The sequence below is a fragment of the Candidatus Eisenbacteria bacterium genome, assembly GCA_013140805.1.
Classification (GTDB): Bacteria; Eisenbacteria; RBG-16-71-46; order RBG-16-71-46; family RBG-16-71-46; genus JABFRW01.
In genome coordinates, this window is the sequence record JABFRW010000055.1 from 1 (window position 1) to 57,671 (window position 57,671).

The following is a 57,671-nucleotide window of genomic DNA, read 5'->3' on the forward strand; positions in this document are numbered from 1 at the left end:
GAGAGATAGGATGCGAGCGGCGTGCCGCGGCCGCGCGCCTCGAGCAGCTTGCGCACCATGATCGCTCGCTCACCGGAAAGCGACCGCCGATGATGATCCAACTCGCCTAACCAGCTCGCCCCGACCCGCGCCAGCCCCGGCGGCATCCAGCCGAGCTTTCGCATCAACGCGGGAAGCCGATAGCGGCGATAGCCGCCGAACACTTCGTCGCCGCCGGTTCCCGAGAGCAGCACGGTGACTTCCTGCGAAGCTGCGCGGGCGACCAGATGCGCGGGCACGATCGCGGCGTCCGCACATGGCTCGTCGAGCATCGCGATGATGCGCGGTAGCTCGGCGCGCACGTCGAGCGGAACCGAAAACTCGCGATGCCGGGTCCCGAAGAATTCCGCGACGCGTCGCGCCACGGCACGCTCATCGTGATAGCCCGCGCCTTCGAAGCCGATCGAAAAGGTGCGAGTCTCGCGGCGGATCGCCTCGGGAAGCAGACCCACCATGACGCTCGAATCCACGCCGCCCGAGAGCAGGATGCCGACCGGCCGATCGGACAGCAGCATCGACTCGGTCGAGGCGGCGATGCGGCGCCCGGCTTCGGTGGCGAGCGCATGGGGGTCACGAGCGCCGCCCGGGTCGTGAGCGCCGGCCGCGTTGAAGAACCGCGGCCACGGCCAGTAGCGCTCGTCTTTGCGCCCCTCGGGCGTCAGCAGGACTCGACATCCCGGCCGCACCTTTCGGACCGCGTGGAGCGCGGTGCGTTCGCCGGCTACGAAACCCAGTGCCAGGTAGCGCTCGACGGCCTCGCGGTCGAGCGTGCGCGGAAGCGCGGACTCGCACAGCAGCGCCTTGATCTCCGAGGCGAACAGCAGCCGATCGCCGAGGTGTGCCGCATAGAGCGGCTTCACCCCGAGCGGATCTCGCGCCAGCATCAGACTCTGGGCGCGCGTGTCGTAGATCGCGGTCGCGAACATGCCGCGCAATCTCTCGATCGCCGCCGGGCCGTGTTCAAGCCACAGGTAGGGCAACAGCTCGGTGTCGGTGCGCGTGCGCAACGGGTGGCGCGTCGCGAGGTCGGCTCTCAGCTCGGGGAAGTTGTAGAGCTCGCCATTCTGGATCGCCCACACGCGACGCTCGGCGTCGGCGATCGGTTGATGACCACCCAAGACGTCGAGGATCGAAAGCCGGCGAACCCCCAGCGTGACCCGCCCCACCGACTCGAGCCCCTCGTCGTCGGGTCCCCGATGCTCGAGTTTGCGCAGCATGCGCCCGACCAGCGCACGATCTTCATCGCGGGCGGACTCGGCTGCTCCGAGGTCGCCGAAGCGATAGATGCCTGCGATGCCGCACATCTAATGCTCCGAGCGCGTCGCGGACGCGATGGAGTTGATCGGCGGTCGAGGAGGGAGTGGGCGCATCGCGCGGCAGATTACGTCGAAGCACGAAGCCCGCACCAGTGAGCAGTGCGGGCTCGCGACTTGGAGACGGTGCGAATCGCGGTCCGGTTACTTCCCGGCGCGATAGGTCTTCGAGCGGGACTGGGTCGACGGTACGTTTTGCACCACGCTCTTCCACTCCGGGGCGCTCGGCAGGTCGTTCACGCTCAGCGCCCGCACGGCGAGCGCCCAGTCGGCTGCGTCGAGCTTCATCTTGTCGAAGTCCTCGGCGAACGCGCGCACGGTACCGCGCGCTGCGTCGCGATACTTCTCCTCGCCGGTCAGGTGCGTCAGCTCGGCCAGAAAGCGCACCACGAGCGCGTTGTCGAGCGATTCGCGACCCGAGCCACGGGTGCTGCCGTCTTTCTTCGGCGCGACGGTGGTGTTGAAGTGCCCGTCTTCGGCGTCGATGAAGCGCTGGAGCAGCAGGTCTCCGATCGCCTCGGCCCTGGTGCGATCGTCTTCGCGGCCGGCGACGCGCGCGGCGTAGATGTACGCACGTCCCATCACTGCCTGATCGGAGGCGCGCGCGCCCTTCTCGAGATCCTGCAGGAAGCTCTGACGCCAGAACGCGCCGAAGCCCATCCACGACTGTTCGAACACCGCGTCAAGGCTCTTGAGCGCGTAATCGCGGGCACGCGGATCGGCATTCAGGGTGGCGTAGTGAAGCCACGAGCGAATCGCGAGCCCGTTGGGTTCCGGATAGAGCTGCCGATCGCCGACCTGGCCCCAGACGAATCCGGCGCGACCTTCGGCGAGCACGCGCTGGAAGTACTCGGCTTCCTTGCGCATCAGGCGTTTCAGTCGCGGATCCCCGGTCGCTTCCCACGCCAGCATCACGGCTTCGAAGCGACGGGCGTTCGAATCGGTGCGCTTGGCATAGGCGGCGCTCTTCACGTCGGAATCTTCGGCGCCGTGGAAGAACCCACCCATGGTGGTGTCGAACAGCGTCACCATCCAATCGACGGACTGACGCGCGTGTGCGTTCCAGTAGCTGTCGCTTTCGCCGCGACCGTTCATCAACGCGATCTCGATCGAGCTCTCGGACGGCAGCCGGTTCTTGTCGACGTAACCGTGCTTCTCGTCGTAGGCCGCTTCGAGCCGTGCCCCAAGTCGGTCCATGAGCGAGCGGCTTTCAGCCGGGAGCTGCTGACGCCAGGCGGCGGCCGACGGCGTGACCGCGGCATCGGTCGGCGTCGCATTCGCGTCGGTGGCGCCCGCATGGGCCGTCAGCGGCGCAATCAACAGACACACGGCCGCGAGCGCGGCCAGCGAGGGGAAGCGGGACATGGCGAAGCCCTCCGGGTAGGTCACCCGGGGGTTATCGGCCCGCGCCGGAAGCGGCTGAAGGCCGCGCTACAGCTCCAGCCAGCCGAAAATCCCCATGAACGCGACCGCCACTCCCATCAGACTCTCGCCCGCGATCAGCCCCGAGGACACCGGCACCGTGAAGCGCTCGTGGACCCTGGGCGCCCACTTCGCGAGTGCCAGCGCGATGCAGGAACCGATGAAGAACGAAATCGAGTTGAAGCCGTTGAACGTAAACGCGAGCCCCAACCCGGTCGGCGAAGGAATGAACTTCTTGGCCTTCGGGAACCACACCTCGAGCAACGTGAGGATGATGCCCAGGCTCGCTCCGATCGCAAGACCCATACGAGCGGTGGGATGCAGAGCACCAACGCCCTTGGCCAGCAGCTCTGCGACTCCACGCCACACCAGTGCCGCCGGGGCGGGCCACTTCTCGGTGCCGAGCATGTTGATGTCGGGGATGATGATGAACAACACCGGAACGACGACCACGGCCCCCGCCAGCACGCCGAACATCTGCGCCAGGAATTGCTGCCGCGGATTCGCTCCCAGCAGATAGCCGCTCTTGAGGTCGGTCAGCAGGTCGCCGGCATGTGCGGTCGCGCCGGCGCTGATGTTGGCGGTCATCAGGTTGGTCGGAATGTTCCCGGGCGCGATCGCGCCGAAGGTGAGCTGCGTGATCTTGCTGAGCGGACCGACCGGCGTGACGTCGGTCTCGCCCGTCGCGCGGCCCGAAACGGTCGCGAGGAAGAACGTGATGAAGACTGCGATCACGCCCATCCACCACTGGATGTGAAAGAGCTGGTGACCGAGCACCACGATGATGAGCCCCAGCGTCACCCAGCCGGCGATGAACCAGGAGCCCGGCACCTCGATGCGATCCATCGGATCGCCGCCGTCGCCCTTGCGGCCGAGGAACGTGCTGATCGTGCCGAAGGCGCGCGCCACGGTGCGCCAGTTCATGAAGAACAACAGCAGGCCCGAGGTCACCATCATGGGCACCCCGATCCACAGGCTCCATGCGGAGATCTTGCGAAAGCTCGCGGTCTCGATGACGCCCGCGTTCAGCATGATCGGCGCGAGGATCACGTAGTTGATGAACGCGCCCAGCATCATGCTCCACGCCTGCCGGAAGCTGATCAGCGCGCCGCCGGCGATGAACAGCAATGAGCCCTCGAGCGACATGGTCACCTGATTCAGGAACAGCGGCGCATCTTTGAACGTGCCGATCCGAATCCAGCTGGTGCCCCATACCGACTCGACGTGCGGCCATGCGATCGGCAGGTTCGGCCACTTGACCCATGACTTGATCGGCGCCCAGCTGAGCTTCTCAGCCCACGGGAAGGCGATCGTCGCCGCACCCTTGGGAATCGCGTCGCGAAACAGCGTGATCAAGATGCCGATCAGTCCCGACCAGCCGAGCGCTTTCGCCTGACGGGCGGCCTCGCCGCTGGTGTCGTGCAGGCTCCGCAGCGTGGTCGCCGCAGCGAGCCCGGTCGGGAACGGCAGCTTCTCGATGTTGATCAGCTGACGCTTGGCCGGCACCGCGAGGAACACGCCGAGCAGGGCGATGCACGCGAGCCATGGGATCAGCCACAGGCACCGGGTCTGAAAGTCGACCGGGAGTGAAGCCGGGTTGAGCATGATGAGCGCCGGAATCGCGTTCGAAATGCCACCGCTGGGCATCGAGCCCGCCGCGGACGCGGCGGACTGCATCGCGTTGTTCTCGAGAATGCTGAAGCTCGGAAACCATCGCGGGAACACTTTGCGCAGGGTGGCGAAGATCGCGTACGCGAGGATGCAGCACGTGATCGAGACGCCGAGCGTCCAACCAGTCTTGAGCGACACATAGACGTTCGAACACGCCATGAGCATGCCGAGCAGCATTCCCATGACGACCGCGCGCACCGTGAGCTGCGGCATTCGATCGCCGGCGTAGACGTTTTCGAACCAGTGGCGCTCGATTTCCTCGGGAGTGAGACCTGATTCGTCGATCGGCTGAGGAGCGATGGCCACGGCGGCTCTCCATGAGTGCGCTGCGAGTGAGGGCGCGATGTTGCGCCCGAGTCGACCCGGCTCAGGAAACAGCGGGCGCAAGGTTCGCCGATCACCTGCCCACCGCACAAGCTGTTTCGCGATAGGCACTTGGCAGCCGGGTTCGGTGCACGGGCGGGCCAATCACCGACGCTGCAGCATCGAACCCTCTCCGGATTCGAGCTGGACTCGTGCAGGTGTCGGAGTCGGCGACGGTTTCGAGCTGCGCGAGCTGTTTGGATCGCTGCGTAGTTCCTACTCGGCTCGCTTAGTGACGCGCTGCCTTCGCACTGCACGCGCAGCGGGCCGTTCGCCGTGCGTGGCTCGATGCTTGCCGTAGTGCGGGTGCTCATCGACGTTCCGCTGCGTCCCATGGAAGAGGAAGGCCCGATCATGCTCCCCCGCATGAGCCGCCGAAGCGCAGACTCGCGAACTCGAATCGTCGTGAACCCGCAGCCCGCCGCTCACGCGAGCGCCCGATCCTCGCGCCTGCTCGAGCGCGTGGGGCTGTGGCGGTTCGTAGTGCGGACGTTCATGGCGAGCCATCGCGCCCGATCCGCATCCGCGCGACCGCGAGCGGGACGCGGGCGAATCGCATCCTTCGTGCTTGCGCTCGCGATTGCATCGTCGTCGGCCGAGGCTCGAGCAGAGACCGACTGGAGCGATCTGTTCGCCCGCGGCTCGGTCTACGAACTGGGACACGATGGACCGATCGAGTTTGCCGACTTGAACGGAGACGGGCTCAGCGAATTGATCGGACCATGTTCGGAACACGGACTGTCGATTCGAGATGGACTTCGGGGCGCCCGCTTCGGCGAAGCACACCACAGCGCCACCCCGCACCCTTTCGGGCCCTTCGTGCTCGTCGACACGAATGACGACGACGCGCTGGATCTGGTCGGCTGCGGTACGAACGGTTCGGGGCTCGTGATCGGGCTGGGCAATGGTCGTGGTGGCTTCACCCGATGGCATGTCGAGCTACCCGATATCGAAGCCGACTTGATCTCGGTCGGCGATCTCAACGAGGACGGGCGTCCGGAGTTTGCCATCGCGTCGCGTCAGGACTCGACAGTTCACATCGTTCGCTTGGCGAATGGCGGCGCGCTGTCGATCGTTCAGTCGATTGACTTGGGAGGCTCGATCACCTGCCTGAGGATCGAATCAAGCCGCGTTCCCGAGGGAATCTGCCTGTTCGTGGGGCTCGCTCTGGAGTCCGTAGGTGCGCGTGGATCGATTCTGCAGTACCGCCGGAACTCGTCGGGTGACCTCTTTCTCAGCGCTCGAGCATCGATGGAATGGGCTCCAACCATGCTCAGGTTCGTAGACTTGCTCGGCAACAGCCAGCTCCAGGTCGCGGTCGATGACGGCGAATACTCACGGCTGTTCGAGATTGAGACTTCCGGGGCGATCGGCGCGCAGATCTTGCGGCGCGATGTCGAACTGTGGCCAGGCATCCAGAATCTCGACTCGTTCGAAGGCTGCGAACTTCTCAGCACTTCCGGCAACCGCTGGTACCGACACTATCTCGCTGTCTCGGAGCCGACATCGAGCCTCGAGGCACTGCCGCGCTTCCACATCCAGCTCCCCGATCCTCTCCAGACAGTCCTCGCGGCAAGCGCCATCGATCTGGACCGCGATGGTCAGAAGGATCTCATCGTGCGAACGTCGGATTGGCGTGGGCATTTCGTACAGGTCATTCGATCGCTGGGACCCCGCAACTACGAGACGACGATCGTCCAGCCCGGGCCAGACAACGTTGGCGCAAACTTTCGGGCACGCCTGGATCACGACCGACGAGACGAGCTGGTGTTCTGGACGACTTCCCATCTTGCTGTTGCAACCCTCAGCAGTGACGGCTCGCTTGGTCCCGCGCGCTATCTGGCGCCTTCGTTGCCATCGACTCGCGCCGGAGAGGCTCCGCCTACCTTCTTCCGCGACCTTGATGGCGACGGCACTGATGACCTGATCTCAGGAAATGCTCACGTGCTCGAGCTCGCTCGCTGCGATGGAAATGGCCGGCTCGAGTCGCCTTGCTACCTCGAGTGGCCCGACCTGATCAGTGTCGGTGACTTCGATGGAGTCAACGGCTGCGACCTGCTGTTCGTGACAGCGCACGCGGCGCTCGCCGTCGCTCGCAATGTTGGCGATGGCAATTTCATGAACCCAGTCGTGGTAACGGACCCGATGCCGAACGCGCTGCGTGAGCAGCCCTTCGTGCTTCGATGCGCCGATCTCGATAACGACGGCCGGGAGGAGGTCGTGATCTTGAGTGGCCAGACCCCCTGCAGCGAAGGGACGGCAGCAACCGACTCGCTGCGCGTGCTGACCTGGGCAGATGGCCGACTGGTGACCCGCTCCCACTCGAGGGTCTTTGACTGCTCGAGTCCGTCAATGAGTTCGGGAGTGCGGAAGGCAACCGATCTTCACATCCTCGATCTCGACCATCGAGGAGATCTCGACCTTGTGTTTCTCACCCGCGCCGAGTACTCCCCGCTCGTCTACAGCCTGATCGCCAATGAGAGTGGCGGCTACTCGCTTGGAGGGGAATCGGGGGGGTCCGGCGAGTACTGCCAGCAACTCGTCTCGGGGGATTTCGACCGCGACGGCAACGCGGACCTGATCGTGCCGGCTCATTTGGAGGGAAGCTCGCCGTACAACACCGTGCTCACCGCCGATGCAAATGGCGCATTTCACCGCGTCTGGCATTGGGAACTCGGCGAAGTCGGCAACACGAACATGGTCGCCGGTGACTTCAACGGAGATGGAGGAACCGACATCGTGACGATGCACTACCACCCATGGTGGCACGCCTGGACGAATCAGACTTCGAGCGTCGGCGTGATGTGGGGCCGCGCTCCGGATCTCACCACCCCCACCCTCGCCTCGCTCGTCACCAGCGAGACACGTCCCGATGCGGTCGTGCTGAAGTGGTACGTCGCCGATGCGAACTCGGCTCAGATGTCGGTTCTGCGTCGCGACGCTGATGGCTCGACACACTCGCTCGGCTCGCCGAGTGCCGAGGGCGGCGGGCTCTACGGGTCCGAGGACCACAGCGTTCAGCCCGGGGGCCGCTACTCCTATCGGCTGCGCGTGGGAGAGCTGCTCGCCGCGTACGAATCAGCCGAGATCGAGATCACGGTCCCGCGGCCTGAGCTAAGGCTCGCGCGCGCCTTCCCGAATCCCGCCACCGGCTCGGTCAACCTACGCTTCTCGCCCGGCAGGCCCGGCCCGATCGCGCTCGACCTGCTCGATCTCGCGGGTCGCCGTGTGGCCTCGCAAAGCCTGGTCGCGGATGACTACTCGGAGCAGAGGGTGCGATTCGAACTCGAGACTTCGCTTCCCGCGGGGCTCTATTGGTTGCGACTCTCGCAGGGGGTCGCGACCGCCACCATGAAATTGGCGATCGTGAAGTAACCCCCACCCGGGGGCCGCAGCGCGTGCGCGTGGCCGGGAGTCATCCGGTCACGCGCGGCGCGCGTAACCAGCACACCTGACGAATCCGGGGCGGTCGTCCCCCAGAACGTTCGGCTCGAGCGATCTCGACACCTGTGCTCCCGCGTCGTTGGAGATCGCGCCGCCGTCGCTCTGCTGGCCGCCCTCGGTTCGTCGACCACCGCTCAACGCGGAAGTTGCTCGAGCATGGCGCGTGCGCTCGCGGCCGCGGAACTCGAGTGATCGCGCGCCAGGTAGGACTCGAGCGCCGTTCGCGCGAGCCTCGCGCGAATGCGGGTCGGCGCGAGCCTCCACGCCTGAAAGCGAGCCTCGGCACTCTGCAGTCGCGCAGGATTCGAGCTGGCTCCCACCGTCGGCAGGGCCGCGACGACTTCGCTCCACGCCGCCGCCGTCGAGTCGTAGCTCGCCGCGTCGCGCGACCGGGCAGCCCGGGCGGCGAGCGACTGCGCCGCAGCCGTCAACTGCGCCACGCGGTCGGAATCGCGCAGGGTCACGGCCTCGTCCGCCGAGCGGAATCCCATGCTCGGAGCGACGGCGCCGGCTGCTCCTTCGCGTCCAAGCGCGGTGCGGGACTGGCCAAGCACATCGACACTCTTGAGCGATACGGCCAGCGCTTCGCCGTTCTCGTCCGCACGAATGCGCGCGGCCTGATAGCCGATCGCCATCACCGAGAGCTCGCCGGATCCGGACGGCAGGCAAAAACCACCGTCCGCCGCAGTCGTCGTCGAAGCTCCACTCGAGACACGCGTGACGACCGCGCCGCGCAGCGGACGTCCGTCGGAATCCTCGACGTGTCCGCACACTTGTGCCGAGGTGGTCAACGCGGACTTCTGCCTGGCACTCTTCGCCACCGATTCGCGGGCGACTTCTGCCAGCGACTCGCTGCGCTGCTCGAGCGTGGCGTCGGCAGACGGCGCTACGACCGAGACCGGCGGGGGCGTCGCGAAGGGCGCCGGTGACGAGTTCGCTGGTGGCTCCTCGGCAGGCTTGGCACCCATCAAGACGCTTGGCTGCGTCTCGGCTCGCTCCTTCTCGGCCCTCTCGGACTTCGAGGCCACGGTTCGTCGGTCTTGATCCAGGCGCACCGAGGACGGCGGAACCGCGACCTCATTGCCGGACGGGGCATCGCCTCCGACCGGAGCGCTCGCCGAGACGTCGTCCTTGGACTCGGATCGCGCGGATTGCGGCGCGATCTGCGCGGAACGCTCCCGCAGCACGGCATTGTCGAGCGACGACATGCGATCTTCGCGCGACGTGATCAGCACCAGGGCCGCCCCGACCACCACCACGGCCGCGCCACTCACCCACGCAACGCGGCGCGGCGATCGCAGCCAGTCCAGCCATCGTCCCTCTTCGTGATGCGACTGCGCTCCGCGCAGCCCGGCCGCGCGGAGCCGATCCTCGACGCGAGCCGGAAAGCTCTCGAAGTAGGCGTCGCCCGGCTCGTGCGTGAGCACCTCCCGCAGCATGGCGTCGGAGGCCGCGAGCTCGGCCATCGCCGAGCGGCATGCCTCACACGACTCCAGATGGCGGTCCGCGGCGTCGCGCGTACGCGCATCGAGCCGATCGTCGTAGCGCGCCTGCAACTGATCAGGGGTCAGATGGTTCAAGTACTACCGGTCCTTTCGACGAGTCGGCTCTTCAACTCGGCTCGTGCGCGCGACAGCCGCGACATCACGGTTCCGACCGGGATGTTGAGCGACTGAGCGATTTCCTCATACGACAGGTCCTGCACCACCCGCAGCGTCAACACGGCCTGATGCTCGGGCTTCAGAGTTTCGAACGCGGCGTTCACGCGCTGCTTCTGTTCGGCGTGCGCCAGATGTTCCGCGGGATCGTCTTCGACCCCCCATTGCATTCCAGCTTCGATCAGCGGTTCGATCGGCGTCTCGGGTCGCCGCTTGCGCGATCGAAATAACGAGAACGCCAGATTGGTGGCGATTCGCAGCAGCCACGGCTGCATCGGCTCCCCGACGCGAAAGCGATCGAGCGCGCGGTAAGCCCTCACGAAAGTCTCCTGAGACAGGTCGTCCGCATCGGCGGTGCTCCGCGTGAGGGCGTACGCGCACCGGTACACGGTGCGCTGGTAACGCCGAACGAGTTCCGCGAAGGCGGCCTGGTCCCCGCGCTGGGCGGAGCGGATCAGGTCGGCCTCGTGGCCTGCCTCACCGCTCGAACTACGCTCCGGGGTGGCGTTCATTCCCGGCAAAGTGCCCGAGCCGGCGATGCGGCGCAAGGCGTTGCGCCCCTTGGGGCCGCCGGCTAGCCCAGATCCAGCGCGAGCGCGAAGGTCGCCTCGTAGCCGGCCCGTGACCGGGTCGGGGCGATGAGGAGCTGCGACCCGCCCTGCCGAAACAGCCCGTCGCGCGAGTTCCGCAACTCGCGTACACCGCGCGCGGCGTAGGGCGCGAGCTTGTGGACGCGGTCGGTCACTGCGTCGTCGAAGTAGACCTGACTCGTGAACTCGTGTCCGCGCGCTGCGTCGGGTTCGGTGCGCACCTTGAAATGGATGTGCACCGCGCGCCCGCGGTACCAGCCAGGATAGATGGTCGTGAAGCGCGCACGACCCTCGGCATTCGTGAGTTGATGACCACGGAGGAACTTCTGCCCCGCAGTGTCGAACTCGGAGTCCGCCACGTCCGAGTATGCGCCGCGTGCGTCGCAGTGCCACACGTCGACCCGCGCGCCCGGCACCGCCCGGCACGTCGCGCCGGACAGCCGCGTGACGTCGAACGCGAGATCGAGTCGCGCTCCAGCGCTCAACGCCCCGGTCGAAGGATCGGTGCGGATGTCCGAGCGCGAGAGGCGTTCGTCGATGAAGAAGGGGCCCTCGGTCTGTTCGGGGCGAACGATGCAGCGCGGCAGCCCCTCGGCTTGCGAGCGAGCGAGCGGATCGAACGGCATCCCGGCGGCCAGCGAGCCCGCGGTCACTCCGAGCAGCGTGAGCACTTCGCGGCGGGTGAACAGCCTTCCTACCGGAACATCGTCATCGTGCATGGCTCCCCCCCAGGCGTTCATCGTCCAGGCTTCGAAGCGTCGCGTGTTTCATGCGGTCCCAACTCTACTCCTCTGACCACCTGCACCTCTCGTCTGTTACGACCCTGTCGGCGATCCTTACAAGTCCATGGAGATTCCTGCTCATGCATTCGAACGCTCGCTCGGTGGCGGGTACGTAGCCGCCTCGTGTTGCGCGGGTTTGGTGTTACGAGGCGGGCGGGCACACCAGTTGCTCAACCAGGTGGGATTCGTTTGCTCGCAGGGCCGACCAATCAGGGGGAGATCGTGCTTTCGACCGGGAGGACGCCGGAGCAGCCGTCGTTCGAAATGGACTTCAAGGTTGTTACATGGCGCTGGCGGGTTCCGGGATCGTGGGTCGTGATCGCCTCGCTCGGGCTCGCGCTGGCCTCGCCGGCGATCACCCGCGCGGCCTCGTTCGAGCCCACCGTCATCTACCCGATTCTCGGCGATGTCGCTACTGGCTCGCCCGTGGTCGGCGACCTCGACGAGGACGGCCGCCTCGACGTCGTCGGACAGGATCGCACGCTGCCCGGCGTCGCGCTGTGGATGAGCTCCGCAGCTGGACCGCTCGTCGAGGGTCCGCACCTCGCGATCTCGGGATGCGTGAGCTTCAAGCTCGCGCGCGTCGACAGCGATGCACACTTGGACCTCGTGGTCATGCGATCGGCTCCCTCGCCGAGAGTCGAAGTGTTTCGCGGGCTCGGTAACGGCAACTTCATGCCGGGAGTCGAATCGCTGCTCACCACCCTCCCGGCGGGATGGTGTGTCGGCGAGGTCACCGGCGACGCGAGCCTCGACCTGGTCGCAGTCGGCACGGCCTCGTTCGATATTTTGAGCGGCAACGGAAGCGGAGGCTTCACACCCCTGAGCACCACGCAGATTCCCGCCGGCTACGGCCCGTCGGTCGTCGCGGATCTGAATGGCGACGCGCAGTCGGAGATCGTACTGAGCCGCGCCCGCTATGACGACGGGGCTGCGACCGTGTTGGTCGTTCGCGACGACGTGATCTCGGGATGGGTCGTCGATCAGTCGCTGCCGGGGCCCGCCTGTCTCTCGATCTCGTTCACGGTGCGCGACCTCGACATGGACAACCGCCCCGACATTCTCGTCGCCAGCGAATGCGGCGGCGCGGAGCTCTACTGGAATCAGGGCGACGGAACATTTGGCGCGACAACGCTGGCGCTCGAGGCGAACCCCGACTCGCTGCTGGCGGCGAAGGCAGCGCAAGCCGCGGGCGCTCCGCTGTTCTGGAACGGTTCCGAGGCGGCAGGAGACGCGGAGCTGCTGCTGAATGCCGCGGACGAGCCGTGGGTTCCCGCGGATCTCGATGGAGATGGCCGCCCCGAGCTGGTACGTACCGCGCGCAGCGTGGGCGGTCGCCTGGGCACGGCGCGCATCCGCGCGGATCGATCCGTGGCCGAGTTCTTCGACGGAGCACTGGGCGGCAACGTGGAGAACCGATACGGCGCCGTGCGACTCGCAGCCGGCGATGCAGACGGAGACGGTCGCGAGGAGGTCTTCGCGCTCCTGCCGGAGCCGCCCGGCGGCGGCATCTTCAAGGGACTCGCGGTCGTGACTCGCAGGCGCGGGGCTCACGTCAGCCTGCCCGAGCTCTACGCGATTCCCGCGACCGACTCGCTGATCGGAATCGGCGACGTGAGCCCGACGCCGGGGCCGGAACTAGTGTTCCGTGGCCCGGGAGGCGTGCGCGTCACGCGCGAACGTCCGGACGGCGATCTGGATCCGTTCGAAATCCTTCGCCCCGATGTTCGCGGTGCGTTGCCGCCGTTTTCGGGCGGGGGTCACCGGCTGATTGCGCTGAGCAACGGAACGATCACGACACTTGAGAAACTGATTGGCAGTGGCATGACGACGATGCTCGGATCGATCGCCGCTCCGGCCGTGATCGCCTCAGGAGATCTGAATGGCGATGGACTCACCGATGTGATCGCGCACACGCTGAGCGGCGGTGTCACTCCGTTCCTCGGCCAGTCGGGCGGTGGCTTCACGACGGCCGCCACGCTCGAGGTGCCTGGAGACGGTTGGGGAACCGCGTTTTCGCTCGGCGACCTCGATCGCGACGGACACGACGAGCTGATCGTGGGTGTCGATGGCCCCGGTGTGGATGGGATCGATTCTCTCGTGGTCTACGGTCTCGCCGGAAGCTCGGTGTTCCAGCGCAACCGTGCGATCACCTTTGGACCGTTCTCCGACAATCACGGTCCACTCCACCCTTCCTTCGTCGCAGTCGCGGAGTTCAGCGGCGACTCACGCCCCGACTTGTTGCTGAATCTCGGCGGTCCCGGTCACAGCAATCTTCGACTGCTGGTGCAGCTCGCCGACGGCTCATTCGACTTCCGCGCCTCGCCCGGACGGATCGACTCGGAAGGCTATCCCACGCCAGCCTATGGCGATCTCGATGGAGATGGCGACCTGGACGTCGCGTCGACCGGGCTGTTCGATGGCTACAGCTCGGCGCTGCGCATTGGTTTCAACGACGGCTCGGGCGGCGAGGCCGGCAACTTCTTCACGTTTCTGCCGACCTACTACACGCGTGAGGCCTACGTCGGAGATCTCGACTCCGACGGCGCCGGCGACGTCGCGGCGTGGGTCGCACTGACCGCCAGCAGCAGCCCCAGTGTCGTCATCGCTCACGGCAAGCCACAGAACTTCCCGACCGCCGTCCGGTTCCACTGGCTCGAAGCGACTGCAGGCTCGCGCGGCGTTCATCTGCGCTGGGGCTACCAGGCGGACCCGGGAACCCTCATGACGCTCGAGCGCTGGTCGGATTCGAGCTGGAACATTGCCGATACGCAGGTGGCCTCGGGCTCAGGAAGTGCCGAGTTCACGGATTCCCATGCTGCTTCGGGAGCAAGCCATCGATATCGCGTGCTGTACGTGGTGAATGGCAAGTCGCTCACGAGCCCCGAAGTCGTCGTGACGCTCAGGCGGCAGGCGATCACGCTGCGCGTCCTCGATAGCGCCCGGTCGAGCAGTTCGCTTCGACTCGCGCTCGACTCTCTGCAGCCTGGTCCTGCGCGACTCGATTTGTTCGATGTCGGCGGTCGGCGGATCGCCGAGCTTCGAATGCACGCCACAGCTCCGAGCCAGACCGTCGATTGGTCGCTCCCGGGATCGATGGCGTCAGGGCTCTACTGGATCTCGCTCGATCAGTCGGGCGAACGTGTCAGCACCAGGGTCGCAATCGCGAAGTAAACCTCGCGCGGCACCCGGAGCGAAGTGACGATCGCTTCGGGTGTGCGCCGCGGGGCGATCAGCCCGCCAGACTCCCGACCGCCGCATCGCGCTCGGCGCGTGCGGCCTCGAGTGCGGCGCGTGGATCTGCGGCGCCGGTCACGGCGCGGCCCAGCACCAGCAAGCTCGAGCCGAGCCGCACCGCTTCGGTGATGGTGGCGACGCGCGCCTGATCCTGAGCAGCACCGCCGGCCGGGCGAATGCCGGGGGTCACGGCGAAGAACGGCTCTCGATAGCACGCGCGCACCGCTTCCAGATCGGGTGCCGCGCATACGATGCCGTGGGCACCTGCGGTCAGCGACAGGCGCAGCAACCGCTCGATCACCAGGTCCTTGAAGAACGGCTTCTCGAAGCCGGGCGGCAGGCTGTCGGTGTCGAGACTGGTGAGCAGCGTTACGGCCACGACCTTGGTGCTCCCTCCCGCGGACTCGATTCCCTCGACCGCCGCCGACACCATCGCCGCGCCGCCGGGAGCATGCACCGTCAGCAGATCGGCGCCGTGGCGTGCGGCCGAAGCGGCGGCGCCGCGCACGGTGTTCGGAATGTCGTGCAGCTTGAGGTCGAGAAACACGCGTCGTCCGCGTTCTTTGATGGCGCGGATTGCAGCAGGTCCCTCGGCCACGAACAGCTCGAGACCCACTTTCGCGTATTCGGGGCCGGGCCCCAGCCGCTCATCGAGCGCGAGTGCGGCCGCTATCGACGGTACGTCGAACGCGATGGCGATCTCGGTCATCGGGCAACTTCCGCGCGTGCAGGCCGACCGTTTGCGCTCGGACGCAGAGCGTCCATCAAGCAGCCCCGCCACTCATCGATCGACTTGATCCCACGCAGCGTGAGCTGACTCCGCAGGTCTTCGAGCACTTCCTGCGCGGCGCGGGGTCGCACGAAGCTCGCCGTACCCACCTGAACGGCAGTGGCGCCGACCGCGATGAACTCGAGCGCGTCTCGCGCATTCATGATGCCGCCCGAGCCGATCACCGGAATGCGCACCGCTCGTGCGGCCTCATGACAGCGCGCCAGTGCGAGTGGCTTGATCGCGGGCCCCGACACTCCGCCGGTCGCGCGATTGAGCTTCGATCGCCGCTGGTCGAGATCGACCGCCATGCCGACGAAGGTGTTTACCGCGGTGACCGCGTCGGCACCGCCTTGCTCGCACGCGATCGCGAGGTCTCCCACCGATGTGACGTCCGGGGACAGCTTCGCAATCAGCACATGACGCGTCAGTCCGCGCAGCCGCTTCATGGTGCGCTCGAGTCGTCGCGGTACCGCCCAGTACCGCGCGCCACCGCGCGATACGTTTGGACACGAGAAGTTGATCTCGAAACCGGCCAGATCGCGTTCGTCACCCAGCGCCTCCAACAGGCGCACCAGTTCGTTCGTGGTCTCGCCGCCAACCGACACGATCACGTGAGCGCCGAGCTTCCGCAGCTTGGGGAGCTTCTCGGCGCGGTAGCGCGCGAGTCCGACGTTCTCGAGTCCGATCGAGTTCAGCATTCCCGCCGGCGTCTCGGCGATGCGCGTGGGCGCGTTGCCGGCCCGCGGTTCGACGGTCACGGTCTTGGTGATCACCGCACCGAGTGCGCTCAGTTCCACCACGTGCGCGTACTCGTCGCCGTAGCCGAAGGTGCCCGACGCGGTCAGGATCGGATTGCTCAGCACCAGCGAGCCAATGCGTGTGGTCAACCGCGGAGTCCGGGTGGCGCTCATTCCACGCGATCCCAATCGAGGTCCGCAGCCGCAAACACCGGCCCTTCGGTGCAGCACATCGCGTACTCCTGGTTGCCGTACAGCGAGGGACTGGTGCCACGCTCGCGATCGAATCGCCGCCGCGACTCCTCGCTGCGCGGCATCGGACAGCCGCGACACACTCCGGTGCCGCACGCCATCACGGACTCCATCGCGAGGTGCGCGCGGCGGCCGTGCGTCAGCGCCCATCGCGCCACGGCTTCGAGCATGCGGTGCGGCCCGCACGAGTGAATGACGAGCGGGCCCGGGTGCGTTCGCCGAAGCCTCTCGAGCAGCAGCAGCACGTTGCCCCGCGTTCCCCTGCTGCCGTCGTCGGTGGCGAGGTGCAGCTCGCTCCCACTCTTCGAGAGTCTCCGCTTCGCATCGTCGAGCCCGACCAGCAACTCACGCGTTCGTGCCCCGAACAGAAATACGCACGGGCGACTCTGCGCGGCCAGTGCATCGGCTGCGAACAGCAGAGGCGCCACGCCACGGCCGCCTGCGATCAACACCGGCGTTCCGGACTCCTCGAGCGGATAACCGCGCCCCAGCGGTCCGAGCAATTCGATCGCATCGCCGGGACCGAGTGCCGCGAGCGACTGCGTGCCGGTGCCGACCGGCGCGTAGAGAAAACTCAGCGTGAGGCGCCCACGCGTCAGTTTCGCATCCGCGATGCTCATGGGTCGCGGCAGCAACACCGGCGACGGCGCCACCAGCAGCAGCTGAACGAACTGCCCCGCAACGGGCACGGTCATGCCGCTCGAGACTTCGAGGTCGAGCCACCGATGGCCGGCGCCGTAGTCCTCGTGACGAGTGACCCGCGCGATCGCCTGACTCCAGGTCGGACGGTACTCGGCGAGGCTCGCGCGAGTTTGAAGGGCCGACGGGCGCGGTGCGGTCACGGCGCGGGTCATGGTTTGTTCGCGGGAGCCGGTGGACCCGTGAGGCTCGAGTCGGGGGCGCTCGGTGCAACGGGTACGGGCGGCGAACTGACGGCGAGCGAATCACGCGACGAGCGATCCAGAGAGTCTGGACGGAATCGCGCCGGCAGCCCGCGTGAAGGATCGAGCATCAGCATGCCCGGCGGCACGAGCCGCCCGAGCGAATCGAATCGCGCCGCGGGCGTGTCCGGGCTTCCGTACAGCGAGCGGCCGTAGCCCGAACGCAGCAGCGAGTCCGCCATCATCTGGCGGCGGTCCATTGCGGTCGGCGTGGGCGCCGGGGGCGGGAGCAGGTCCTTGACCGTGTCGGCGTGCGAAGGCACCGGAGGCAGTTTGATCAGCGAATCGGGCACCTGGATCCCGGACTCCTCGAGATAGTCACGCGCAGCGAGTTGCGCTTCGGTTTCGGGGTGATGGCGCACCACCTCCCACCACAGAGAGTCGGCGCGTTTGGGTTGATCGAGCTTGTTGCGAAGCACCCACGCTTCGGCCGTCATCGCCTTCGCTTCCCACGGCGTTCCCTTGAGGTCGGAAGCGAGCTTGGAGTATTCCTCGAGTGCTCGATCCGGCTTGTCGAGCTGGAACAAGTAGAGCTCGGCGCGCATCAGCGCCGCCTCTGCGATACGAACCGACGAGTCGCTGCCGGTCGAGTTCCGGTACTGCGCGAGTCTCGCCAGCTGAGCGTCGCGCTGGGACGCCTGGCCGACGAACGACGACGACGGCGACTGCAGGCGCACCTTTCCATACTCTTCGCGAGCGCGTTCGAAGTCGTCCGCGACCGTCTCGAACACGTAGCCCACGCGAAACTGCGCCTCGGCCGCGAGCGGCTGGCGCCAGTAGCGCGCGATCACGTCGTTGAAAGACTCGAGGGCTCCGTCGCGATTGCCGCTCTGGGCCAACACCGTGCCGATTCGCAGTTTGAGGCGACCCCATCGCTCCGCCTGCCGATTGCTGGTACCGCCGAAGCCGGCCGTCGCCGCGGCGGTGTCGACCAGCGCCGGCTCGCGCTCGTAGCCGATCGCGCCGCGCAGCAGTCCGAGTGCTCCATTCCAGTCGCGCGCCGCTTCGTAGCAGTCGACTTCGCGCAACAGGAAGGTGAAGCGATCGTCGTCGTTGTCCGCCCGGCGGCCCAGCTCGGCAAAGTCCGCGCGTGCCTTGTCGGTCTGCCGGCCGGTCAGCAAACCCTCAGCGCGTGCCTGCAATGCCCGCTCGCGAAGCAGGTGCTTGGGCCAGCCTTCGACGACACGACTCGCGGCCTCGGCCGCGTCGAGCGGGCGATCGAGCGACAGCAGCACACGCGACCGCTCGAGATGCGCGTAAGGCGTCAGGTCGTGCTTGGGTGCCGAGGCGAGGAAGTCGTCAAAGGCGCCGAGCGAGGTTGCGTACTTGCGCGAGTGACGCAGTGCGAGGGCGCGATAGAACGCCGCTTCGCGTCTCAGCGAGCTCTCGGGGTAGCGCAACGGAAACTCCTCGAGCAGCTCGATCGCCTGACCCGGGTCGTCCTTGCCGATCAGCGACTTCGCCCACATCAGATAGGCATCGTCGACCCACTTGGACTTGGCGTAGACGCCCATCACCTTCTTCGAGTAGTCGATCGCCTTGTTGTACTGCGGCACGACATTCGCGGTGGTGCCGCTCTGCGTGAGCGCGCTCGAGCCACCCTTGTCGACCGCGTACGGCAGCCCGTTCGTGGCGTTGTTGTAGTTGCGGCGCGCCAGGAAGAAGGTGTTGTAGTAGGCACACGAAGACAGGATCACGAGCGCGAGCGCTGCCGCCGCAAGTGCCGTCGCATTCGATGCGGTGAGTCTCGAGTCGCGGGTCGGCCGCACTAGATTCGCTCCTGCAGTGCGGTCACTTCGAGCGGTCCGCGCCGCATCGCTTCGATGCCGGAGGTCGCGGCAAGGGCGCCCGCGACCGTCGTGATCACCGGCACTCCGTACGCGATCGCACTGGCGCGAATCGCCTTCTCGTCGTACTCGGACGTACGTCCGAGCGGGGTGTTGATCACGAGCTGGATCTCTGCGGATTCGATCATGTCCACCACGTTGGGCCGCCCCTCGTGCACCTTGAAAACCTGGCGGCAGGGTACTCCGTTGCGTGCCAGGAAGCGCGCGGTGCCCCGCGTCGCCACCAGGTCATACCCCAGTTCGACCAGTTTCTTCGCCATGAACGTGATGGCACGCTTGTCGTCGTCCCGCAGGCTCAGGAACACGGTTCCACTGTCGGGAAGCGGATCCCCCGAGCCCAGGTGAGCCTTGGCGAGTGCGCGGCCGAAGTCCATGTCGCGCCCCATCACCTCGCCGGTCGACTTCATCTCGGGGCCCAGCAGCGAGTCCTCGCCCGGGAAGCGGGCGAACGGAAGCACCGGTTTCTTGACGCTCACCATGGTGGCTTCGGGCGCTTCGGCGGGTGCGATGTCCGCCAGTCGCTCGCCCGCCATGACACGCGCCGCGATTCGCGCAAGCGGAAGGCCGATCGCTTTGCTCACGAACGGTACGGTGCGCGAGGCGCGCGGATTGGCCTCGAGCACGAACACCTCGTCGTTGCGCACCGCGAACTGCACGTTCAGAAGCCCCTTGACGCCGAGCGCGTGAGCGAGCTTGGCCGTCACGCGGCGCACCTCGGCGACCGTTTCTTCGCCGAGCGTGAATGGCGGGATCACGCACGTGGAGTCACCGGAATGGATCCCGGCTTCCTCGATGTGCTCCATCACCGCACCGATCAGCACCGTTTCGCCATCCGCAACCGCGTCCACGTCGACTTCGAGGGCGCCGCCCAGGAACTGATCCACCAGCACCGGCTCCGCGGCCGACACGAGCGCTTCGTGCTCGAGCCAGTCGCGCAGCTCTTCCTCGCGATACACCACGCGCATGCCGCGCCCACCGAGTACGTACGAAGGCCGCACCAGCACCGGATAACCGAGCGTACGCGCCGCGTGCAGCGCCTCGGCCGGCGATGCGGCGGTGAGACTCGGTGGCTGCAGCAGGCCCAGCTCCTGAATGAGCAATCGGAATCGCTCACGATTCTCGGCCAGGTCGAGCCCGTCGAACGGCGTGCCCCACAACGGCACGCCCGCCTCGTGGAGCGATCGCGCCAGCTTGAGCGGCGTCTGCCCGCCGAGCTGAACGATTACGCCGATCGGCTTCTCAGCCTCGACCACGTTCAGCACGTCTTCCGTAGTGAGCGGCTCGAAGTAGAGACGACTCGAGATGTCGTAGTCGGTGCTCACCGTCTCGGGATTCGAGTTGACGATCAGCACATCGTAGCCGCGCTCCTTCAGCTCGAGCGCCGCCTGCACGCAGCAGTAGTCGAACTCGAGCCCCTGTCCGATTCGATTGGGCCCGCTGCCCAAAATGATCACGCGCGGCCGCGTGCTCGTGGGCGTCTCGGTCTCATCTTCGTAGGTCGAGTAGAAGTAGGGCGTCTCGGCTGCGAATTCGGCGCCGCAGGTGTCGACGGCCTTCATCACCGGCAGGATCCCTTCCTCGTGACGGCGTCTCCGTACTTCGACCTCGGTGGTATCGAGTCGGTCCGCGAGCGTCAAATCCGAGATGCCGAGCCGCTTGGCTTCGTAGACGAGCCCCTCGCTCCATGCCGCTTCGGAGTCGCGGGTCGCGACCGTCGTCAGCTCGTGATCGAGATCGGTGATGCGCTTCATCTGATGCAGGAACCACGGGTCCACGCCGGTCGCCGCCGCCACCGACTCCGGGCTCTCACCGCTTGCGAGCACGCGGAACAGGTCACGCAGTCGATCGGCGTACGGCTCGCGGATCGCCTCGATCAGTCCCGGCAGCTCGATCGCGGCCGCCGGCCCCGGCAGGAGGCCGCTCCCGCTCTCGAGTCCACGCCAGCCCTTGAGCAGCGCCTCGGGGAAGTTGCGTCCGATCGCCATCACCTCGCCCACCGACTTCATGCGCGTGCCGAGGCGCGGATCGGCGCCGCGGAACTTTTCGAACGCCCAGCGCGGGATCTTGACCACGCAGTAATCGAGCGTCGGCTCGAAACACGCCGGCGTCTTCCGGGTGATGTCGTTCGGGATCTCGTCGAGCGTGAGCCCGGCCGCGAGCAGCGCCGCGATCTTTGCGATCGGGAACCCGGTGGCCTTGCTCGCGAGCGCCGAGGAGCGGGAGACGCGCGGATTCATTTCGATGATGCGCATCTCGCCCGTATCCGGGTGCACGGCGAACTGGATGTTCGATCCGCCCGCTTCGACCTTGATCGCCCGCATCACGCGAAGTGCTGCGTCGCGCATCTCCTGATAGCAGACATCCGAGAGCGTCTGCGCGGGCGCCACCGTGATGCTGTCACCGGTATGAACGCCGAGCGGATCGAAGTTCTCAATCGAGCACACGATCACCACGTTGTCCGCCCGATCGCGCATCACTTCCAGCTCGAATTCCTTCCAGCCGACCAGACACTCTTCGATCAGAATCGAGCCGGAGCCGCTCTGCGCGATTGCCAGTCGCGCCACTTCGCGCAGCTGCCGGCGATCGTGTACGAGCCCCGAACCCTGCCCGCCGAGCGTGAACGAAGCGCGAATCACGAGCGGATACCCGAGCTGCTCGGCCAGCTCCACGGCACCGTGCACGGTGTCCACGTAGCCGGACTTGGGAAGCTGGAGCCCCTCGGCTTCCATGGCGTGCTTGAAGCGATTGCGATCTTCCGCCGTCTCGATCGCATCGAGCGACGCGCCGATCAACTGCACGTTGTGCTTGGCGAGCACGCCTGAATGCGCGAGCGCGATCGCCAGGTTGAGTGCCGTCTGGCCGCCGAGAGTCGGCAGCAGCGCGTCCGGCCTTTCGCGCTCGATGATGCGCTCGGCGATCTCGGGGCGCAGCGGCTCGATGTAGGTGCGATCGGCGAACTCGGGGTCGGTCATGATCGTGGCCGGGTTCGAGTTGAGCAGCACCACTTCGATGCCGAGTGAGCGCAGCGCGCGACAACCCTGGGTCCCCGAGTAGTCGAACTCGCACGCCTGCCCGATCACGATCGGACCAGCGCCGAGGATCAGAACCTTCTTGAGACCGGGGCGGACGGGCATCAGCGGGCCTTTCCGGTCGCAAGCTCGGCCGGTTTCATCGTCGACTTCTCGCCCCGCCGCTTCGCGACCGCGTCTGCGAACGCTTTGAACCACGGGCGCGAGTCATGCGGGCCGGGGGCGGACTCAGGGTGGTACTGACACGCGAACACCGGGAGCTTGCGATGCACCATGCCCTCGAGTGAGCGGTCGTTGCCGCTCACGTGCGTGATCTCGAACTCGCCCTCCGGCATCGAGTCGACGTCCACATAGAAGCCGTGGTTCTGCGAGGTCACCTCGACGGCATGGGTGCGCAGGTCGATCACCGGGTGATTGATGCCTCGATGTCCGAACTTGAGCTTGCCGCTTTTTCCCCCGAACGCGAGGCCGATCAACTGGTGGCCCAGGCAGATGCCGAGCGTGGGCACCGCCTTCGCCACTTCGCGCGTGGCGTCGATCGCGAAGTCGAGCGGCTCCGGGTCGCCCGGGCCATTCGACAGCACGACGCCATCGGGCTTCATCGCGAGCACCTCGCGCGCGGGCGTGCGCGCCGGCACCACACGCACGCGGAAGCCCTCGATGCGCAGCCGCCGCAGAATGTTGTACTTGACGCCAAAGTCGTAGACCAGGGCGAGAGGCTTCGCGGCATCGGCCGCGTCGTCGGTCTCGGCAGGCCCGAAAGCGCCCCACCAGTAGGGCTCGCTGGTCGTGACGAGATCGGCGAGTGCCAGGCCCATCATGCTCGGGCTCCTGCGCGCCTTCTCGACCAGCACGTCGGCGTCGGACTCGGTCGCCGAGAGACAGCCACGCATGACGCCGGCGGAGCGCAGGTGACGCGTGAGTGCTCGGGTATCGATGCCGCAGATCCCGGGCACGTTGCGCTGCTCGAGCAAGTCTTGAAGCCGCCCAGTCGAGCGCCAGTTGCTTGGCACCTCGCATACCTCGCGACAGATCATGCCCTGCGCGCGGAGGCGATCGCTCTCGAAGTCCTCGGAGTTGACGCCGTAATTGCCCATGAGCGGATAAGTGAAGGTGACGATCTGGCCGCAGTAGGAAGGATCGCTCAACACTTCCTGGTAGCCGCTCATTGCGGTGTTGAACACCACTTCGCCGGTCGTCTCGGTGGGCGCACCGAACGACTCGCCGCGGAATACGCGGCCATCTTCCAGCGCGAGGATCGCCGGCGGGCGACGCTTCACATCGCCCCCACGGCCGCGCCCGTTTCGGCGCCGCGACGAATCACGACTGCGGGAAGCGCGTGCGTGATCCGACCGCCGCACATCGTGAGTGCTGCGCGACCGCGAACCTGCATCCCACCAAACGGCGTGTTGCGGCCCTTCGAGTAGAAGGCTGCAGGCTCGACCGTCCAGCGCTCCTCCGGCTCGAGCAGCACCAGGTCGGCGGGCGAGCCCACTTCGAGCGAAACCTGCGGAAGCCCGAACACGCGCCGCGGCGCATCGGTCCACAGCTCGATCGCGCGAGCGAGCGACAGGTGACCGGGCTCGACGAGCCCGGTCACGGTGAGCGCGATCGCGGTCTCGAGCCCCACGATCCCGAAGGGTGCCGCATCAAAGGTCTGGCGCTTCTCTTCGAAGGTGTGGGGGGCGTGATCGGTGGTGAGGCAATCGATCGTTCCATCCACGATCGCTTCGATGGTCGCAAGGCGGTCGTGCTCGGCGCGCAGTGGCGGATTCATCTTGGCGTGTGTGTCGTAATCGCCGACGGCTTCCTCGGTGAGCATCCAGTAGTGCGGGCAGGTTTCGCCGGTCACGTTCAGGCCGCGCCGCCTCGCATGGCGCAAGGCTTCGAACGAGCTCGCGCACGAGAGGTGTGCCAGGTGCACGCGACCGCGCGTAAGCGCCGCGAGATCGACGTCGCGCCACGCCATCACGCTCTCGGCCTGGCTCGGAATGCCGCGGATCCCGAGCCGCGTTGCGACCGCGCCTTCGTTCATGTGGCCATCGCCCTTGAGCGTGAGGTCTTCCTCGTGACACACGATCGGCAGCCCGAGCGGACGCGAGTATTCGAGTGCCCGGCGCATGATCGCCGCACTCATTACCGGGCGCCCGTCGTCCGAGAACGCGACCGCACCCGCGGCGGCCAGTGCATGCATCTCGGCGAGCTGCTCGCCCTTCTGGCCGAGTGTCACCACGGCGATCGGATGCACGCGGCAGTGGCCAGACTCGGCCGCGCGCTCGAGTACCCAGCGCACCCACGCTACGTTGTCGACCACCGGGTTCGTGTTGGGCATGCACGCGACCGCGGTGAATCCGCCCGCCGCAGCCGCGCGCGTGCCGGTCGCGATCGACTCCTTTGAGGTCTGTCCGGGCTCTCGCAGGTGTACGTGCAGATCGACGAGCCCCGGGGCGAGTACCCGGCCCGCGGCCTCGATCAGCGTGTCGGACTTGATCTCGGCGGATTGCGACGGGCGCACCTCGACGATCGCGCCGTCTCGCATCGCGACATCGATCGTCGCGCCGCTCTTCCAATGGCGTGCGCCCTGCAGGATCGTCACGCCGCTCACGCGGCCGCCTTCGCGAGCGAGCCCGCGCACCATTCGAGCACCGCGCAGCGCACCGCCACACCGTTCTCGACCTGGTCGAAGATCACCGAGCGTTCGCCGTCGGCCACATCGGGCGCAATCTCGACGCCGCGATTCATGGGCCCCGGGTGCATGACGACTGCGTGCGGCTTCATGCGCGAGACGCGCTCGGCGTTGAGCCCCCACTCGCGCGCGTACTCGCCCATGCTCGGCAGCAGCCCGCACTCCATGCGCTCGCGCTGGATGCGCAGCGCCATCGCGGCGTCTGCGCCCTCGAGCGCCTCGTCGGCCGAATGCGCGACACGCACGCCGAGCGATTCGACTTCGGCCGGCAGCAGCGTCGCCGGGCCCGCGACCGTGATCGTCGCACCCAGCTTGCGCAGTCCGTGGATTGCGGAGCGCGCGACGCGTGAGTGCGCGATGTCACCGACGATCGCCATGCGGCGACCCTCGAATCGACCGTCCCAAGCGTCGCGCAGCGTCAGCAGGTCGAGCAGGCCCTGCGTCGGGTGCTCGTGCGTGCCGTCGCCGCCATTCACCACGATCGCGTCCAAGTGCCTCGCCAGGTGCGCGGCCGAACCCGATGACGGATGCCGCACCACCAGCACGTCCACGTTCATCGCGGCGATCACGCGCGCGGTATCGAGCAATGTCTCGCCCTTGGATACCGAAGAGCCGCTCGCGGAGAACGAAACGCGCGTAGCCCCGACCCGCTGCTCCGCCAGCTCGAACGAAATGCGCGTGCGCGTCGAGTCCTCGAAGAACGCGTTGCACACGGTCACGCCTCGAGGCCTCTCGCACGGCAGTTCACGCGTGCGGGCCCGCTCGCGCCATTTGGCCGCATCCTCGAGGAGTGCGAGCAGCGTCTCGCGCTGCAGGTGTTCGAGGCCGAGCAGATGGCGCGGATGAGACGAAGCCCCTGCGCCGCTGGGCGCCGGGGCGTGTGGGTGCAATCGGGCATGGTTCATCGGCTCTCCCTTTGCCACCTCTCGGGGCGGCCTTAAAGGATGTGCGTGATCGGGAACTGGGGCGCGACTTTAGGTCACGCGTCTCCCCTACGCAACCCGATTTCCGGCACGATCGAGATCGTGCTCGACCGGCTTCGGAGCGACACTCCGTGCCTTCGCCGGAGCCAGCGTGATCAGCGCGACTGCCCCCACGATCAGCGCACCCGACAGGATCACGCGTGCCGTGATGGCCTCACCTCCGAACGCCCAGCCGAGCAGCACGGCGACGATCGGGTTCACGAACGCGTAGGTCGAAACCCGCGCAGGCGTCGTCGCGCTCAGCAGCCACGCATAGGCGGTGAATCCCACGATCGATCCGAACACGATCAGGTAGAGCATCGCGCTCACGGCGCGCGGAGTGATCGTCGCCGCGGCGAGCCGCGGCAGCTCCCCGGTCGCGACGATCGGCACCGTGAAGAGCGCGCCGGCGCACAGCATCTGCATCGCGGCACCCATCAGTTTGGAGGCCGGCATCTCGAGCTTCGGCGCCTGCAACGAGCCATACGCCCACGCCAGCGAGCCGATGGTGAGCACGATGGCCGGAACGACCGGCATTGCGCCGCTCGCGCGCGTTGCCGCCGGGCCGACCAGCATCACGATGCCTGCAAATCCGACTGCGAGCCCCGCGATCACGGCGGGTGCGGGCGTCTTGTGCTCGAGCACGAACGGCAGGATCGCCATCCACAGCGGCACCGTGCAGACGATCAGCGAGACGAGCCCCGAGGGCGCGTGCTGAGAGGACCAGGTCACGCCTGCGTTTCCCATGAACAGCATGAGTCCGCCGAGGATCAGAGAGGAGCGCCACTGAGCGGCGGTCGGCAGTGCTGCGCCGCGCCACCTCAGGATCGCGAACAGCGCGCCACCCGCGATCAGGAATCGAATCCCGCCGAGCGAAAAGGGCGGGAACGATTCGAGCGCCCAGTGGATGCCGAGGTAGGTCGAGCCCCAGATCACGTACACACAGGCAAACGCGATCAGGATGCGGGCACGGAGACTGCGCGGCATGTTCATCGCCGCGCTCCGGACTTCTTGCCGTTGGTCGTCACTGCCTCGCCCGCGGCAAGCGGCAGCGTCATCGATTCCTTGAACGTGCCCAGCACGATCGTGGACTGCGTCGAACGCACGGTCGCGATCGAGCCAACGCGATCGCGCAACAGCCGGCCGAACTCCTCGGTGTTCTCGCACCGCACCTTGAGCAGGTAGCAGTCCTGCCCCGCCACATGGTGCACCTCGAGCACGTCGGGAATCTCGACCAGCGACTTGGCGGTGTCGTGCTCGCCGGTGCGCTCGTCGGTTCGCACCAGCACGAACGCGAGCAGCGAACGCCCGACTTGGACCGGCGCAACCTGCGCGTGGTAGCCGGTGATCACGCCACGTTCTTCGAGCCGGCGGATGCGTTCGAGCACTGCCGAGGGCGCCATTCCGACCTGCCTCGCGATCTCGGCGTTCGCGATGCGGCCATCCTTCTGAAGCGCGGAAATGATCTTGAGATCGATCTCGTCCATCGCCTTGTCCTCCCGTGAGGCGCAACGTGACACATTCTGCAGATGCGCTACAACGGAGAACGATCGTTTGTGAAATGAAGAACTATCTGAACAATCGTCTGTCGGTGCCCTCATTACAGGACGGATCCCCGTGCGACACGGTGGGTTTCGCGTTCGGCGGGGTGCGCGAGCCCGCGCGGCGGATCAGCGCAGGCGGAAGTCGCGCACCACGTGGTCGACGCCGGCGCGATCGCGCGTGACCGGGCGGACGGTTGCAAACGTGGATTCGCCGCCTCGTCGCTCGGAGAACTGCAGCTCTTCGGCGCGGCCCGCGACAACGAAGTGGATGTGCGCCGGGATTCCGCCGGTCGGATACGCCCCAGGCCGGATCGTTCGCACCTCGTAGCGTCCCAGCGAGTCGGTTCGCACCCACCCGTGCAGTCGCGCGATCGGCGCCGCCTGCGAGGTCTCGCCGTAGTAGCCACGAACATCCGTGTGGTAGACGCTCATCACGAGGCGCCCTTCCTGCACGGGTACCAGCACCGGCCGCTGCACTGCGGCCGAGACCCACGACGCTGCCAACACCATCAGCAGCAACGCAGCCCCGCTCGACGTGAATACCTTCGCGAAACGCATCGCCCTTCGACTCCTTCGCTTCGGCGTTACAGCAGCGTGCCCCGCAGCAGCAGGCTCGCGATCGAGAAGTAGATCACGATGCCGGTCACGTCGACGAGCGTCGCCACGAACGGGGCCGAGGCGCTCGCGGGATCGAGCCCGGCGCGGCGCAACAGCAGCGGCAGCATGGAGCCCATCAGGGTTCCGAACATCACCACGCCGATCACACTCGAACCAATCGTCAGCGCGATCAGGTGCGTGTGCGGGCCGTAGCTGTGGAACAGCGACTCCCAGATGTGGACGCGCACGAAGCCGATGAGGCCCAGGAACACGCCCATCACGAGCCCCTGCATGAGTTCGCGACGAACCACGTGCCACCAGTCGCCGAGCTTCACTTCGCCGAGCGCCATGGCGCGAATGACCAGCGTGGAGGCCTGCGAACCGGCGTTGCCGCCGCTCGAGATGATGAGCGGGATGAACACCGACAACACCACTGCTTTCGCAATCTCGTGCTCGAAGCGGCCCATCGCGCTGGCGGTGAACATCTCGCCAACGAACAGCACCGCGAGCCACCCCACGCGCTTCTTGATCATGTCGGCGAACGGGGTGTCGAGGTACGGCGCATCGAGGGCCGCGGTACCACCGATCTTCTGGATGTCCTCGGTGGCCTCTTCCCGGATGACGTCGACGATGTCGTCGACCGTCACGATGCCCTTCATGCGGCCATCGGCATCCACGACCGGGATCGCCTGGAGGTCATGCTCCGCGAACAATCGCGACAGCTCTTCCTGGTCCATGTCCTCGCGCGCGGTGACGAGATCGGTGCTCATGATGTCGCGCACCGTCCTGGTGCTCGGTGCCGAGAACAGATCGCGGAACGACACCGCACCCGCCAGCTTGAGCTCCGCGTCGATCACGTAGACGTAGTAGACGTTCTCGAGCACCTCGCGCGCCTGCTTGCGCAGGTAGCTGAGCGCCTCGTCGACGGTGACGTCGGCGCGCACTCGAGCGTAGCGCGGATTCATGAGCCCGCCGGCGTCGTCCTCGGCGTAGGCCAGCAGTGCCGCCACTTCGTGCCGCGTCGGCCCATCGAGCAGCGACAGCAGCGTCTCTCGATGGCTGTCGTCCACCTCCTGTATGACGTCGGCGGCGTCGTCCGGCGGCAGCAGGCGCATCCAGGAACGTCGCTGCGTCGACGCCATCGCCAGCAGCAGATCCGCCTGCTCGCGAGCGGGCAGCTCGAAGAACAGCTCCTCGGCGTCTTCGCGCTGCAGTTCCATGAACGCTTCGAAGCGCTCGTCGGGCGTCAGCAGGCGCCACGACTCGCGCAGGTCGGAACCGGCGAGATCGGCGGCGTGCTCGGTTTCGCTGCGCAGGGTCATGCGGGGCTCCGACTTGAGAACGCGCTCGGACTCGCGAACGCGGGCGCAGGCATTCGGCGCGCCCAACTTAGCCGCTACGCGGAGCGGACGTCCAGCGTTTCGGACTCGGCGCTGCTCAGGCGGCTTCCGACATCTCCACCGGGCGCTTGAGCGGCACGTCGATCACGAACAGGCTGCCGCCTTCGGCCCCCTTCTGAGCTCGAATCGTTCCGCCATGGGCCTGCACGATCGCGCTCGCGATCGGCAGTCCGAGGCCGAGGCCGCGCGCATTGAACTCGAGCCCTCGCGCCGAGTGATAGGTCAGCGAATCGGCGGCGCTGAATCCGTTCGCGAGCGCCGAGCCGATTCCCTCGACGTCGATGCCGATGCCGCTATCGCGCACCTCCACGTGCAGTCGTTCGCCGTGGCGGGTCACTCGCACGTCGACGCGCCCTCCGTCGGGAGTGAAGCGGATTCCATTGGCAACCAGCTGAAAGATCGCGTGCGCGAGGCTCTGCGAGTCGGCTTCGATGGTCAGATCGCCGGCTTCGCACACGAACTCGACCCGAACCGAACGGCCCGATCCGGCCGCGCGTCCGGCGTTGACGGCCTCTCTCACCAGCGACTGGACGTCCTGCGGCTGGAAGTCCAACTCGAGGCGTTCACCCGTCACACGCGCGAAGCGTGCCGAGTCCTCCGCCAGTCGCGTGAGCCGATCCAGATGCGAACGCATCTTCTGAAGCGCGCCCGCCTGGGCTGGATTGATCGCACCCAGTTCGCCATTGGCTAGCACGTCGTGATAGCCGATCAGCACGCTGATCGGAGTGCGCAGCTCGTGCGACGCCACGGCGAGGAAGCGGCTCTTGAGCCGCTCGGCCTGCTCGAGTCCGCCAAAGTACGCGCGCGCCTGACGTCGCATGTCGGCGAAGCGATTCGCCAGATATCCGAGCTCGTCGTTGTTCTTCACCTTGAGCGGATAATCGTAGTTCCCCTTCTCCATTTCGCGCGCGCCCTGCACCAGGCTCTGGATCGGGCGCAGGATCTGCTCGCTGAACAGCAACCCGGTAATGCCTGCCGCCAGCAACGCGATCGCGGCCAGCACCAGCAGGTGCCGTCGCATGCGGCCCGCAAATTCGGTTTCGGGATCGAAGCTCCGCTGCATGGCGTACCACTGCGCAGCGCCCGGATCGGAGCCCGGCAGGCGACGCACCAGCGTCAGGAACTCCTGCCCGCCCGCCTTCACGCGCTCGACCGGGCGAAGATTCGGGTCGACCGCCGGGTCCGCCGAGAGTCTCGCCAGTTCCGCCAGCAGTGCGGCGCGCTCCTTAGGTCCTTCGAGCGTTGTCCCGGTGATCTCGGCGCCCGAAACGAACGTGACCTCGGACTTCATCATGGTGCGCAACTCGTGCGCGAGCGCCGGGCCGATCTCGCGACCCATGAGCAAAGCACCCACGATGCGACCGTCGGCGAAGACCGGCGTAAGCGCGACCTGAAAGTGGAGCTTTCGCTCGACCAGGATGCCCTCGACCGGCTGACCCTTGAGCACGGCGCGCACGAACCCCGCCCGCGCATCGCGCGACGAACTCGCAGCGCCCACCGAGGCCAGTACGCGACCGCGGCGGTCGAGCACCTCGAAGACGTCGGTCTGGGCGATCTGATTGAAGTCCTTCGCCATGCCCCGCATGGTGGCGACGAAGCGGCTGTCCGACTGCGAGGGTCCGAGCATCAGCAGTGAGAAGAAGCGCGGATCGCGCGCGATCACACGCGCGCCGCCCGCCAGTTCCCGCGAGCGCGTCTGCAACACACTCTCGAACACCGAGACCGCGTGCTCGAGACTCTCGTGAATGCTCGACGAATCGACGTGCGCGGAGACGTTGCGATTGACGGTGAGCAGCGTCGCCGCGGCCAGCACCGCGGGCGTCAGCAGCACCAGCACGAGGATCTTCCAGCGCAGGCTGATGTGGGGGATCACGGCTTCAGTTCCACGCTCAGGTCGCCGCGCGCCGGCATCTCGACCGTGCGGCTGAACTCGCCGACTCGCGGGTGAAAGACGCGCAGCGTGTACTTGCCGGGCGGCAACACGGGAAGTCGCCAGGTCCCGAGCGACTCCGGCCGCGTGTAGGCGTGATTCGGCGTCACCACCAGATAACCTTGCTCCTCGGGATGGATGTCGCAGTGCAGATTGACGACACCCGCGCGCTCGAACGCGACGGTGTCACGCGCTCCGGGTGCGTTCTTGCCGAGGTCGAACCGGCGTGAGGAGGAGACGCTGAATACGTTGTGATAGATCTTGTCGAGGTTGTAGAAGGCGACGCTGCTACCGGCCGCGATCGACGCGACGCGGGGGCTGAATCGAGTCCGTTGCACCACGTTCAGCACCTCGACCGGGCGGCGGCTGCGAAAAAACAGGAAGCGGCGGCGACCGATGAGCTTGCGTTCGACTTCGGGCGGGATCTTCTCGACATAGATGACCGCGTCGGTCAGATCCCGCGGGAGCTTCGAGGCGCCGCCCGTCAGCCGCCCGGACACCGCCTTGAGCTGAAGCGTGCCCATCAGCACTCCGGCGCTCGCCGACGGCACGGGCCCGGCGAACTGAAGCAGCGATGCGATCAGTGCGACGACCAGCGTCCACATTCGACGCATCGACCCACCCTCCCTGGAGGACGCGAGACCGTCGGAGCTGGCAGAACAGACCCTGCGTCTCGACGGCGGAGTTCCTGGGGGATTATCGGCCGGTGGCGGGCCGAGGTTCACCGGGGCGTGGCGCCCCGCAACGACACGTCAGTCGTTGATTTCCTTGATCACGACCGAATCGATGCCGTCGATCTCGAGGAGCTTGACCCCGATGACTTCTTTCTTCGAAGTCGGGACATTCTTTCCCACGAAATCGGCCCGGATCGGCAGCTCGCGGTGGCCACGATCCACCACGACGGCGAGCTGAATCGCCCGCGGCCGGCCGTGATCGATCAGTGCATCCATGGCGGCACGCACCGTGCGACCGGTGTAGAGCACGTCGTCCACCAGCACGAGGATCTTGTCCTTGATGTCGACCGGGATCTCGGTCGTGCCCACCACGGGCTGGTGCGCGACCAGCGACAGGTCATCGCGGTAGAGCGTGATGTCGAGCGTGCCCTCGACCGGCGCCTTGCCCTCGAATTCGGCGATCTTGGCGGCGATCCGACTCGCCAGCGGCACGCCCCGCCGGCGGATGCCCACCAGCACGACTTCCTCGATGCCCTTATTGCGTTCGACGATCTCGTGCGCGATGCGGGTCACGATGCGCCGGATGCCCTCGGCGTCGATGATCTCGGCCTTTTCCTTGAGCGCCATGGGATCTCCGGGAGCGGCGTGCCGGTGGGGTGAGTGGCGACGAACCTTAGCCGTCCGCCGTGCGGTCCGGCAAGGCGACGGTTCGAAGGCTTGCGGGGTCCGGCCCGAGCGCTCCAGCGCAAAACGCCGCTCGCGAGGGCGAGCGGCGTTTCGCAAACCGGGGGTTGGGCGAGCGTCGGCTAGTAGCTGTCGAAGCGCAGCCGGCGGGCCGTACCGTCACGCATCGCGCGGTCGGCCAGTGCTCGCATCTCGCGTCCGACGCGCTTGGAGATCTCGGCCTGGCGCGCACCCAGCTCGGCCTGAACCGCGCCGAGCTGCGACTGAACCGCGCCGAGTTCGCTCTGCTGGCTCGAGAGCGCCTCCATCTCGTTCTGGATCGCCTCGCGCTCGACTTCGAGCCGATCCAGCGATCGCTCGATGTCGCGGCGTTCGGAGCTCGAGAGTCGCTCCGACTGGAGCGCCAGCTGCAGCTTCACTTCGCGACCCGCCAGCGTGCCCATGCGTGCGCCGAGCCTGCCCTGACGAGCGCCGAGACGACCCTGCGCGCCGCCGAAGCTGCCCTGCCGGGCACCCAGCCGCCCCTGCGAGCGACCGAGCAGCTCCTGCGGGCCGACGATGTCGCGGGCGTCGTCGAGCGTTTCCGGGTCGCGCACGATGTAGTGAGCGCCGCTCTTGCGGAACCACATGAACGGACCCTTCTCCTCACGCTGCAGCCGGCCCAGCATGCGAGTGTCATCGGAGTTCGACATCCACACGGTGGAGCCCTTGCCGGGTTCGATCAACGCCATGCTGAAGTCGTCATTCCGGAAGCTGTAGCTGCTGGACTTCTCGGACTTGCCGCCCGCCGCGGTCGCATCCTCGGGGCCGTCACAGTTCGCGACCTGGGCATCCCAGGAGGTCGCGGTGCTCATCACGAGCACGCGACGGTCGGCGCGAGCGTTCAATGGCGCCCAGTCGCTGAGCTGATCGGACACTCGGGCCAGCCGTTCGTGAGCCAGCCTGGCGCCGTTCGACACCGCCCGCATCCCGATCACCGCGAGGCTGCGTCCGACCGGGGTGACCACGGCGTTGAAGCTCGGCTCGAGCATCAGGCCCGTGACCAGGCACGAGGCGAGCAGCAGGGAAAGCGCGATGGCGCCGCGATTCGAAGAGTGGCTGGGGTGGTTCATGGCGGTCCTCCGAATTGACTGGGGCCCGAATCCGGCCCTCGGGGTGGATTTGCAGGCTTGGACTGTCGAACCCGGGAAAGGGTTGCTTTGGGCCGCGCAGATTCCGGCCGGCTGGCTAGTGCTCCCCGGCACCCGCCCGAAGCTCTGCCGCCTCTCGCGTCACTCCGCAGGCGTCGAACAGGGCCATCGCCCGCTCCCGCTCGGCCGCCGCCTCGGCGCTTCGGCCGGCGGCCTCGAGTGCTCTCGACCGTGCCCCCCGCACCCGCGCCGCCTCGATCCGGATCCCATGCGGCTCAAACGCCGCCAGCGCCTGGTCGTACGCCGAGATCGCCTGGTCGAACTGCGCGCGAGTGGCCGCAAGCAGGCCGAACGCCAGGTGCGAGAGCCCGAGCCCAAAGATCAGCCCGAGACGGTTGCTCAGTTCGAGGGCGACGTTCGCGTGCTGTTCGGCCATGTCGAACCGGCCGCACAGGGTCGCCGCCATCGAGGCGGTCGCCTGGCATTGATCCATCGAGACCAGATTCTCGGTCCCTCTGCGGACCTCGATCGACTCGATCGCCGCCGCATACGCGGCCTCCCCGTTGCCCTTGCGCAGCTCGAGCTGCGCGCGCGCCAGCGCGACGACCGCCAGCGTCAGGCCGTGACCGAGCTGCCGAGCACGCTCCGCGCCATCGCGCAGCAAGGCCTCGGCCTCGGGCTCACGATTGCGTTCCCACAGCATCCAGGCGTGGTTGAGCGACAGGATGCAGGTCAACCGGGACTCACCGATCTCCGCCGCCAGCTGGTAGGCGCGCTCCCCGTATCCGATCGCCTCCACGAGGTCGCCGAGCTGCGACAAGGACCACATCACGCACCAGCCACCCCACGCCTCGCGGTCGAGCGAGCCGGTGCGCTCGCCAATCCGCAGGTCCGCGTGCGCGTGCTCGAGCCCTTCGCGAAAGCGCCCGATGCTGTTGAGGTCCTCCGCCATGAACTCGTGGCCCGAGGCTTCGAATCCGGGCAGCCTGGCCTCGCGTCCTGCGTCGACGCACAGCTGCGCCCAGCGCATGCTCTCTTCGAACTCGCACAGGTGCTGATGTGAGCCCGCGAGAAACGGCACGATCGCGAACTTGACCCACGGCGCATTCTCGATCCCGGGCGTCGCGAGCGCTTCGTGCAGCAGCGCGATCGCGCGCCGATGCTCCATGCGGTAGTGGTGAATGCGCGCGATGTTGCCCTTGACGATCGCCAGCTCGAACGGCTGAGTCGCGGGGTCCAGTTCGCGGTTCGCGGCGGCCAGATAGGCTTCGCCCTCCGCGCGCCCCACGCGCACGCATGCTTCGCCCGCGATCGCGTTGATCCGGCCGCGCTCGGTCGCCGTGGTGCAGAGCTTGAGCGCCTCCTCGCAGGTGCGCAGCGTGGTCGGCGTATCGCCGCGCAGCGAATGCGCCATCGCGAGTGCGCGCAGCGCAACCAGGAGGCGCGCCGGATCGTTCAACGCTTCCGCGCACTCGCGCGCGCGCTCTCCGTACTGGGCCGCCTCGTCGAGTGCGAACACGTGCTGGGCGCGCTCGGCCGCCGCCGTCGTCCACTGGTAGGCGCGCTCGAGGTCGCCGCTATGCATGAAGTGAAATGCCAGATCTTCGACGCGCGACGGCTCGCGCGCCTCGATCGCCTCGCCGATGCGCTGGTGCGATCGCCGACGCCGTACCGGATTCTGCTCTTCGTAGAGCACTTCGCGAATCTTGTCGTGCGTGAACGCGAAGGTCTCGTTCTCGCGCGCCACCATGAGCTGCGCGGTGGCCGCTTCGTCGAGGGCGTCGAGCAGCGCGTCCTCGGAGCGCTCCGACGAGGCGGCCAGATCCGCGAACGCGAAGGTCTTGCCGAGCACCGCCGCGACGTGGAGCGTTTCGATGCATTCGCGACTCAACTTGTCGAGGCGCCGGCCAATCGCCGCCTTCACACTCTGCGGGATCGCCAGCTCGTGGACCGCGCGGCGCTGCCACTCACCGCCCTCGCGGTAGATCTCGCCCTGATCGATCAGCGACTTGACCACTTCCTCGATGAAGAACGGATTGCCCTCGGTCTCGCGATGGATGACCTCGCCGAAGTCGGCCGTCACCGACTCCTGCCCCATCAACGTCGCGAGCAGCGCGTCGGTGTCGGCGCGCCCCAGCCGGCCGAGCGCGATGCGCGTCGCGATGCGCTCGCGATTCCACTCGACCAGCGCAGCCGCGAGCGGATGCGCGCGATCCAGCTCGACCTCGCGATAGGCCGCAAGCATCAGCACGCGCGAATCGCCGAGCTGACGCAGCAGGTAGCGCAGCAGTCCGAGCGTGCCGGTATCCGCCCACTGCACGTCGTCGAGCATCACCACCAATCCGCGCGCGGCCGCGAGCGCGCGCAGGAAGCGCGCGAACGCGTCGAACAGGCGCAGTCGCTCCTCGTGCGGAGCCAGCGACGAAATCGGTGGGTAGGGCCCGAGGCGCGCGTTGATCTCGGGCACCAGGCGCGCCAGTTCCTCGGCCGCATCGCCGAGTCCGCTCCGCATCGATTCGGCGCTGCGTCCACGCGCCCACGCCGACAGCGCCTCGACGAACGGCAGATAGGGCGTGGTGGCTTCGAACTCGTAGCAGCCGCCCATCAGCACCGCGGCCCCGTCGACGCGCGCGGCCACGATCAGCTCGCGCGCGAAGCGCGTCTTGCCGACCCCCGGCTCGCCCGACACCAGCGCAAGCTGCGCGCGCCCCGCGAGTGCCGAACGCCACACCTCGCGCAGGCGCTCGAACTCGCTGGCGCGCCCCACCATGCGGCCCCGCACCAGCTGGTCGAGCAGCGTGGTCGCGGGCTCCGCGTTCGCTTCGACCGCGGGCAGCGTGCAGATGCGCTCCAGCTCTTTCGCGGCTTCGGCCGCCGTGGCGAAGCGTTGCTCCGGCGCCTTGGCGAGCAGCCGCAACACGAAGCGTTCGAGCGCCGGCGATAGATCGGGCCGAAACGCGCGCGGCGGCGACGGCGGCGAATGCAGATGCTGCGAGATCACGGCGAGCGCATCGGAGCCGGTGAACGGCAGGCGACCTGCGATCAGCTCGTAGAGCAGCACCCCGAGCGCGTAGAGGTCGGCGCGGCCGTCGATCTCGCCGCCGAGCGCCTGCTCGGGTGACAGGTAGTTCGCGGTGCCGAGGATGGTGCCCTGCGCGGTCTCGGAGCCGCTCGCGCTCGCGCGCGCGACACCGAGATCCGAGAGCTTGATGCGCGGTGTTTCGACAGGCCCGGTCGCCAGCAGGTTCTCGGGCTTCAAGTCGCGATGCACCACGCCGTGGGCGTGCGCGTGGGCGAGTGCGTCGAGCACCTGCTTCGCGACCACCACCGCGCCTTCGGTGGTGCGCGGCGGACGCTCGCGCAGGTTCTCTCCCAGCACCAGCTCCATGACGAGATACGGCTGGACGCCGTCCTCGCCGGCATCGTGTACCGCCACGATGTGCGGATGATTGAGCGACGCCGCGATGCGCGCTTCGCGCAGCAGCCGGGCGCGACCCGCGGTGTCGAACGCGGCCGGCGAGACGACCTTCACCGCGACGTCGCGCGCGAGCTGCGGGTCGTGCGCACGCCACACCTCGCCCATGCCGCCGCGCCCCAGCCACGCGGTCAGGCGATAGCGCCCCGCGATGATGTCTCCGGCCTGCCGCGACGGCAGCGCGTTGATGGGAGTGGTCGGGTCGAACTCGCTCATGGCAAGACACTGTAACCCGACCGGGGCTACACCACGCCCTCGAGCAATGAAGCGAGTCGCTTCATCCCTGCTTCGATCGCCTCGACCGAGACCGCACCCACCGACAGTCGCATCCACCCGTTCTCGCGCCGGAGCGCAAACGCCTGGAACGGGACGACGGCGAGCCCCGCTTCCTCGAGCAGCAGCCTTCGCAGGTCCTCGTTGGTGCGGATCTCGCGGCCCGCGACCGTACGACCGAACAGATCGAGGCGCATCGACAGGTAGAGCGTCCCCTCCGGTTCGACCGATTCGATCGGGAATCCGCGCTTCTGCAGCTGGGATAGCCCGCGGTGAAGTGCGCTGAGCCGCGCGCGAAGCCGCTCGTGCATCTCGGCGCGGAAGGCGGCGCAGGCGGGTGCGTCGTCGAGGAACTGCGCGATCGCGATCTGCTCCGCCTTGGGCGCCCACGCGCCGATGTGACCCAGCAGGTCCGAGAGCCGCGCGGCGACCGCGGGTGCGGCGAGCGCCCAGCCCACGCGCAGTCCGGTCGCGGCGAACGACTTCGAGGCGGCGTCGATCAGCACCGTGTAAGGCATCACCTCAGGCAGCAGCACCGGCGGTGCCGTCGCGCGGCCGTTCTCGAATGCGAGCAACCAGTACACCTGGTCGAACAACAGGAACACCAGCCGTTCGCCACGCGCCGAACGCCGCGCATTCTCGTCCACTACGATTTTCGAGATCGCTCGCAGCACTTCGGGGTCCATCGTGGTGCCGGTCGGATTGAGCGGAGTCGAGAGCGAGATCAGCTGCACGTCGCCGATCACAGACGCGACCTGCTCGGGCGTGGGGTGGAACGCATGCTCGCGCGTGACTTCCAGCGGCAGCGGCCTGGCGCCGGCCAGATACGCATAGTGGTTGTTGTTCCACGACGGCACCGGGAACGCCACTGCGTCACCCCGATCGAGCAGCGCCAGGTAGCTGGCATAGATGAGCGGTCGCGCACCGCCCGCGATCACGACCGATTCGATCGGGTAGTCGAGCCCGAGCTCGCGCTTGAAGAACCGCGCGACCGACTGACGCAGCTCGAGCACTCCGTTGGACGGCGGGTAGTTCGAGTGTCCGGCGGCCAGTGCTCTCGGGATTCCTTCGAGCAGCGCCTTCGGCAGAGGAAACTCGCGCGGATCGAAGTCGCCGACCGTGAGATTGCAGACCGGAGTGCCCGATGCGACCAGCGCGCGCACCTCGGCGGCGATGCGCAACACCTCGGAGCCGATCAGCCCACGCGCGAGCTTCGAGAGCGAAGCGTCGGTGACGTCGCCGGCGGCAGACGCGGTGCGGGCGTCCGGGCTCACGCGCTTCGCTCGCCCTCGACCACGATGCGCGACAGATCCCAGCCGCGCAGGAACAGATCGCGTACCTCGGACAGCAGGCGCAGGCGATTGAGCCGCAGCCCGGCGTCTTCGGCGTTGACCATCACGGCGTCGAAGAAGCCGTGGATCGCGGTCTCGAGGCCGAGCAGCTCCGGCAGGATGAGATCGTACCCGCGCTTTTCCCAGAGTGGAGCGGTCACCTTGCGCGCCCGCTCGAGTGCCGCCAGCAGCTCGCGTTCGGCCGGTTCGGTGAGCCGCGCGGCATCGAGTGACGGCGGCAGCGTCTCGGTCGACTTGGTGAGAATGTTCGCGACCCGCTTGAACAGCACCACGAGCGGCTCGAAGCGCGGATCGGAGCGAAACGCGGCCAGGGTTCGCGCGCGCGTCAGGCAATCGCTCGGATCTACCCAGCCCGGGCGCGGCCGTGGCGCGCCCTCCATGACGATCTGGGCTTCGAGCGCGGCTTCGCGCGTGTCGTAGGCGATACCGCGCTCCTCGAGTGCGGCATCCACGCGACCGCGCCAGAACTCGCCCAGCTTCTTCACGATCTCGGCCTGCGCGAGCTCCGGATCGGCGGCGAACAGCACGCGCGTCATCTCCATGGTGGCGGCGCGCAGGTCGAGGTTCCAGCCGCGCTCGATCAGCAGTCGCAGCGCACCGTTCGCTGCGCGACGCACGCCATACGGGTCTTCGCTCCCGCTTGGAATCTTGCCGGCCACGAAGGCACCCGCGATGTGGTCGAGCTTGTCCGCGAGCGACAGCACCGCGCCGGCTTCGCTGGACGGCAACGCATCACTCGCCCCACGCGGCCGATAGTGCTCCGCAATCGCGACCGCGACCGCTTCGGGTTCGCCCGCCCGGCGCGCGTAGTGCCCGCCCATCACGCCCTCGAGGCTTGCGTACTCCTTGCCGCTGCCGATCATCTCGCCCAGCAGGTCGGTCTTGCACAGCAGTGCCGCGCGCTGAACGGTGGCGGTGGTCGCGGGCGCCAGGCGTGCCGCGAGCCACGTGGCGAGTTCGTCGAGGCGCGCGGCCTTCTCGCGCAACGTGCCGAGGCCTTCCATCCACACCACCGAGTCGAGCGCCGAGACGCGCTCGGCGGGCGCGTGCTTCAAGTCGGTGTCCCAGTAGAAACGCGCGTCCTCGAGCCGCGCGACGAGCACGTCCTGATTGCCCTTGCGCACGAACTCGAGCCCGCGCTCGTCACCGTTTCGCACCGCCAGGAACAGTGGCATCAGCGCACCGTTCGCGTCTTCGACCGAGAAGAAGCGCTGGTGCTCGCGCAGTGCGGTGATGATCACCTCGCGCGGCAGATCGAGATAGCGTGCGTCGAAGTGGCCGGCGAATACGGTCGCGCGCTCGACCTGGAAGTTGTTGATCTCGATCAGCTCGGGATCGACGACCACACGGCCGCGTTCGGCGCTCGCCACCGAATCGATCGCGGCGCCGAGACGAGCGGATCGCGCCGCGTGATCGACGATCACGTGCACGGATTCCAGCGACTTCGAATACGCATTCGCATCGATCACCTCGAGTGCCGCGGGCGCCAGAAATCGATGCCCGTAGGTGATGCGACCGGCGACGAGTTGGAACGCCTGCACCGGCACAACGTCCGCGCCGAGCAGGCACAACAGCCAGCGCACCGGACGCGCGAAACGTGTGTCGTCGTCGAGCCACCGCATGCTCTTCGGGAACTGGATGCGGGTGGCAAGCGTCGCGAGTGCCGCCGGCAGGACTTCGATCGCGTGCTGACCGATGCGATGCACGGTCACTGCGACGTATTCGCCCTTCGGAGTCTCCACGCGACGCACCTGCGACACGTCGACGCCGCGACCGGTGCAGAATCCGAGCAGCGCCTTGGTCGGCTTGCCCTCGGCATCGAAAGCGGCTTTGACCGCGGGGCCCATCAGCTCTTCGTCGAGGTCCGGCTGGCGATCCGCGATCGCTCGCACCGAGAGCACCAGTCGGCGGGGCGTGCCCCAGGTCTCGATCGCGCCGTGCGTGAGTCGCAGTTCGCGAAGCATGGCGTGCGCCGCGACCTCGATCTGCTCGAGAGCCGGCGGCACGTAGCCGGCCGGGATTTCCTCGACGCCGATCTCGAACAACAGGTCGCGAATCACGCGCCACCCCCCGTCGAGTCGGCCGCGGCGCCGCTCTTCGGCGCATCCGCCTTCGCGCCCTTCCTGCCGCCCTTCGCGCGCTCCTGCTGCTCGCGATAGACCGTCAGCCAGCGCTCGCGCTCGGACGCGTCGACAATCAGCGGATAGCCGAGCTCGGCACGCAGATGGTGGTACGCGAGGGCCGCGAGGCGCGCGATCTTCCGCACGCGCCCGATGTAGCCGACGCGTTCGCTCACCGAGATCGCGCCGCGCGCATCGAGCAGATTGAAGAGATGCGAGCACTTGATCACCGCGTCGTAGCCGGGCGCCACCAGCTTGAGGTCCAGCAGTCGCGTGGCTTCGCGCTCCCAGATCTTGAACATCGCGAACAGGTCATCGACCGGCGCCTGATCGAAGTTGTAGTGCGACCACTCCCATTCGTTGCGCACCCACAGGTCGCCCCACGTCACCGCCGGAGCGATCACCGCTCCGCCGGCATCGCGGCGCTCCGGCGCCCACGCCAGATCCTGAACGCGGTCCTTCTGCTGCAGCATCATGCCGATGCGATCGAGTCCGTAGGTCAGCTCAGCCGAGATGAGCGGCAACTCGAGTCCACCGCACTGCTGGAAGTAGGTGAACTGAGAGATCTCGGTGCCGTCCATCAGCACCTGCCAGCCCAGCCCCGCAGCACCCAGCGTCGGCGACTCCCAGTCGTCCTCGACCAGTCGCAGGTCGTGCTCGCGCGGCTCGAAGCCGATCGCTCGCAGCGACTCGAAATAGAGCTCGACCACGTCGCCGGGCGAGGGCTTGAGCAGCACCTGGTACTGGAAGAACTGCTGGAAACGGTTGGGGTTCTCACCGTAGCGGCCGTCTTTGGGGCGTCGCGAGGGCTCGACGAATGCCACCCGCCACGGCTCGGGCCCGAGCGAGCGAAGGAACGTGGCCGGGTTGAACGTGCCGGCGCCGACCTCGGACGGATACGGATGCTGGATCACGCAGCCGCGCTCGGCCCAGAACGTCTCGAGCGCGAGCATCATGGCCTGCAGGCTTCGTTTGGGGTCGAGCAAGGACATCGGGAGCGGCTCTCGGGGTCGATCGGACGGTTCCGGGTTCTCGAAGCCGCGCATGCTATCATGGACGAAAAAGCTCTTGCCTTCCGCCGCGCGCCGCGTTTTACTTAACCACATGGTTAACTATCAGCCGGCTTCACTCGACGCCGCGTTCGCCGCCCTCGCCGACCCCACCCGTCGCGCGATCCTCGAACGTCTGGCCCGTTCCGCCGCGACCGTGAGCGAACTCGCGGATCCGTTCGACATGTCGCTCCCCGCGGTCTCCAAGCACCTGCGGGTGCTTGAGAACGCGGGTCTGCTCGCCCGCCGCATCGAGGGGCGCACGCATCGCATCGTGCTCTCGACGGCGCCACTCGATGAAGTCACGCGATGGCTCGAGCAGCATCGCCGCTTCTGGGAATCCCGCCTCGACGCTCTCGAGAAGTTCCTCGCGGAGACGCGTCCGAAACAGGAGAAATCATGGCCACTCAACCCACCACCATCACCCTCCGAATCGAGCGCACGCTCGCGGCGGCACCCGAGCGGGTCTTCGACGCGTGGACGCAAACCGAAGCGCTCGCGCGCTGGTTCGCGCCGGCGAAAGAATTCACCACCGTCGTGACACAGCTGGATGCGCGGCCGGGGGGGCACTTTCGCTGGGAGATGCACTCGCCGGACGGCAAGGTCTTCGCTCCGACCGGCGTGTTCCAGGAAGTCACCCGCCCCACCAGGCTCGTGATGACCTGGCACTGGGAGCATCAGCCCGCCGATCTCGTGACGCTGCTCACGATCGAGCTGTTCCCGGATCGTGCGGGCACCCGGCTGGTGCTGACGCACGAGCGCTTCAACACCGAGGCGGAGCGCGAGGAGCACAACAAGGGCTGGACCGGATGCCTCGCCCAGCTCGAAGCCGCGATGGCGATTCGCTAGTTCACACCACACACCGGCGCTTCCCGCGCCTGACTCACTCGAAGGGAGCACGACATGTCGATGTCCGATGCGCTGTATTCGGAACTTGAACAGGAAGCCGCGACCACCCGCCGCATGCTCGAACGCGTGCCGGGCGACCAGCTCGGCTGGCGGCCGCATCCCCGGTCACGCACGCTGGGCCAGCTCGCAATGCATGTCGCGGGCGTTCCCGGAGCGCTCGCCGAGCTTTCGCATCTCGACACCTTTCAGTTCGAAAACGGTCCGCCCGAGGTGGATCCCGGAAACGTGAAGGAGATCCTCGATGCCTTCGACACCAGCATGGCGCGCGCGAAGGAACACCTGGGCCGCATGGACGATCGCAAGATCATGGAAACCTGGACGGGTACGCTGGGCGGCAAGCCCGTCTTCGCGGTGCCGCGCATCGGACTGTTGCGCGCGATCATGCTGAATCACACCTACCACCATCGCGGACAGCTGTCCGTCTATCTGCGCGAACTGAACGTGCCGGTGCCGTCGATCTATGGTCCGTCGGCCGACGAGAATCCGTTCGCCATGGCCACCGAGGCGATGAGGGCCTGACCGTCGCTCGCCCCGCATGCGGCTCGGCCGATCGGTCGAGCCGCTTCGCTACTGCTCTTCCCCGCTTCGCAGCGACTTCAGCATTTCCAGCGAACGCAGTCCCTGAAAGCGCTGGAAGTGATGACGGTAGAACGCCTCGACTGCCTTCAGAAGTTCGCCCGCTCGCTGTACCTCGGCGAACTGGCCGGCCTCCTCGACGGGCCGCGTGAGCAGCAGCGACAGCCCGGCCAGTGCATCGGCCGACAGCAGGATCGAGCCGGCCTCGAGTGCCGCGCAGCGGTCGCACAACATGCCTCCTCGCACCGGCGAGAACACGCGGCGCGGCGAGATCGGCTGGCCGCACGAGGCGCAGCGGTCCAACCGCGGGCGATAGCCGAGCAGGCTCGCGACCTGGAGCTGATAGGCGAGCGTCACCGCCGCCAGCGCGCCGATCGGTGCACGCTCGAGCTGGCCGAGTGTCGCGCGCAGCAGGTCGTAGAGTTCGGCGTGCGGCTCCTCTCCCCACACCAGCCGATCGATCAGTTCGAGCGCGGCTTCGGCATGCGCGAGCCGTTCGAGACTTCCGATCGAACTTCCCATCGCTTCGATGGTTTCGGCCTGCGAGACGAGCTGCAGGTCGCGATCCGGCTTGTAATAGAGGACGAAGCGCGAGAACGACAGAGGCTCAAGCGCGAATCCGAACCGACTCGGCGCCTTGCGAGCACCCTTGGCGACCAGCTTGATGAGGCCCAGGTCGCGGGTGTAGACGACCACGATGCGGCTCGTGTCGCCGAGCGCGAAGGCGCGAATCACAACGCCCTCGGTCCGCGTGAGCGCCATGCCTCTACTCGAGTCGGTCGGAGTGGGCCGCCGGCGGCTGAACGATGCCGCCCGAGACGATCACCTTGAGTCCGTCCTCGATCGTCCAGTTCACATAGACGAGCGACGGCCGCGGCACGTAGTGGACGAACCCCGAGGCCGGATTCGGCGTGTGCGGAACGAACACCACTTCGATGTCCTCGCCGAGCTTCTCGCGCACATCGCTGGCGGCGCGGCCGGTCACGAAGCCGACACGCCACATGCCGTCATGAGGCCACGGGATCAGCACGACCTGCTTGAACGCCTGCCCTTCGCGCTTGGTGAGAAACGCCTCGCCGAGCGACTTGGTCGAGCCATAGACGATGCCGACGCCGGGAATGCGCAGCAGCAGCCGATCCCACACCCGGCCGAGCGAGGCGCTGCCGAGTCGTGAGGTGACCCAGCCGACCAGCACCAGCAGCACCAGCGTGGCCAGCAGCCCGATACCTGGAATGCGCTGGTAGTCCATCGCTGCGAAGCGCAGGTAGCGCCCGAGCAGGTTGTCCACCCAGTTGACGAGGCGGAACAAGATCCACAGCGTGATCACGGTCGGCGCCAGCACCAGCAGCCCGGTCAGCAGCTGGTTGCGAATGCGCGCGATCAGGCTCGGCTTGCCATTCGAGTGGTCGACGGAGTCAGGCATCGGGCCGCGGAATGTAACGCGGACTCGGGGCACACGTCACGCGGCAGGATCACTCGATGCGGGCGATCTTCCGGACCACGGACTCGCGCTCGCCTCGAATCGTCGCGAAGTAGAGCCCGGCCGGGACTCGGCGCCCCTCGGCGTCGCGTCCGTCCCAGACCATCCGGCCCGGACCGGCCTCGACCCGCCGATCCGCGAGCGCGACGCGGGTGAGATCCCGCCCGCGCGGATCCACGCCGACCGCCGCCTCTCCGCCCGCGAACGAGAGCCGGTACTCGCCGGTACCGATGCCGCTCCCGTCCTCGACGAGCAGCGTGTACGTCCCCTCGAGCGGCGCGTTGAAGTTCACATGATCGGCCGTCGAACTCTGCATCGCGGGTCCGCCCGTGGGTGGATAGATGCTCATGCGAGTGTCGAGCGAGCCTGACTGAGTCACCGCGTCGATCGTGAACGCCTGGTCGGGGCTCGCGTGGAAGAAGCAAGCGTCCGTTTCGGTCGCGGACACGATCGAGCCCGCGTAGATCGTTCCGTCGCCGATCGGACCACCGGTATCACCGGGCCCCATGACCGGACCCGCGGTGAGATTCGTGCACGAGATCGCGAAGGTCGGGTCGCCCGACACTCGGCCATGCTCGAGCACCAGCAGGTACTGACCCGACTGCAGGAGTCGCGCTTCCAGTCGCTGGCCCACCGCGGAGGGACCGTCGGTCGGGCCGTAGAGCGTCATGAACCCGAACGTCAGCGAGTTCGAGAACGGCACTTGATTGAACAGCAGACGCTGTCCGGCCTGGCCGGTGAACGAGTACACGTACTCGATTCCGTAGTCACCGCCACTCGAGAAGTTGTACTCGCTCAGCAGGAGCTGATACGTCCCGCTGGCGGGCAGCGTGAAGTCCTTGTGCGCGATCGTGCCGAGGTTCGTGCCGCCCCCACCCTGCTGGACCGGGAATCCGGCCGGATTCCCGGTGCCTCCGGACACGATCACTCGCAGCGTGAAGCTCCCGGTTGCGCCGAGTGTGAAGTCGAGCTGATCCCCGACCGCGGTCGTCGTTTCGGGACCGAACGCCGAGAGCACGGGCTGAACGTGTCCCCCGCCCCGCTTGATCGCGGCTCGGAAGCGGTCGCCTGCGATCCCGCTGAATTGATAGTCGTCGAAGTCGTCGAAGGTCTGGAACGCGCCAGCCACCGACGTGCCCGAGACGATCAGACCGCCATCAGGACCATCGAGCACCGTCGAGGCAGGGGAGGCAGCCCGAGCAGTCGCAGCCGCAATGAAGCTGCCAAGGATTGCCAGCGCAAACAGGAAGGAGCGTCGCCGGGCGCGAGTCATGGAGGTCTCTCCCGAACGGAGGTTACGCAGTCGGCCAGCCGAGCCGAGGTCGGGGGGGAAGACCCGTGGAGGCTGGCACCAATCCGGGTCTGCGCTAACGCTTTTCGGAGCGGGCCTTCGAGAGCAAGACGTCCAAACGCTTGGCGGCGCCGCGATTGGCCCGCAGCGCCCGGGCTTCGACGGCGCGCATGACCCGGCGCTCCGCGAGCCGGTGGTGATCGTGTCCGGCCAGGTGCAGCGCGCCATGGACGACCAGGCGCGTCAGCTCTTCACCGGGCGACACTCGATAGCGCTTCGCCTGCTCGGCCATGCGATCCATCGAGATCACGAGATCGCCCTGCACGCGGCGACCTCGTTCGGGCGGCTGCTCGTCGTAGCCGAAGCTCAACACGTCGGTCGCCCGGTCGATCCCGCGCCAGCGGCGATTGAGCACCCGAAGTTCCTCGTCGTCGCTCAAGACGATCGCGATCTCGCCGGGTTTCAATCCTTCGATCGCGAGTGATGCACGCACGATCGTGCGCAGAGGCGTGAGCATGCGGGCCGACGAACGCGAACCGGTCAGCGAAATCAAGGCGACCGGCTGGCGAGACCGAAGCCGCGTGCCATCGCCGAGGCGGCAAGCACCATCAGCACCGAGAGCCACATCTGGATGTGGCTGATGCGCGCCAGCAGCGGTGCGGCCTTCACGTCGATCGCTTCCTTGCGGGCGCGCTGACGGCGCCACCGCGCGAGCGTCATCATGGGGACGATCTCGAGCGCGACGATCAACACGAACAGAGCGATCTTGGTCCAGAACAGGTGATTGCCCCAGTAGTAGTCGGTCGGCTTCTCGGTCCCCATGAAGAGGCGCGCGAGGCCGGTGACGATCCACAACACCGCGGCGATCCCCCACCCCGCGTCGGCCGCGAACACGTGCTTCAATCCCGCGTCGTCGAGCGGCCCCTTGAGTGCGCGCTGCCGCCCGATGATCGCCCCGAATCCGATGCCGAATGCGAGCAGGTGCAGAGCGGCGAACGCCCACTGAAGCATGAACTCTCCTTAGGTCGCGTCGCGTCGCAGTTCGGCGTCTTGCCGGGCGCGCTTGCGTGGATCTTCGGGGTAGGGTGCCCGCACGTGGAAGATCGCGGTCAGCACCGGGATGAACGCCTCACGAATCCTGGCCAGCTCGGTGAGCGTCAGACCGCTGTTCTCGAGCTGACCCTCCTGAACGCGCTCGTCGATGATGCGGCTCACGAGTCCGCGAATGCGGCTGGGGCTCGGCTCGGCGAGCGCCCGAGAAGCACCCTCGACGCCGTCGGCGAGCATCAGGATCGCGGTCTCGCGCGAGCGCGGCTTGGGACCCGGGTAGCAGAAGTCCTCGCGCCGCGCACCCGGATCCTGCTCGAGTGCCTTGTGGTAGAAGAACGCCATCACCATGGTGCCATGGTGCTCCGGTATCGCGGTCGCGACCGCCTTGGGCAGCCGCTCTTTGCGCGCCAGTTCGAGTCCCTCGGTGATGTGCGACTTGACCACCAGCGTGCTCATGCTGGGCGTCAGCCGATCGTGCCGGCTGCGCACCGATGCGGGCTCGTTCTCGGCGTAGTACTCGGGCTTCGCGAGCTTTCCGATGTCGTGGTAGTAGGCCATCACGCGCGCCAGCAGCGAATTCGCACTGGTCGCCTCGGCGGCCGACTCGGCGAGGCTGCCGACCACCATGCTGTGGTGGTACGTGCCGGGTGCCTCGAGCTGCAGGCGCTTGAGCATCGGCCGATTGAGGTCCGACAGCTCGAGCAGCGTGATGTCCGAGGTCAGCCCCAGCAGGTGCTCCATGACCGGAAGCAGCACGAATGCGATCGAGATCGCGAGGAAGCTGTTGAGCGCTCCCCACATTGCGTCTTTCGCCAGCGCTTCGAGAGGCGTGGCGCGCGCCAGATCCCACGCCAGGATCGCTGCCAGATTCGCGAGCCCGATCGTGAGGCTCGCGCGCAGGAAGTGCCAGCGATGGCGAAGCCGCGACACCGAGTAGACCGCGGTGATGCCGCCCATCACGGCGACCGGCACGAACGGCGGCGTCAGCTCGACGATCACGGTGACCGCGACCGCCAGCAGCAGCGTGAACACCAGCGCCGGGCGCTTCTCCATGAGCGAGGCGACGACCAGCGGCGCGATCGCCAGCGGGACTGTGAACTCGGGCAGCTCGAGCATGCCGGTCATCGCCTGGGCGACCAGCATCACCACCGCGGTGAGTGCGGCGAACATGGTGAGCATCGCGTTGTCGCGCGCGACCGCGGGCAGCTCGACTCGCAGATAAACCATGAATGCCGCGATGAACAACAGCATCAGCAGCATGCGTGCGACCGGCGGGTACAGGAACTCGGTGCGATCGAGCCGAGCGCGTTCGAGGTCGCCGAGCGTGCGAAGTTTCTGGAGCGCCGGCCCGTCGATCCGCTGATTGGCGTCGACGATCAGCTCGTCCTTCTGAACGAAGCCGATCGCGGTCGGAACCGCACCCTGGGCCTGCACGCGCCGGTATTCGGTCTCGGCGCGGTCATAGATCACGTTGGCCTGAACGAACGGCCCCGACAGCTCGATCGCGAGCCGCGCACCGGCCGGATCCTCACGCAACGCGGACTGGGCACGACGCTCCACGAATCGCAGCGCTTCGTCGCGCGAGTAGAGCAGGCTCGCGGCTCGCGGCGCTTCGGTTTCGCCCTCTCGGACGTTCGCTGCGCGGTAGCCCAGCAGCAGGTCGTTGCGCTTCTCGGCAACCACTCCGGCGGCGTACAACTCGTTGAGCGAAGCGCCGAGCTCGCGCAACACGCGCCGTGCGCGGCCGGCGGCACTCAGCGCCTGAGCCGCCTCCGCCGACATCGGCACTCCGAGCGAGCGCAGGCGTTGAGCGCGATCCGCGGACCCCAACGCCGGATCGAGCGCCAGCCCCAGCGCGCGCTCCTGAAACGCCGCGAAGCGCTGCAGCGTTTCGCTCGAGATGCGCGGATCCACCACGTAGACCGGCGCGATCGCGGCGGCGGCTTGCTGCTGTTCGCGCCGCAGGCCGGTCTCGTCTTTCTGGATCCGAAACGCCATCGGCGCCACGACCCGTTCGCGCGCGATGTCGCCGAGGCGATAACTGCGTCGCGACTCACCGCCGCGTCCCGGAAGCCACGCGGCCAGGGTCAGCAGCACCGCGACCAGCGCGACCCGCACCGCCCAGTAGGCGATCGGGAGCGAACGCTGACGATCGGGCAGCGCCGGTAACGTCGAGTTGTCGAGAACCGTCATGGTCGCCTCGAAGAGCGAAGTCCGACGCGAGCCCTACGGGCAGCTCACGCGCACGACGCTACAGCAGCGGGCCGCGCCGGGGCGAACCGCCGCCCGTCGAGGGCTCGTCGCCCCGTGAATCCGCGCCCGTGACCGCACCTGGCGCAACGCCTCCCGGGGGCGCGACGGCACCTTCGGGACCGGCACCCGGCAGTTCGGCATGGGGCGTCACGGGCTCGTAGCTGGAGCCCACCCCGTCGTCGGCCTTGCCATTCTGCCGCGCGTGGAATTCGTCGAAGGCGATGATGATGTGGCGCACGAGGCGATGGCGCACGACGTCTTCGGGATGGAAGTACACGAAGTGAATCCCCGGAATCGAGCCGAGGATGTGCTGGATGCGCACCAGCCCCGAAGTCTCGGGATCCTTGAGATCGATCTGCGTGACGTCGCCGGTGATGACCGCGCGCGACTCCACGCCCAGGCGGGTCAGGAACATCTTCATCTGACGCACGGTGGTGTTCTGTGCTTCGTCGAGGATCACGAACGCGCGATGCAACGTGCGGCCGCGCATGAACGCGAGCGGCGCGATCTCGATCACGCCGAGCTCGATGTAGCGGCGCATCTTGTCGTAGGTCATGAGATCCGACAGCGCGTCGTACATCGGGCGCAGGTACGGATCCACCTTCTCCTGCATGTCGCCCGGCAGGAAGCCGAGGTTTTCGCCGGCCTCGACGGCAGGGCGCACCAGGATGATCTTGTCGATCTTCTTCTGACGCAGCGCCTGCACGGCGGCCGCAACCGCGAGGTAGGTCTTGCCGGTGCCGGCCGGCCCGATCGCGAACACGACTTCGTGTTCCTCGAGCGCCTTGAGATAGCTGGCCTGCATCGGCGTGCGCGCACGCACCGCCTTGCGATCGAACGCATAGCCGGGCGCGCCGTCGTAAGCCTCGGCGAGTCGCAGTCCGTTGCCGTTCGCGCCGCCGTTGCCGTTGCGATCCCCGGCGCCGAGCACCGTGATCACATCCGCCTCTTCGACGTGCTTGCCGCGCTCGGCCAGTTCCACCATCTGCTTGAAGGCGTCGGCGGCGGTCGAAACGGCGTCGGCTTCGCCGGCCACGGTGATGGTGCCGTCGCGCAGCGTGATGCGGACCGGAAGCTCGCGTTCGATCAGACGCAGGTTTGCGTCGTTCTGACCGAGCACGGCAATCGGATCGAGATGTTCGATGGGAAATTTCCGAACCGTCACTTCGACTCCCTCGCGACCTGAGAAAACACGAAACTCCCGACCGTGGGGACCTCGAGGAGGGCCCGATCGGGAGCTGGATGGAGACGCAGAGTCTGGGCGTGTCGTACGACCAACCCGAAAGTTTCCAGGGTAGTCCTTCTGCGGACGCTTGCGTGGTTGCAGAGCGTTAGTCCTCCGGTCCACAGCGCTGCGAACGTTAGCATCCGTCCGTTGGAGCGTCAACGCCGAGCGCCTGGTTCGATGTTCTTATCGGCGATCGAGTCCGAGAGTTTATGGATTCCTGACCGCAGGGTTCGGACCCGCGTCCTTCGAGGGCGCGCTCGCATTCGCCGAGCGACGAGGCGCTCAGCGCCTGGCGCCGCCTCGGTGCGCGGCCAGGTTCGAAACGATCGACTGCACCGCGGCCGCAAGCGGCAGCGCGAGCACCGCGCCGCCGGCGCCGAGCATCGCCCCGCCGGCCAGGATGCTGACCAGAATCACGAACGGGTGCATCTTCATGTGACGTCCCATCACCTGCGGGGTCACGAACTGCCCGGCGAGCTGGTTGATCCCGACGTAGGCGATCACGCCCCACAACGCATGTGACGGATCCACGCTGAACCCGGCGATCACGATCACCACCGCGGCGGACCAGAAGCCGAGGATCGGAACGATCTCGGCGACGCCCGCGAGGGCTCCCAGCAGCAACGGAACCGGCAGCCCGATCAACCACGCGGCGATCGCGACCGCACCGCCCACGATCGCGCACACCACCGCCTGACCGCGCACGTAGCTGCGCAGCGCCCGGTCGACTTCCGACAGGATCTCGCCGACGCGTGACTGGGCCGCCGCCGGCACGAATCCCATCGCACTGGTGTGCACGTCATCGGCTTCGGCGAGCAGGTAGTAGGCGAGCATCGGCGTGAGTGCCAGGCCCAGCACGCCGCCCAGATTGCCGACCAGGCCACGCAGCGTCGCAACCGCCAGGGTCCCGGCCTCGGACAGCAACGTCTCGAGATCGATCAGCGGACGATTGTCCGGCTTGAGCGCATCGATGGTGGGATTGTGTGCCGCCATGTAGTTGATGGTCGCAACCAGTCGCTGCAGTGCGGTCGGGAGCCGTTGGAGCAGGTCGCTCACTTCCGAAATCAGTCGTGGAATCGCGAACGCGAGCGTGAGTCCGCCGCCCACCACCAGCAGCAGCATCACCGCGGCGGCCGCGAAGCGCCGCGAGGGCCCTGTGCCTCGCATGCGGATCCGCTCGATCGCAATCACGACCGGGTCCAGCACGTAGGCGATGAGCGCCGCGAAACCGACCAGCATCAGCACGTCGCGGAGCGTCCAGAGTGTGATCGCGACCGCCAGCAGCCCGACGGTGAGCAGGGCGGTGCGAGTCGCGGACGGCGTCGTGGTCGCTGGCATGCTCAGGCCGAACCGTCGAGTTCGACCAGCGCTCGGCCGCTCTGAACCATTTCGCCGACCCGAGCCGCAATCGTCTTCACGACGCCGGCGTGCGGCGCACGGATCACGTGCTCCATCTTCATGGCCTCGATCGCCAGCAGCGGCTGAGCCTTGCTGACCGTTTCGCCGACCTTCACGAGCACGCGCGTGACGACACCAGGCATCGGCGCTTCGAGGCTGCCCGACGCGGTTCCGCCGCTGCGCTTGCGGCCGGCCACCTCGCGCTCGAGCACGAAGTCGAGTTCGGCGAGCCGTACGAAGCGCCGCGCACCCACACGGGTGACCTCGACGGCGATCGAGCCGGCCTCCGAAATCAGCTTCCAGCGATCGTCACCGAGCGGCTCGACCGTCACTTCGATCGGCGCGCCATCGACGGTGGCACGCCACCGCCCCGGTCCGAGTGCTGCGAGCTCGACCGCGCGCGAGCGTTCGCCATCCCGCCAGTTCGAGCGCATCAGCCTAGCCCCGGATGACGCCAGGCGCCGAGTGCCGCGTAGGGTGAAGCCGTCGCGGGCTCGTCGGCATTCGAAGCGCCGCCATTCGTCGCGGCCGCTACAGTCACTCCACCGAGCGCGCCGGCATCCGAGAGCGCCGCCGCGATCAGCGCGAGTTCCGGCGCCGGAGCCGCGGCAAGCGCGGCGAAGCCGGCCAGGAACTCGCGCTCGATCCACTCGGTGTCGAACGCAGCCCGCCGCACCTGGTCCGCCCGCGTGAGCGCACGCAGGAACGGCAGGTTGGTGATCACTCCATGCGCCAGGCTCTCGTCGAGCGCGTGGGTCAATCGGTCGAGCGCGCGTTCGCGAGTCGGCCCCCACGCGATCACCTTGGCGAGAATCGGGTCGTAGTGGACCGGCACCCTGTCGCCACTCTCGACCCCGGTGTCCACGCGCACGAACGGTGCGCGCGGCCAGCGCACACGCGCCAGTTCCCCCGCCTGCGGCAGAAATCCGCGCGCCGCATCTTCGGCGTACACGCGCGCCTCGATCGCATGGCCGTTGCGCGGCACGTCATTCTGAGAGATCGGGAGCTTGCCGGTGGCCGCGACTTCGAGTTGCAGCCGCACCAGGTCGAGACCCGTCACGAGTTCGGTGACTGGGTGTTCGACCTGCAGGCGCGTGTTCATCTCGAGAAAGTAGAACGCGCCGTCGGGCGCCAGCAGGAACTCGAGCGTACCGGCGCCCCGATAGTCGACTTCCCTGGCGAGCGCCACCGCCGCGTGGGTCATGCGTTCGCGCAGTGCGTCGCCCACCGCAGTCGACGGACACTCTTCGATCACCTTCTGGTGGCGGCGTTGCAGTGAACACTCACGCTCCCACAGGTGGATCGCGCGCCCATTGCCGTCACCGAGCACCTGCACTTCGATGTGGCGAGCGCGTTCGAGCCGCTTTTCCAGATAGATCGCTGAGTCTCCGAAGGCCGCGGCCGCGAGCCGCTGCGCGCTCTCGATCGCCTCGCGCAGGCCGTCCGCGTCGCTCACCGCACGCATGCCCTTGCCGCCGCCGCCGAGCGCGGCTTTGACCATCACCGGCCAACCGATCTTGAGGGCGGCCGCCACCAGCGCGTCCGCATCGGCCCCTTCGGCGCCCGGCACCACCGGCACCCCGGCGCGGATCGCGAGTGCTCGCGCCGCTCGCTTGTCGCCCATCGCGCGAATCTGTGCCGCGGTCGGACCGATGAAGACGAGCCCGGCTGCCTCCACCGCCTCGGCAAATGCCGCGTTCTCAGCCAGGAAGCCGTAGCCCGGATGGATCGCGTCGGCGCCCGAATCGCGCGCGGCGGCGATCAGCGCCTCGATGTTCAAGTACGAAGCTCGCGGTTCGGCCGGGCCGATGACTCGCACCTCATTCGCGACCCGGGTGTGGCGCGCACCGCGGTCCGCCTCGGAACACACCGCGATCGAGCGGATTCCCATCTCGCGCAGCGTCGAGGCGATGCGGCACGCAATCTCGCCGCGGTTGGCGATCAGCACCGAGCGAATCGGCGCGCTCACTCCTGCCCCATCCAGCGGGGCTTGCGCTTCTCGAAGAACGCGGCGAGGCCGTCTTTCGCTTCGGCACCCGAGCGCACTTCGGCGAGCGTGCGAGGCAGTGCCGCGCGGTATTCCTCCCACGACGAGTCCGCCCACAGCTCGAGCAGCATCTTGATTCGCTTCTGCGCGCCGGGGCCGCCTTTCAGCAGCTCGCCGACCCGTTCGTCGACACGAGCGTCGAGTTCGGCCAACGGGACCAAGTAGTTGACGAGTCCCAGGCGCAGCGCGGTCGCGGCATCGAAGCGTTCACCGGTCAGCATCAGCTCGCGCGCGATGCGATCGCCCAGGCGTCGAATGACGTAGGGGCTGATGATCCCGGGCAGGATACCGAGCCGCACTTCGGTGAGTCCGAACTTCGCATCGTCACTCGCCACCACGATGTCGCATGCGCACACGAAGCCGACGCCGCCGCCATACACGCCACCATGGACGCGCCCCACTACCGGCTTGGGGAAGTCTGCGAGTGCTGCAAAGGTGCCGGCGAGCTTCTCGGCCTCGGCGAGATTCTGGTCGAAGCTCGCGTCGGCCGACGCCTTCATCGCGCCGATGTCGGCGCCGGCGCAGAACGACGGCCCGCGGCCGCCGAGCACCACGACGCGGACCTCGTCATCGTGCTCCAGGTCGTGCACGAGCTTCGCCAGCTCGGCGCCCACTTCGGGCGACAGGGCGTTGTGGAGTTCGGGCCGGTTGAACCACACCCGGGCGACCGGGCCCTTGCGTTCGACTTCCACCAGTGACATCGGGGCTCCTCGCGGACGACGCAGCATAGATCAGCGCCCGCCGTTCTCCACGCGCACGCACTGCTCGAGCACGTTTCCGGCGACTTCCATACGGTAGTCGCTCTCGGAACGGATGTCGTCGATCGGTGTGAGGTCGCGCGCCAGCGCCGTGCGAGCGGCCGCGATGTCGGCGGCGCGACCGCGAGTCCCGAGCAGCGCCTGCTCGGCGGCACGCGCACGCTTCGGAACCGGCGCCATGCTGCCGTAGGCGATCCGCACGTGGTCGAACGCACCATTGCGACCGCGCCGCAGCAACGTTGCGACCACGACCTTGGAGATACTCTGGGCGCGCCGCGTGCCGACCTTGCGAAAGAACGCACGCGCGCGTGGTGGCGACCATGGAATGATGACCGCGACGATCAACTCGTCCGCCGCCAGCGCGAGCCGGCGATAGCCGAGGTAGAAGTCGTCGAGCGCCAGCGTACGGTCGCCACGAACCGAGCGCACCTGCACCAGCGCGTCGTGCGCGAGCAGCACCGGGAGCGAGTCGCCGGCCGGTGAGGCGTTCGCGATGTTGCCGGCGATCGTCGCGCGTTCCTGAATCTGCCACGCTCCGACTTCACGCGCTGCGGCTGCCAGCGATGGCAATCGGCGCCGGATCTCGCGATGCTCGCGGAGCTGTCGGAAGGTCGCGAGCGCGCCGATCGTGACCGCCGCGCGTCCCACCCGCACACCACGCAGCCCGCGCAGCGACGACAGGTCGAGGTAGCGCCGCGCTTCGAGCGTGCCGGCGTTCAGATAGACGAACAGGTCGGTGCCGCCCGCGAGCGGCAGCGGTCGCAGCTCGGGGTCGTCGACAGCGAGCGACTGCAGGGCGTGATCGAGATCGCGCGGGCGAACGACTTCGAGCTGCGAGAGCGGCGCTTTCACCGCACACGGCTCTTGCGACGAGCGGGCGATACCTTGCGCGCAGGCTTCGCGCTTGCGGGCGTCGCGCGTGCGGGCTTCGCCGTCTTGAGCGTGGCGGCGGCACGCACCGCGTCGATGATCTTTTCGTAGCCGGTGCAGCGGCACAGATTGCCGGCCAGTGCTTCGCGCACCTGATCGGCGCTCGGCACGCGTCCCTTCGATTGGGCGAGCAGTGCGGAGGCGCTCACCAGCATGCCGGGCGTGCAGATGCCGCACTGAGCGCCACCCATGGTGACGAACGCCTGCTGGAGTGCCGTGAGCCTGGGCCCCTTCGCGAGGCCTTCGACCGTGACGATCCTGGCCCCCTGGCACTGGACCGCCGGCACCAGACACGAGTTCACCGGCGCGCCGTTGAGCAGCACGCTGCACGCACCGCACTCGCCTTCGCCGCAACCTTCCTTGCTGCCAGTAAGCGCCAGGTCTTCGCGCAGCACGTCGAGCAGGCGCTTCATGGGTGGCACGTTCACTCGGCGCGAGCGCCCGTTGACGGTGAAGGTGAGGGTCGTGCGCGGCGCGCCGGCCACGGGCCTGGTGCCGCGAGGCGGAGTCACTTCACGCGCTCCGTGGCTCGCAGCGCGCGCAGCACCCGCTCGGGGGTCGCCGGAATCTCATCGAGCCACACGCCGGTCGCGTGCGCGATCGCAGCCAGCACTGCCGGCGCCGGCCCGTCCATCGGCATCTCGCCGACGCCCTTGGCGCCTTGCGGTCCGTGCGAGTACGGATTCTCGACCAGCAGCGTGTGGATGGGCGGCGCGTCCATCGAAGTCGGAATGATGTAGTTCGTGAGCTGGTGATTCCACACCCGGCCGTCGCGCCACCGCACTTCCTCGGTCAATGCCCAGCCGAGTGCTTGCAGTGTTCCGCCCTCGATCTGCCCTTCGCAGAGCACCGGATGGATCGCCTTTCCGATGTCCTGGGCGGTGACCACGTTCAGCACCTGGACCTCTCCGGTGTCGAGATCGACCTCGACCTCGACACTGCACGCTGCGTAGCCGAACACGCCATACGCGTCGCCGGTGTAGTTCTCGTCGCTCCAGCGGATCTTGGGGGGCTTCAAGTACTCCTCTTCGACGCGCAGCGCGCCGTGCGCGGTGAGGTGTCGTTTCGCCGCGCGGCGAAAGCCCTCGTCGCCGGCGTAGTCGCCGAGCTTCGAGCGCATCCCGCGTGCGCAACGCTCCACCAACCCACCCACCACCATGAGCGTGCGCGAGGCGACCGTCGGTCCACTGTCGGGCACCCTCGCAGTGTCGGGGTTCTCGATCACCACCAGTTGCGGACTCACGCCGAGCGCGTCGGCCGCGAACTGCGCGAAGATCGTATTGGTGCCCTGACCGATCTCGGTGCTTCCCGCCAGCACGCGCGGTCGTCCGTCCGCCGTCAGATCCATCGCGGCGCGCGAGGCGAGCCTCACCTCGCCGCTGCCGGTGAAGCCGGCGCCGTGATAGACGAGCGACATCCCGATGCCGCGACGCAAGCGACGACTCTTTGCCCCGCGACGCTCCGCTCGCGCCGCCGCGGCGTTGGCACGCGGGAAGTCGCGACGCTTGGCCTTCCAGCCGGCGTGTGCCGCAGTCTGCTCGAGCACCTCGTGAGCACTCACGCTCTCTTCGAGCACCTGGCCGGTCGGTGTGACGTCTCCGATCACCACCGCGTTTCGGCGACGCAGCTCGACCGGATCGAGCGAGAGTCGCTCGGCGATCGCATCCAGGTGTCGCTCCATCGCGAACTCGGTCTGCGGCGCGCCGAAGCCACGGAACGCACCGTTCGGGGGCGTGTTGGTTGCAACCGCGCGCGCGCGGATCCGGATCGCCGGGTGA

General features: G+C 67.5%; 42 protein-coding genes and 1 pseudogene (1 of these 43 running past the window's edge). 4 read left to right on the plus strand and 39 right to left on the minus strand.

Annotated features, from left to right (window positions below):
- From asnB to HOP12_05085, 3 genes are all read right to left on the minus strand, one after another.
- Nucleotides 1–1,343, minus strand: a 1,343-nt coding sequence (asnB, locus tag HOP12_05075) for an asparagine synthase (glutamine-hydrolyzing) (GenBank protein NOT33528.1), incomplete at its 3' end; no start/stop codon positions are given.
- A gap of 153 nt (nt 1,344–1,496) precedes the next feature.
- A complete protein-coding gene (locus tag HOP12_05080) occupies nt 1,497–2,717 on the minus strand; it encodes a hypothetical protein (GenBank protein ID NOT33529.1) in 1,221 nt (406 codons plus the stop codon).
- Nucleotides 2,718–2,783: 66 nt separating this feature from the next.
- A complete protein-coding gene (locus HOP12_05085; GenBank protein NOT33530.1) occupies nt 2,784–4,751 on the minus strand; it encodes an OPT/YSL family transporter in 1,968 nt (655 codons plus the stop codon).
- Between the two features lie 462 nt (nt 4,752–5,213).
- Between HOP12_05085 and HOP12_05090 the strand changes: the two genes are divergently transcribed.
- On the plus strand, nt 5,214–8,183 hold the full coding sequence (locus HOP12_05090) for a T9SS type A sorting domain-containing protein (GenBank protein NOT33531.1): 2,970 nt from the start codon (nt 5,214–5,216) through the stop codon (nt 8,181–8,183).
- 203 nt (nt 8,184–8,386) lie between these two features.
- Here the strand turns inward: HOP12_05090 and HOP12_05095 are convergent, their stop codons facing one another.
- Genes HOP12_05095 through HOP12_05105 form a run of 3 tightly spaced genes read right to left on the minus strand, consistent with a single transcriptional unit; the run spans nt 8,387 to nt 11,219 of the window.
- Nucleotides 8,387–9,832: a hypothetical protein gene (locus tag HOP12_05095; protein NOT33532.1), complete on the minus strand. Its 1,446-nt coding sequence runs from the start codon at nt 9,830–9,832 to the stop codon at nt 8,387–8,389.
- Complete coding sequence (locus HOP12_05100; GenBank protein ID NOT33533.1) at nt 9,829–10,458, minus strand: sigma-70 family RNA polymerase sigma factor; 630 nt, start codon at nt 10,456–10,458, stop codon at nt 9,829–9,831. Before HOP12_05100 ends, HOP12_05095 begins: the two co-directional genes overlap by 4 nt.
- Before the next feature lie 26 nt (nt 10,459–10,484).
- Nucleotides 10,485–11,219, minus strand: coding sequence for an intradiol ring-cleavage dioxygenase (locus HOP12_05105; GenBank protein ID NOT33534.1), 735 nt, complete (start codon nt 11,217–11,219; stop codon nt 10,485–10,487).
- A 285-nt stretch (nt 11,220–11,504) separates the two neighbouring features.
- Here HOP12_05105 and HOP12_05110 point away from each other — a divergent pair, with 285 nt between their 5' ends.
- Entirely contained in the window at nt 11,505–14,456 is a 2,952-nt protein-coding gene (locus tag HOP12_05110; protein NOT33535.1) for a VCBS repeat-containing protein, read from the plus strand.
- Nucleotides 14,457–14,514: 58 nt separating this feature from the next.
- Here the strand turns inward: HOP12_05110 and pyrF are convergent, their stop codons facing one another.
- The 20 genes from pyrF to HOP12_05210 all read right to left on the minus strand — a co-directional run bounded on the left by pyrF (nt 14,515) and on the right by HOP12_05210 (nt 41,916).
- Complete coding sequence (pyrF, locus tag HOP12_05115; protein ID NOT33536.1) at nt 14,515–15,228, minus strand: orotidine-5'-phosphate decarboxylase; 714 nt, start codon at nt 15,226–15,228, stop codon at nt 14,515–14,517.
- Complete coding sequence (locus HOP12_05120) at nt 15,225–16,202, minus strand: dihydroorotate dehydrogenase (protein NOT33537.1); 978 nt, start codon at nt 16,200–16,202, stop codon at nt 15,225–15,227. The genes pyrF and HOP12_05120 overlap by 4 nt, the downstream gene beginning before the upstream one ends.
- Complete coding sequence (locus HOP12_05125) at nt 16,199–17,134, minus strand: hypothetical protein (GenBank protein ID NOT33538.1); 936 nt, start codon at nt 17,132–17,134, stop codon at nt 16,199–16,201. Before HOP12_05125 ends, HOP12_05120 begins: the two co-directional genes overlap by 4 nt.
- On the minus strand, nt 17,131–18,990 hold the full coding sequence (locus HOP12_05130; GenBank protein ID NOT33539.1) for a tetratricopeptide repeat protein: 1,860 nt from the start codon (nt 18,988–18,990) through the stop codon (nt 17,131–17,133). The genes HOP12_05125 and HOP12_05130 overlap by 4 nt, the downstream gene beginning before the upstream one ends.
- A complete protein-coding gene (gene carB, locus HOP12_05135) occupies nt 18,990–22,202 on the minus strand; it encodes a carbamoyl-phosphate synthase large subunit (GenBank protein NOT33540.1) in 3,213 nt (1,070 codons plus the stop codon). Before carB ends, HOP12_05130 begins: the two co-directional genes overlap by 1 nt.
- Nucleotides 22,202–23,377 carry a glutamine-hydrolyzing carbamoyl-phosphate synthase small subunit gene (gene carA, locus HOP12_05140; protein ID NOT33541.1) on the minus strand — a complete coding sequence of 392 codons (1,176 nt, stop codon included), beginning with the start codon at nt 23,375–23,377 and terminating at the stop codon, nt 22,202–22,204. The genes carB and carA overlap by 1 nt, the downstream gene beginning before the upstream one ends.
- Nucleotides 23,374–24,735 (minus strand): dihydroorotase, encoded by a 1,362-nt coding sequence (locus HOP12_05145; protein NOT33542.1) that lies wholly within the window; start codon nt 24,733–24,735, stop codon nt 23,374–23,376. The genes carA and HOP12_05145 overlap by 4 nt, the downstream gene beginning before the upstream one ends.
- Nucleotides 24,699–25,688 carry an aspartate carbamoyltransferase catalytic subunit gene (locus HOP12_05150; GenBank protein ID NOT33543.1) on the minus strand — a complete coding sequence of 330 codons (990 nt, stop codon included), beginning with the start codon at nt 25,686–25,688 and terminating at the stop codon, nt 24,699–24,701. The genes HOP12_05145 and HOP12_05150 overlap by 37 nt, the downstream gene beginning before the upstream one ends.
- 87 nt (nt 25,689–25,775) lie before the next feature.
- Nucleotides 25,776–26,732: an EamA family transporter gene (locus tag HOP12_05155; protein ID NOT33544.1), complete on the minus strand. Its 957-nt coding sequence runs from the start codon at nt 26,730–26,732 to the stop codon at nt 25,776–25,778.
- Nucleotides 26,733–26,734: 2 nt separating this feature from the next.
- Nucleotides 26,735–27,232 carry an Lrp/AsnC family transcriptional regulator gene (locus HOP12_05160; GenBank protein ID NOT33545.1) on the minus strand — a complete coding sequence of 166 codons (498 nt, stop codon included), beginning with the start codon at nt 27,230–27,232 and terminating at the stop codon, nt 26,735–26,737.
- Nucleotides 27,233–27,415: 183 nt separating this feature from the next.
- Nucleotides 27,416–27,847: a hypothetical protein gene (locus tag HOP12_05165; protein NOT33546.1), complete on the minus strand. Its 432-nt coding sequence runs from the start codon at nt 27,845–27,847 to the stop codon at nt 27,416–27,418.
- A 26-nt stretch (nt 27,848–27,873) separates the two neighbouring features.
- The gene (gene mgtE / locus HOP12_05170) at nt 27,874–29,208 is read right to left on the minus strand and encodes a magnesium transporter (protein ID NOT33547.1); all 1,335 of its coding nucleotides are present in this window, start codon (nt 29,206–29,208) and stop codon (nt 27,874–27,876) included.
- A 115-nt stretch (nt 29,209–29,323) separates the two neighbouring features.
- Nucleotides 29,324–31,159, minus strand: a complete 1,836-nt coding sequence (locus HOP12_05175; GenBank protein ID NOT33548.1) for a HAMP domain-containing protein — start codon at nt 31,157–31,159, stop codon at nt 29,324–29,326.
- A complete protein-coding gene (locus tag HOP12_05180; GenBank protein NOT33549.1) occupies nt 31,156–31,830 on the minus strand; it encodes a hypothetical protein in 675 nt (224 codons plus the stop codon). The genes HOP12_05175 and HOP12_05180 overlap by 4 nt, the downstream gene beginning before the upstream one ends.
- 138 nt (nt 31,831–31,968) lie before the next feature.
- On the minus strand, nt 31,969–32,517 hold the full coding sequence (gene pyrR / locus HOP12_05185; protein ID NOT33550.1) for a bifunctional pyr operon transcriptional regulator/uracil phosphoribosyltransferase PyrR: 549 nt from the start codon (nt 32,515–32,517) through the stop codon (nt 31,969–31,971).
- A gap of 179 nt (nt 32,518–32,696) precedes the next feature.
- A complete protein-coding gene (locus HOP12_05190; GenBank protein NOT33551.1) occupies nt 32,697–33,686 on the minus strand; it encodes a hypothetical protein in 990 nt (329 codons plus the stop codon).
- Between the two features lie 115 nt (nt 33,687–33,801).
- Nucleotides 33,802–37,395, minus strand: coding sequence for an AAA family ATPase (locus HOP12_05195; GenBank protein NOT33552.1), 3,594 nt, complete (start codon nt 37,393–37,395; stop codon nt 33,802–33,804).
- A gap of 26 nt (nt 37,396–37,421) precedes the next feature.
- The gene (locus tag HOP12_05200; GenBank protein NOT33553.1) at nt 37,422–38,726 is read right to left on the minus strand and encodes an aminotransferase class I/II-fold pyridoxal phosphate-dependent enzyme; all 1,305 of its coding nucleotides are present in this window, start codon (nt 38,724–38,726) and stop codon (nt 37,422–37,424) included.
- A complete protein-coding gene (locus tag HOP12_05205; GenBank protein NOT33554.1) occupies nt 38,723–40,864 on the minus strand; it encodes a glycine--tRNA ligase subunit beta in 2,142 nt (713 codons plus the stop codon). Before HOP12_05205 ends, HOP12_05200 begins: the two co-directional genes overlap by 4 nt.
- Nucleotides 40,861–41,916 (minus strand): glycine--tRNA ligase subunit alpha, encoded by a 1,056-nt coding sequence (locus tag HOP12_05210; protein NOT33555.1) that lies wholly within the window; start codon nt 41,914–41,916, stop codon nt 40,861–40,863. The genes HOP12_05205 and HOP12_05210 overlap by 4 nt, the downstream gene beginning before the upstream one ends.
- Before the next feature lie 112 nt (nt 41,917–42,028).
- Here HOP12_05210 and HOP12_05215 point away from each other — a divergent pair, with 112 nt between their 5' ends.
- Together HOP12_05215 and HOP12_05220 are read left to right on the plus strand one after the other, a co-directional pair.
- On the plus strand, nt 42,029–42,514 hold the full coding sequence (locus HOP12_05215; protein ID NOT33556.1) for a winged helix-turn-helix transcriptional regulator: 486 nt from the start codon (nt 42,029–42,031) through the stop codon (nt 42,512–42,514).
- 362 nt (nt 42,515–42,876) lie between these two features.
- Entirely contained in the window at nt 42,877–43,401 is a 525-nt protein-coding gene (locus HOP12_05220) for a DinB family protein (protein NOT33557.1), read from the plus strand.
- Between the two features lie 48 nt (nt 43,402–43,449).
- Here the strand turns inward: HOP12_05220 and recO are convergent, their stop codons facing one another.
- The 13 genes and pseudogenes from recO to HOP12_05285 all read right to left on the minus strand — a co-directional run.
- Nucleotides 43,450–44,220 carry a DNA repair protein RecO gene (recO, locus tag HOP12_05225; GenBank protein ID NOT33558.1) on the minus strand — a complete coding sequence of 257 codons (771 nt, stop codon included), beginning with the start codon at nt 44,218–44,220 and terminating at the stop codon, nt 43,450–43,452.
- A 4-nt stretch (nt 44,221–44,224) separates the two neighbouring features.
- Nucleotides 44,225–44,881: a DUF502 domain-containing protein gene (locus tag HOP12_05230; GenBank protein NOT33559.1), complete on the minus strand. Its 657-nt coding sequence runs from the start codon at nt 44,879–44,881 to the stop codon at nt 44,225–44,227.
- Between the two features lie 49 nt (nt 44,882–44,930).
- The gene (locus HOP12_05235; protein ID NOT33560.1) at nt 44,931–46,211 is read right to left on the minus strand and encodes a hypothetical protein; all 1,281 of its coding nucleotides are present in this window, start codon (nt 46,209–46,211) and stop codon (nt 44,931–44,933) included.
- 94 nt (nt 46,212–46,305) lie between these two features.
- Nucleotides 46,306–46,746, minus strand: a complete 441-nt coding sequence (ybeY, locus tag HOP12_05240) for an rRNA maturation RNase YbeY (GenBank protein ID NOT33561.1) — start codon at nt 46,744–46,746, stop codon at nt 46,306–46,308.
- Between the two features lie 32 nt (nt 46,747–46,778).
- The gene (locus tag HOP12_05245) at nt 46,779–47,240 is read right to left on the minus strand and encodes a DUF2214 family protein (protein ID NOT33562.1); all 462 of its coding nucleotides are present in this window, start codon (nt 47,238–47,240) and stop codon (nt 46,779–46,781) included.
- Nucleotides 47,241–47,249: 9 nt separating this feature from the next.
- Nucleotides 47,250–49,472 carry an HDIG domain-containing protein gene (locus HOP12_05250; protein NOT33563.1) on the minus strand — a complete coding sequence of 741 codons (2,223 nt, stop codon included), beginning with the start codon at nt 49,470–49,472 and terminating at the stop codon, nt 47,250–47,252.
- 58 nt (nt 49,473–49,530) lie between these two features.
- A complete protein-coding gene (locus tag HOP12_05255; protein NOT33564.1) occupies nt 49,531–50,697 on the minus strand; it encodes a PhoH family protein in 1,167 nt (388 codons plus the stop codon).
- Between the two features lie 345 nt (nt 50,698–51,042).
- Nucleotides 51,043–52,098 (minus strand): AI-2E family transporter, encoded by a 1,056-nt coding sequence (locus HOP12_05260; protein NOT33565.1) that lies wholly within the window; start codon nt 52,096–52,098, stop codon nt 51,043–51,045.
- A 2-nt stretch (nt 52,099–52,100) separates the two neighbouring features.
- Nucleotides 52,101–54,049 (minus strand): annotated as a pseudogene (locus HOP12_05265) (ATP-grasp domain-containing protein).
- Between the two features lie 74 nt (nt 54,050–54,123).
- Nucleotides 54,124–54,906 (minus strand): enoyl-CoA hydratase/isomerase family protein, encoded by a 783-nt coding sequence (locus tag HOP12_05270; protein NOT33566.1) that lies wholly within the window; start codon nt 54,904–54,906, stop codon nt 54,124–54,126.
- A gap of 30 nt (nt 54,907–54,936) precedes the next feature.
- Nucleotides 54,937–55,815, minus strand: a complete 879-nt coding sequence (locus HOP12_05275; GenBank protein ID NOT33567.1) for a hypothetical protein — start codon at nt 55,813–55,815, stop codon at nt 54,937–54,939.
- The gene (locus tag HOP12_05280) at nt 55,812–56,306 is read right to left on the minus strand and encodes a (2Fe-2S)-binding protein (protein ID NOT33568.1); all 495 of its coding nucleotides are present in this window, start codon (nt 56,304–56,306) and stop codon (nt 55,812–55,814) included. Before HOP12_05280 ends, HOP12_05275 begins: the two co-directional genes overlap by 4 nt.
- Before the next feature lie 95 nt (nt 56,307–56,401).
- On the minus strand, nt 56,402–57,671 hold the 3' portion of the coding sequence (locus HOP12_05285) for a xanthine dehydrogenase family protein (protein ID NOT33569.1). It continues 1,046 nt past the right edge of the window; 1,270 of the gene's 2,316 nt are visible here — the last part of the coding sequence; its start codon lies beyond the right edge, outside the window; its stop codon occupies nt 56,402–56,404.

What these genes read in the sequence shown, in the direction of transcription:
- HOP12_05080 (NOT33529.1), bottom strand. Translation starts at nt 2,717, where the DNA reads ATGTCCCGCTTCCCCTCGCTGGCCGCGCTCGCGGCCGTGTGTCTGTTG.
- HOP12_05105 (NOT33534.1), bottom strand. Translation starts at nt 11,219, where the DNA reads ATGCACGATGACGATGTTCCGGTAGGAAGGCTGTTCACCCGCCGCGAA.
- pyrF (NOT33536.1), bottom strand. Translation starts at nt 15,228, where the DNA reads ATGACCGAGATCGCCATCGCGTTCGACGTACCGTCGATAGCGGCCGCA.
- HOP12_05120 (NOT33537.1), bottom strand. Translation starts at nt 16,202, where the DNA reads ATGAGCGCCACCCGGACTCCGCGGTTGACCACACGCATTGGCTCGCTG.
- HOP12_05125 (NOT33538.1), bottom strand. Translation starts at nt 17,134, where the DNA reads ATGACCCGCGCCGTGACCGCACCGCGCCCGTCGGCCCTTCAAACTCGC.
- carB (NOT33540.1), bottom strand. Translation starts at nt 22,202, where the DNA reads ATGCCCGTCCGCCCCGGTCTCAAGAAGGTTCTGATCCTCGGCGCTGGT.
- HOP12_05145 (NOT33542.1), bottom strand. Translation starts at nt 24,735, where the DNA reads ATGGTGCGCGGGCTCGCTCGCGAAGGCGGCCGCGTGAGCGGCGTGACG.
- HOP12_05150 (NOT33543.1), bottom strand. Translation starts at nt 25,688, where the DNA reads ATGAACCATGCCCGATTGCACCCACACGCCCCGGCGCCCAGCGGCGCA.
- HOP12_05155 (NOT33544.1), bottom strand. Translation starts at nt 26,732, where the DNA reads ATGCCGCGCAGTCTCCGTGCCCGCATCCTGATCGCGTTTGCCTGTGTG.
- HOP12_05160 (NOT33545.1), bottom strand. Translation starts at nt 27,232, where the DNA reads ATGGACGAGATCGATCTCAAGATCATTTCCGCGCTTCAGAAGGATGGC.
- HOP12_05165 (NOT33546.1), bottom strand. Translation starts at nt 27,847, where the DNA reads ATGCGTTTCGCGAAGGTATTCACGTCGAGCGGGGCTGCGTTGCTGCTG.
- mgtE (NOT33547.1), bottom strand. Translation starts at nt 29,208, where the DNA reads ATGACCCTGCGCAGCGAAACCGAGCACGCCGCCGATCTCGCCGGTTCC.
- HOP12_05180 (NOT33549.1), bottom strand. Translation starts at nt 31,830, where the DNA reads ATGCGTCGAATGTGGACGCTGGTCGTCGCACTGATCGCATCGCTGCTT.
- pyrR (NOT33550.1), bottom strand. Translation starts at nt 32,517, where the DNA reads ATGGCGCTCAAGGAAAAGGCCGAGATCATCGACGCCGAGGGCATCCGG.
- HOP12_05190 (NOT33551.1), bottom strand. Translation starts at nt 33,686, where the DNA reads ATGAACCACCCCAGCCACTCTTCGAATCGCGGCGCCATCGCGCTTTCC.
- HOP12_05195 (NOT33552.1), bottom strand. Translation starts at nt 37,395, where the DNA reads ATGAGCGAGTTCGACCCGACCACTCCCATCAACGCGCTGCCGTCGCGG.
- HOP12_05210 (NOT33555.1), bottom strand. Translation starts at nt 41,916, where the DNA reads ATGTCCTTGCTCGACCCCAAACGAAGCCTGCAGGCCATGATGCTCGCG.
- HOP12_05215 (NOT33556.1), top strand. Translation starts at nt 42,029, where the DNA reads ATGGTTAACTATCAGCCGGCTTCACTCGACGCCGCGTTCGCCGCCCTC.
- HOP12_05220 (NOT33557.1), top strand. Translation starts at nt 42,877, where the DNA reads ATGTCGATGTCCGATGCGCTGTATTCGGAACTTGAACAGGAAGCCGCG.
- recO (NOT33558.1), bottom strand. Translation starts at nt 44,220, where the DNA reads ATGGCGCTCACGCGGACCGAGGGCGTTGTGATTCGCGCCTTCGCGCTC.
- HOP12_05230 (NOT33559.1), bottom strand. Translation starts at nt 44,881, where the DNA reads ATGCCTGACTCCGTCGACCACTCGAATGGCAAGCCGAGCCTGATCGCG.
- HOP12_05235 (NOT33560.1), bottom strand. Translation starts at nt 46,211, where the DNA reads ATGACTCGCGCCCGGCGACGCTCCTTCCTGTTTGCGCTGGCAATCCTT.
- ybeY (NOT33561.1), bottom strand. Translation starts at nt 46,746, where the DNA reads ATGCTCACGCCTCTGCGCACGATCGTGCGTGCATCACTCGCGATCGAA.
- HOP12_05245 (NOT33562.1), bottom strand. Translation starts at nt 47,240, where the DNA reads ATGCTTCAGTGGGCGTTCGCCGCTCTGCACCTGCTCGCATTCGGCATC.
- HOP12_05250 (NOT33563.1), bottom strand. Translation starts at nt 49,472, where the DNA reads ATGACGGTTCTCGACAACTCGACGTTACCGGCGCTGCCCGATCGTCAG.
- HOP12_05260 (NOT33565.1), bottom strand. Translation starts at nt 52,098, where the DNA reads ATGCCAGCGACCACGACGCCGTCCGCGACTCGCACCGCCCTGCTCACC.
- HOP12_05270 (NOT33566.1), bottom strand. Translation starts at nt 54,906, where the DNA reads ATGTCACTGGTGGAAGTCGAACGCAAGGGCCCGGTCGCCCGGGTGTGG.
- HOP12_05280 (NOT33568.1), bottom strand. Translation starts at nt 56,306, where the DNA reads ATGAAGCGCCTGCTCGACGTGCTGCGCGAAGACCTGGCGCTTACTGGC.